We start from the raw sequence: 56418 nt of genomic DNA, 5'->3' as shown, positions 1-56418 counted from the left end.
AATCAACGCGAGCCCCGTCCACAGCTGGTGCGCGTGCACCTGCCCAGCCGCGAGCAGCCCGACGATCGACGCACCCGAGCCGAGCACGAAGAACGCCGCGAGCGTCGCCCTGACCTGGGGGCCCGCCTGGTTCTGGTACAGCAGCGCGACCATCGGGCCGCCCACCGCCGTCGCCGTGCCGAACGAGCCGCTCGCGAACCCGGCCGTGACGAGTGCCTTCGGCTCGGGTTGCGGGCGCCAGGCGGTGATGGACAGCAGCACGCAGGCCAGCACCGAGCCGCCGACGACGAGGCCGAAGCCCTTCGGGTCCAGGGCGTCGACGATCAGGATGCCGACGACCGTGCCCGGTAGGCGGCCCAGCATCGCCCAGCCGACGCCGCGCCAGTCGACGTGGGTGAACTCGCGTGCCAGCGACATCGACGCGTGTGCGGTGGCGACCATGAGGACGGGCACCGGCAGCAGCGCGGGGTCGAGCAGCGCGAGGATCGGTACGACGATGAGTGCCAGGCCGAAGCCGATCAGGCCTTGCAGCAGACCTCCGAGCGCGACGACCACGCCCGCGATCGTGAGCAACCCCCAGGACATGGTTAGCAAGGCTACAGATTGGGGTCACCAGGTTTCTCCCGCCGTTCGCCTGGCGTTGGCCGAGCGCACCTACGCTCCGCGCCATGACTGCGTCCCGCCGTTCCTTCCTCATCGGCACCGGTGCGACCGCCGCCGCTGCCGCCCTGGTCACGCCCGGTGTCGCCGATGCTGACATCGTTGTCGGCGGTGGCCGGCCCGACCCCGAGGCGCGGCGGTTCACGCTCGCGGTGATCCCGGACACGCAGTACATGTTCGATCTCGACCGGGGCGACTCGGCGCCGTTGAAGGCGACGCTGCAGTACCTGATCGATCACCAGAGGTCGGAGAACATCGTCTTCGTCAGCCACCTCGGCGACCTCGTCGAGAACGGGCGGAAGAGCGAGATCGACGACATCGGCGAGCGGTTCGAGGTGCTCGACCGGCGCCGGGTCGGGTACAGCGTGCTCGCGGGCAACCACGACCTGCCGGACTCGCGCACCGACGACCAGCGCGGCCGCACGCCGTACCTCGACGAGTTCGGGCCGCGGCGGTTCCGGAACTCGCCGACGTACCGGGGTTCCAGCGCCGACGGGTACAACTCGTTCCACGTGTTCCGGGCCGCCGGCAAGGAGTGGCTGGTCCTCGCGCTGGACTGGCGCATGTCCGCCAAGGGTTTCGAGTGGGCGCGCTCGGTGCTGAAGCAGCACGCGAAGCTGCCGGTCATCCTCACCACGCACGAGCTGGTGTACGACGGGGGTGACGGTGCCGCCGCCATGTCCGACTACGGCCGCAAGCTGTGGGACGAGCTGATCAAGGACAACGACCAGATCTTCCTCACGCTCAACGGGCATTTCTGGCCGCCGGCGCGGGCGACCATGCGGAACACGGCCGGCAACGACGTGCACGTGCACATCACGAACTACCAGGACCGCTACTACGGCGGCGGCGCGATGATCCGGCTGTACCACTTCGACCTGGACCGCAAGACCATCGACGTGCGCACGCTGTCGCCGTGGCTGCTGGGCAAGCGCGCGCTCAACCCGTTGGAGCGCAAGGAGATCGAGCTGACCGGGCCGGTCGACAGGTTCAGCGTGCCGATCGACTTCGAGCAGCGGTTCGCCCGGTTCGACCCGCCGGTGCTGCCGGGCGCGCAGCCGGTTCGCGACGTGCTGGTGCGAGGAACCGTCGCGTACTGGCGGCTCGGCGAGGGCCTGAAGGACCTGTCAGGCAACGGGAACGACCTCAAGCAGACGGGTGAGCTGACCGCGGGGGACGACCACCACCGGTTCGCGCCGTCGCACCGGTCGTTGTACTTCGGCAAGAACGGGTATCTGTCCACTGTGGATGCCGCGCAGATCAACCGCGAGACGTTCGAGCGCGGGTACACGATCGAGCTGTTCCTCAAGCTGCCCAAGGACTTCAACCACCCGTGGTGCGGCCTGTTCACCAAGCTCGCGCCCGGTTCAGCCGCGGGCAAGACCGGTGACGACCCGAGCGAGCCGATCGCCACGCTGAACCTCGCGGGCGGCGGCGGGCTGCAGTGGGCGGTGTTCCCGCGCAACCTGCCGGGGCTGTCCACCAACTGGGGCCACGAGATGGACTTCGAGACGTGGTGGCACGTCGCCGTGGTCAACGACGGCGTGCACACCACGATGTTCGTCGACGGATCTCCCTTGCTGCGCAACCCTTCCACGCCGGCGCGCGGCATCTCGACCGCCGGTGACCCGTGGCTCGTCGGCGCCTACGCGTACAACAAGATCGTCGAGAAGTCGTTGCACGGCTGGATCGGTGACATGCGGGTGGTCGACCGGCCGCTGGACCGCTCCGAGTTCATGCGGTCGAAGGCAGCCCGAACCGCGGGAACAGACTGAGGTCGAAGAACGACGAGACGCGCGTGATCCGGTCGTCGCGTACCTCCAGCACCTGGAGGTTGAACGGCCGGAACACGCCGTCCTCTTCTCGCAGGTACAGCCCGTAAGCAGGCTGGCCGTTCGCTTCGACGGCGATCATGCGCGCGCCGTCCGGCACAGCGGGGCACTGGTTCGTGAGGTGCCACGCGACCATCTCCGGCCCCTGGTACCACTGCGGGAACGGCGGCATCTCCCAGACGACGTCCTCGGCGAACATCCCGATGATCTCCGGGATGTTCTTGGCCTCGAACGCTTTCACCCACCGGTCGAGCAGCGGCTTGGCGTCCGCGGGCTCGGTGATCTGCTCCTCGGTGAGGTCCTTGAGCTGCGCGTGGGCCCGTTGCAGAGCGCTGTTGACGGCCGCCACGGTCATGTCGAGCTCGTCGGCGGTCTCCGCGGCGGTCATCCTGAGGACGTCGCGCAGGATCAGCACCGCGCGTTGCCGCGGCGGCAGGTGCTGGAGCGCCGCGACGAAGGCCAGCCTGGTGGACTCGCGTTCGCCGACGATGGCGGCGGGGTCGGTCGGGAACGGCTCCAGCCACGGGACCTCGTGGTCCTGGGTCAGCGAATCCGTTTCCGTCGCGCTCGTGGACAGCCCGAACGGCAACGGTCGTTTGGTGCGGGTGTCGAGCGCGGTGAGGCAGACGTTCGTCGCGATCCGGTACAGCCAGGTGCGCACCGACGAACGGCCCTCGAACTTGTCGTATGCCTTCCACGCGCGCAGGTACGTCTCCTGCACCAGGTCTTCGGCGTCGTGCACCGAGCCGAGCATCCGGTAGCAGTGTGCGAGCAGTTCCCGCCGGAACGGGTCCGCGGCGGTGGCGAAGTCCGCTGTCACTTCCACTGTCACTCTTGCACTGTAATCGCGTTCCGCAGCCTGGTGACGAGCATTCCGATGTGGTCTTTGAGCTCCTGCGGCTCCCGCACCTCGAAGTCGAGCCCGATGAACAGCAGGTAGAACACGATCCGGTCGAGCGATTCCGCGCCTGTGCGCATCAGGCACGAGTTGTCGTCGATCGGTTCCAGCGACACCGACATGGGGGAGGTGCGTTCCGCGACTTCCCTCAGTGGCGCATTGATCGTCAGCACCGCCTGGTAGGTGTAGACGCTCGACGCGACCTGACGCGAGACGAACTCGCCCAACGACTCCGCGGGTGGTTCGCGCGGCGGGAACCGGGCGGCGAGCGTGGGTTCGGTGGTGACGCGGTCGACGCGGAACGTCCGCCAGTCCTGTTTGGACACGTCCCAGGCGACGAGGTACCACCTGCGGCCGGTGTGCACGAGACCTTGCGGTTCCACGAGCCTTTTCGCGGGCTCGCCCTGCGTTGGGGCGTAGGTGAACCGCAGCTGCGCGTGGTCGCGGCAGGCGGCGGCGATGATCGTGAGCGTCTCCGGGTCGACGGTCGGGCCCGCGGCGATCAGGGGAGTGGTGTGCGCCTGCAACGCCTGGACGCGCCGGCGCAGCCTGGTCGGCAGCACCTGTTCCAGCTTGGTGAGCGCGCGGACCGACGTCTCCTCGATGCCCGCGATCGTGCCGTTGGCGGCGGTGCGCAGGCCCACCGCGACGGCGACCGCCTCGTCGTCGTCGAGCAGCAACGGCGGGAGTTCCGCGCCGGCGCCGAGCTGGTACCCGCCGGTCGCGCCGGGCAGTGATGTGACGGGGTAACCGAGGCTGCGGAGCTTGTCCACGTCACGGCGGATAGTGCGGACGTCGACGCTGAGCCGGTCCGCGAGCTCCGGGCCCGTCCAGTCTCGCCGCACCTGCAGCAAGGACAGGAGCTTCAGCAGCCGTGCGGACGTCTCCAGCATGTGAGGGATATTAGATTCCGTTGCGGACAACGGCCTGCGGTGGTTAGGGTTTGCGTCATGACTGCCGGGTCGGCCTTGTGCCGTGAGCGGAACGGTTGCCCGGCCCTGACTTGATCAGGGCCCCTCCATCCCCGCGCCTATCCGTGATTTCGGGATACGCGCACAGGGAGAGGAGGTGATGCGCAATGCTTCCCAACGTTGGTGATGTCTTTTCGGGGAAGGTCGTCTCGACCGTTCCCTTCGGCTCGTTCGTCGAGCACCCCGCCGGTGCACACGGGCTCCTGCACGGCCAGCAGGCCGAGGTGGGTTCCTCGGTGCAGGTGAAGGTGCTGTCGGTGGACGCCGAGCAGCAGCGATTCAGCCTGGAGCTGGCGTGATGTGAGTGCTCGGGCAGAGGCGCCCTGCCCGAGTTGCATCACGTGGTCACTGCTTGTGTCCTTCAGGGCTTGTGGTGTTCAAGGCTTGCGGTATTCAGCGCACTCCACGATCAGACGGTCGTGGAGCGTTCTGCGGTGCCCTTGTTCCTGGGGTGCCGTACCGAGCGCGTCCGCCGGGCTCGTGACGTCGTGCAGCAGCCGGTACAACACGACATCCGTTGCGGTGTATAGCCAATCGTCCGCCTTGCCGGGCGGTGCGGCCGGTCCGAGCATGTTCTCGAACCACGCCGGGAACAGCAGATCTCGCGCGACCGCGTCCTCGATGCGGGTGCGGATCTTCTGGCGTACCTCCGCGACGGCCTCGTTGCCCGCTGCCTTGGTGGCGGTGTCTCTGGCGTGCGTGTTTTCGTCTGGGGCGATGGGGCGTTCCTGCTTGGTGATCGCATGCCATTGCTTGTACTTCTTGCGCCACAAAGCTTCTGCGTTCGGGGGTAGGTGGGTCAGGGCTTCGGCTGCGTCGATCGCTTCGTGGGCGGCTTTGTCGTACTCGGCGATGGACTTGCGGGTGGTTTTGGCTTCCTGCTGGGTGAAGGTCTTGCGGGCGTAGGCTTCCTGGCCGGCGAGGATCCTGGCGATCAGAGGCTTGGGGACTTCTGGCCAGGTGTCGAAGTCGGCTTTCTGGGTTTCGCCTGCTCTGACTTTCCGGTTGAGGGCCACCAGGAGTCGTTCCAGGCGGTGGACGCTCTCGGCCAGTTCGGTGATTCGGTCGTTGGTCTTGGTGGCTTTGCGGGAGGTGTCGCGGAACTGGTTGGTGGTGCTCAGTTTTTGTTGTGCTGCCTCGGTTTCGGCGTTGTCCATTCGTGTGGTGAGGGAGTTCAGGTCTCGTTTTAGGCGCTCGAGTTTGTCGTCCAGGGCTTTGACCGGGTCGATGTTCATCGGAGCGTCCTCCAGGCCCACCAGGCGACTCCCGCTAGCACGACCAGTGCTGCCCAGCCGTTGGCTATCGGGGTTAGGAGGGTGGCTACCAGGGCTGCGGTGATCGCGGCGGTCCTGGCTCGCGGTTCCCAGATCTTGCTGCCGGTTGGGTCGACCAGGACGGCTGCGGCTGTGGCTACGGCCAGGAGGAGGGAGAGCAGGGACCAGGCGTCGAACCAGCCGACTGCCACGATCAAGGCTGCTGTCGTGGTGGCGGCGGCTATGGCTCGGTTCGGGGTGGTCAGGCGGGCGGCTTCGACGTCCCTGCGGGCCTGCATCACGGCTTCGACTTCCTTGTCGGTGTCCGAGAGCAAGGACGGGAAGTCGGGGCTGCCGGGGCCTGCGGCTTGGAGGGCTCGTAGGGCTGTTCGCAGCGCGTGCTGGCGGTCGGCCAGGCGGGCGTGCGGTTCGGCTGCCATGCCCCGAAATCGTGATCAAGGGGGGTGGGTGGGGCTAGGGCTGGGGGCGGAGTTGGTCCGGTTGCCGACGAACTTCCCTCTGTTGGAGCAGTGGTGTGCGCCGGCTTCTGCTGGTTGGCGTGTGCAAGTACTACCAACTCATGATCGAACCGCCGCTACCTACACCCAACTCAGCAGGTGGTACTTGCACACGCCATCAACGCAGGCCCGACGGCCAGCGGCCGACTTTGCCGAGGCCCGGTGCGTTAGGACTTGCGGCGAGCTTCCTGGGGCCAGACGACCTCGATGCGTACGCCGCTGGCCCGTGCCTGTTCTACTACGTCTGCGGTGCCGCCCTTGCCCTGGGACGGCACGCCGTCCCACACCGCTACGAGCATCTCTACTGAGGCGAGCATGCGTTCGTTGGCGGCTACGTAGGCCAGGCGTCCGCTCGACATCAGAGGTAGCACGCTGACCACGGTGGCGGCTGCGCGTAGTTCGTCGTACTCGGCCACCTGGTGTGGTTTCAGGCGGTCGCGGTAGTCGAGGGCGGGGAGGACGACTTCTACTTGGCCGCCGAGATCTAGGACGGCTCTGGCGAACACCTGGTCGGCGCCTGGGGCCAGGCATGTCACGCCGACCAAAGGGCGGTCCAGGTCGTCCAAGACGGTGGTGATGGCGGCATGGACGGCTGGGATGCACTCGGGTACCAGGTTGGTGTGCCCGGTGATGCCGATGCGCATCAAGCCGTCCGGATCGCTCTGATCGCGTCGCGGGTGTCCTGCACGGCGGGGATGTGGCGGTGCCGTGCCGCTTCCTTGGCGAAATCCTCGAGCTTGCGCAGAACGCGGCCCGAGGAGAGCTTCGCCGCTGTCGGCAGGACTTCGTTGATCAACCCGCACGCTGCCTCCGGGTCTCCCGCGACCATCTTGGTGCGCGCCAGTCCGATGACGTCGAACGCGCGGTTGCGCACTTTCGACGGGTCTCGCAGTTCAAGGGCTCGCCGGATGTGTTGTTCGGCGAACACCGCTTGAGCTGGGTCGTGCATGGCGAGGTCGCGGCATCGGGCGCCTATCACGCCTTCTAGTTCGGCCTCGTCGAAGCTGTGCAGGTAGCGCGGTTCGTTGTCCGCGTTCCGCTGCGAGAAGCTGTCCTGGGCCATGCCCACGGCCTGGTGGAACTCGCGGGTCTTGCCCATTTGGGCGTAGGCCCAGGCCTCGCGCGTTAGGAGCAGGGCCTTGAGTGTTGGGGTGCCGGTGCGGCGGGTGCCGTACTGGCCCAGTTGAACGAGTTCCAGGCCGTCTTCCGGGCGGCCCAGGTCGAACATCTGCCGTGCCATGGCGGCCAGGCAGAGGGCTGCGAAGCCGTCGTTGTGGCCGGCCTTGGCCATGCGGATGGCCAGCACGTAGTAGCGCTGGGCCGCGTTGTGCAGGCCCGCGTCGAACGACATGCTCGCCGCCACCTTGGACAGTTCGGCGCCGATGAAGAACGCGCGTTCTGTCGTTGGGCCTGAGGGAGCGCGTCCCAGTCGTTCGGCCAGCTCGTCGAGCTGACCCAGGACGGCCTTGCGGGCCAGTCCGTAGCCGCCCCGGCCGCCCCAGCCGCGCAGGCCGTCGGCCACGCGTTGCAGGGCGAAGAGCTCCTCCTCGCTGATCGCCGAGTGCGACGACCACTTCGACAGGTTCTGCAGGGGGTGCAACCACCGCTGCAGCGGCTCGACCAGTGCGGATCCCACCGTCACCGCGGCAGCCCCGGTGAGCGCCGCTCGTCTGCTGATCGCCAAGTCGCTCCTCGCCGTCTCCTCGACCGAACGGGCAATGCTCGTCGCCTCCCAGGGGGCTGCGAGCACATCTGGTGGGCCGTTTTCCGGGGGGCCCACCTGAGCTGGGATGACGACTCGGTCGAACCACAGTCGTTCGCCAGGTACTCCGAGCACGAGCGCGAAGTGGCGCAACCGGTCGAGCCGGTCGATCTGGTTCTCGCCCGACTCGTAACGCGAGAGCTGCGCCTGGCTGATGCCGAGCCACGCCGCCATGCGGTCCTGCGTGACCCGGCTCAGGTGCTGGGGGTGGTGGCGGTACGCGGAGATCAGCGCACCCATGTCGCGGTCCGTGCAGGCCGCCGCGATCGCGGGGTGGTCCCAGAAGTCGTTCGGGACCTCGGGTGGGCCGTGCACGCCGGAACGAGCGTTGCGGCGGCACCGGTGACACAGCCGATCGGCGTTGTCGGCGGCGATGAACGCCCCACACGGGCAAGCGCGCCTGGATTTGGGTCTCGCGGTATCCATCGGCATCGCTCCCGTCACTGAGCGTTCACCCAGTGTACGGAGACGTGATCGTCAGTCCATCCATCTCATGCATAAGACGTAATGAGTTCGCGTGTCGCAGTCCCGGTACCCCCGTGCGGTGGATGAGCTTCATACGTCCGCTGCATGAGGCTCATGCAGCCGGCGAGTGGTGTTGGCGTGATGTGGGACGCACCCTGCACTTCGCAGGTGACGGGCCGATCCCCGTGGCCTTGCCAGTGCCTGACCCACCACCGGGGAGGACAACGCCGATGAGCATCACGACCGCGGAGACCGGCACAGGGAGTGCCGGGATCCCACAGAACAGGGGACACGGACGGGCGATCGGCGAGGCAGTCGCCGGCTACCGGTTGCTCGGCTGGCAGGTGACCGTCACCGAGCAGGGCGTCTTCCTCCCTCTGGGGCCCGCTACCACCGCGCTGGCGATGCCGGCGCGGATCGGTTCGCGCGTCCTGGCGGATCTGAAGTCGCGCATGCTCGCCGGGCCGGTCACCGTCATCCCCGGCCCCCGCGAGCACTGGATCTTCCTGGCCGAGCTGGTGGCGCTGCTGCCGACTCATCTCAAGGCGCCGCCGGAAGTCCAGTTCGTGCGCTCGCCACACCGGATCGCGCTACCACCCACGATGACCAGGTACGGATCGCTGCGCTGGGCGAACCCGCCGTCGCACTCGCGGCACTGGTTCCCTCCGTTCACCGCCGTGCTGGCACTGGCCCGGACGGCCGCCGCGGAGGACCAGCGCCGATAATCGGTGCTCGTGGATCGTCGTTCAGTGTTGTTGTGCGGGCTCGTCGCTGCTGCTGCCGCCGCGTGTGGCGAGCCTGTTCCTCGCAAGACGGGTGGTGTCGGGACCGCCCGGACCGGGGATCGCGTGAGTGCCGTTTCCGCGGTCCCGGTCGGCTCCGGCGTGCTGGTGGACATGCCCGGCAACGCCCAGCTGCTGGTCGTGCAGCCTCAATCAGGTGAATTCCGGGCGTTCAACCCCGCCTGCCCTCACGTGGGTTCATTGGTTAACCCGCCTGCCGGTGGAGTCATCACCTGCCCGCTTCATGGGAGCGCTTTCGACCCGTCGACCGGCGCGGTCCGCAAAGGACCTGCGACTTCCGGGTTGACTGAGGTTGCCATCACGCTTTCGGGTGAGGATTTGGTGCTCGCATAGGACCTGTGCATTTGCTGTGCATTGGTGTTCGCGCTGAACTTCCGGTGACTCGTTCGCGTAATGCTGTGGTGTGACCCCGGACACCCACCACCACGGAGGAACGGTCGTGAACACCGAAAGCCTGGTCAACAGGCGAGCGGCACTGTGCGGAATCGCGGTGGCCCTCGCCGTGCCCAGTGGGCTCGTGACCGCCTGCAGCTCCACCACCCCGTCCACTGGCACCGGATCCACACCCACACAGGGTGGTTCGACTCCCACGGGTTCCACCGGCTCCACAGGCACCGCTCTCGTTGCCCTGGCTGACGTTCCCGAAGGCGGCGGTGCCGTCGTGGACGCCCCCGGCGGTAAGAAGATCGTCGTCGCGCGGATCTCCGCGACCGAGGTGAAGGCCTACGACGCGACCTGTCCGCACCAGGGGTCGATCGTCGCGGAGCCTTCCGGCACCACCATCACGTGTCCTTCGCACGGCAGCCAGTTCGGCACGTCGGACGGCGCGGTGAAGAAGGGGCCGGCGACGTCCGGTCTGCGTGCGGTCGCGGTGAAGGTGGACGGCGACCAGATCGTCCTGACGTGACCCTTTCTGTTTTTGTCAGACCTCGTCGATAGTCTTGACGGCGTGGCAGATCCCTCGACGTACCGGCCCGCTGTGGGCACGATTCCTGAGGCTCCCGGCGTCTACAAGTTCCGCGACGCCGGTGGCCGGGTCGTGTACGTCGGCAAGGCGAAGAGCTTGCGCAGCAGGCTGAACTCCTACTTCGCCGATCTCGCCGGGCTGCACCCGCGCACGCGCCAGATGGTGACCACGGCGGCCTCCGTCGAGTGGACCGTGGTCACCACCGAGGTCGAGGCGCTGCAGCTCGAGTACAACTGGATCAAGGAGTACGACCCGCGGTTCAACGTCCGGTACCGCGACGACAAGTCGTATCCCGTGCTGGCCGTGACGTTGTTCGAGGACTACCCGCGGCTGCACGTGTACCGCGGTCCGCGCAAGAAGGGCGTGCGGTACTTCGGGCCGTTCGCGCACGCGTGGGCAATCCGCGAGACGTTGGACCTGCTGCTGCGCGTGTTCCCCGCGCGCACGTGCTCGGCGGGGGTTTTCAAGCGGCACAACCAGATCGGGCGTCCCTGCCTGCTCGGGTACATCGACAAGTGCTCGGCGCCGTGCGTGGGCAAGGTGTCGGCGGACGAGCACCGCGAGATCGTCGAGGACTTCTGCGACTTCCTGGCGGGCAAGACGGATCACATGATCCGCCGCCTGGAACGCGAGATGTCCGCTGCCGCGGAGGAGTTGGAGTTCGAACGCGCGGCCCGGCTGCGTGACGACCTGGGTGCGCTGCGGCGGGCGATGGAGAAGCAGGCGGTCGTCCTCGGCGACGGCACGGACGCGGACGTGATGGCGTTCGCGCAGGACGAGCTGGAGGTCTCGGTCCAGGTCTTCCACGTGCGCGGCGGCCGGGTGCGCGGGCAGCGCGGCTGGGTGCTCGACAAGGTGGAGGCGCTGGACGACCGCGGCCTGGTCGACCAGTTCATCATGCAGTTCTACGGCGACAACACCGAGAACACCCCGCGCGAGGTGCTCGTCCCGGTGCTGCCGGACGACGCCCCGGCGCTGGAAGACCTGCTGTCCGAACAACGCGGCTCGCGCGTGGTGCTGAGGGTGCCGCAGCGTGGCGACAAGCGCGCTCTGATGGAAACGGTCGCACGCAACGCCGCCGAAGCCTTCGCCCAGCACAAACTCCGCCGCGCCGGCGACCTGACCGCGCGGTCCGCGGCCCTGCAGGAAATCCAGGACGCGCTGGGGTTGGACACCGCGCCGTTGCGGATCGAGTGCATCGACATCAGCCACGTCCAGGGCACCGACGTGGTGGCGTCCCTGGTCGTCTTCGAGGACGGCCTGGCCCGCAAGTCCGAGTACCGCCGCTTCGCCATCCGCGAGGCCGCCACCGAAGGCGACGTGGCCTCGATCGCCGAAGTCGTCCGCCGCCGCTTCCAGGCCATGCTGCGCGAAACCGCGTCCGGCGGCCCGAACCCCGGCATCGACCCGGACACCGGCAAACCCCGCAAGTTCGCCTACCCGCCCAACCTCCTGGTCGTCGACGGCGCCGGCCCCCAAGCCGCCGCGGCATCCGACGTCCTGGCCGAACTGGGCATCACCGACGTGGCGATCGTCGGCCTGGCCAAGCGCCTGGAAGAGGTCTGGGTCCCCGGCGAGCCCGACCCGGTGATCCTGCCTCGCACCAGCGACGCCCTGTACCTGCTGCAACGAGTCCGCGACGAGGCCCACCGCTTCGCCATCGCCTACCACCGCCAAAAACGCTCGAAGCGCATGACGGTCTCCGAACTGGACGACGTGCCAGGCCTCGGCGAAACCCGCAAAGCCGCACTGCTCAAGCACTTCGGCTCGGTCCGCAAACTCAAGCAGGCCACAGTGGACGAAGTGAGCGAGGTCCCGGGCGTGGGCCGCCGCACCGCCGAAGCGGTCGTGGCGACCCTGGCCGGGGCCGGGGCCGGTGTCGCCGGGCCGGGGGTTGCCGGGCCGAGCGTCGCCACCGCGGCTTCGGCGGCCGACGGAAAGCCGGTGTCGTGACGGTCTTCTGTCGCGTCCGCACGTCCACCACGGAGGCGAAGTGGTGAAACCGTTGTCCGCCGCCGCCCGCCCCTTCCTCCTGCGGGAGGTGGACGATCATGTTTTCAGGACATCTACCAGACGGCGGCAGGCGTGGATCCGGACGAGGTTCACCCGTCCGGGTGGCCGCTGGCGTTGCCGCACCGGTCTCATGTGCCGCAGCGGTCACGTTCGTCCCGCCCGCCCTGCGCGTGGCCCGCGGACCGGGCGAGGATCGTGACCGCGGCCACGGCACGCCCGGCGCAACTGCCGAATCTGCCGCGCCCGAGGGTGATTCCAGTGGAGACTCACACCGGGCGCGCCGGGTCGTGGCCTGGCCCGAACACTGAGCTTGCCGGACCGAGCATGCCCGACCGAGCACGCCCCGACGGGGCTCGCTCAACCGGGTTTGCCCGAACCGAGCGTGCCCGACCGAGCAACCGAGCTTGCCCCAACTGGGCTTGCCCACACGAGAGCGCCAGTGCGCTCATGAACAGGTAACGGAGTCGTAGTCGTGAACGCGGAGAAGTCCGGCATCGAAGTCGCCGTGGTGACCGGGCTGTCCGGTGCGGGCCGCAGTACCGCGGCCAAGTGCCTGGAGGACCTCGGCTGGTTCGTCGTGGACAACCTGCCCCCGGAACTCATCGCCACCATGGTCGAGCTCGGCGCGCAGGCGCGTGGGGCGATCACCAGGGTCGCGGTCGTCATGGACGTGCGCAGTCGTGCGTTCACCGAGGACCTGGCCGCCATCATCAAGGACCTTGACGCGCGTGGGTACAAGCCGCGCGTGCTGTTTCTCGAGGCCACCGACGACGTGTTGATCCGCCGGTTCGAGGCGGTGCGGCGCGGACACCCCATGCAGGGGGACGGGCGGCTGCAGGACGGCATCGAGGCCGAGCGGATCCTGCTCACGCCGCTCAAGCAGGAAGCCGACCTGGTGCTCGACACGTCGGCGCTGAGCATCCACCAGCTCAGGGCCAAGATCGAGGACACGTTCGGCACGGAGGCCGCGAGCCGGACTCGGGTCACGGTGCTGAGCTTCGGGTACAAGTACGGGCTGCCGATGGACGCCGACCTCGTCATGGACGTGCGGTTCCTGCCCAACCCGTTCTGGATCCCGGAGCTGCGCGAGCAGACCGGCCTCGATGGTGAGGTGCGCAACTACGTGCTGTCCCAGGAAGGGGCGGACGAGTTCCTTGATCGGTACCACGAGTTGCTGCGGCTCATCGGGGCCGGGTACCGGCGTGAGGGCAAGCGCTACCTGACGCTCGCGATCGGTTGCACGGGTGGCAAGCACCGCAGTGTGGCCCTGAGCGAAGAGCTGGCCGCGAGGCTGGCCAGCGAGGACGGCATGGCCGTGAAGGTCGTGCACAGGGATCTGGGACGCGAGTGACGAAGTTGAAAGCTGTTGCTCTTGGTGGTGGGCACGGGTTGCACGCGACGCTGACGGCGTTGCGGCGGGTGACCGAGGACGTGACGGCCGTGGTGACCGTCGCGGACGACGGGGGCTCGTCGGGACGGCTCCGGCGCGAGCTCTCGGACCTGCTGCCGCCGGGTGACCTGCGCAAGGCCATGGCGGCGCTGGCGGGGGAGGACGAGGCCAGCAGGCTGTGGACGTCCCTGTTCAAGCACCGGTTCGGCGGCACGGGTGCCCTCGCCGGCCACGCGGTCGGGAATCTGGTGATCGCCGGGCTGCTCGAGCAGCTCGGCGACCCGGTCGCGGTGCTCGACCTCACGAGCAGGCTGCTCGGCGTCCAGGGCAGGGTGCTGCCCATGTCGAACGACCCGCTCGACATCGAGGCCGACGTCACCGGGCTGGACGAGGACGAGAAGGTCGTCCGCCGCATTCGGGGGCAGGTCGCCATCGCGACCACGCCGGGGCTCGTGCAGCGCATCCGTCTGACCGCCCCGAACGGGCGACCTGTCGGCTGTCCGGAAGCAGTACAGGCTGTACTTGACGCCGATCTTGTGTTACTCGGCCCCGGATCATGGTTCACCAGCGTGTTGCCGCATCTGCTCGTGCCCGAACTGCACGACGCGTTGGTACGTACGCGTGCCAAAAAGGTCCTCGTGCTCAATCTCGTCCCCCAACCGGGTGAAACCGCCGGTTTCTCTCCGGAGCGCCATTTGGACGTAGTCTGCGAACACGCACCCGAGCTGAAGGTGGACGCGGTGATCGCGGACGTCGACTCGGTCCCCACCCCGGACCGGCTGACGCGCGCCGCCTCGGCACTGGGAGCGCAGACGCATCTGGCCAAGATCGCCGCACCGGACGCCGCCGAGCGGCATGATCCGGAGGCACTGGCCGGTTGCCTGAGGCAAGTGGTCGATGAGACCGGAGTGGGAGGGACACGCCCGTGGCGATGACGTCGGCGGTCAAGGACGAGCTGAGCAGGCTCGCGGTATCCAAGACCTGTTGCCGCCGCGCGGAGGTGTCCTCCCTGCTCAGGTTCGCCGGCGGCCTGCACATCGTGTCCGGCCGGGTGGTCGTCGAAGCCGAGCTCGATCTCGGTTCCGCCGCCCGCAGGCTCCTCAAGGAGATCCAGGCGCTCTACGGCCACCACGCCGAGGTGTTCACGATCCAGTCGAACGGCCTGCGCAAGGGCACCCGGTACGTCGTCCGCGTGGTGAAGGACGGAGAGGGGCTGGCCCGCCAGACGGGTCTGCTCGACCCGCGCGGCCGCCCGGTCCGCGGCCTGCCCGCGCCGGTCGTGTCCGGTGGTGTGTGCGACGCGGAAGCCGCGTGGCGTGGTGCTTTCCTCGCGCACGGCTCGTTGACCGAACCCGGTCGCAGCTCGTCGCTCGAGATCACCTGCCCCGGTCCGGAGGCGGCACTGGCACTGGTCGGTGCGGCGCGCAGGATGGGGATCGCGTCCAAGTCCCGCGAGGTCCGCGGGGCCGAGCGCGTGGTGATAAGGGATGGCGACGCCATCGGGGCGATGCTGACCAAGCTCGGCGCGCACGACTCCGTGCTGGCCTGGGAAGAGCGCCGGATGCGGCGTGAGGTCCGCGCCACCGCCAACCGGCTGGCGAACTTCGACGACGCCAACCTGCGGCGGTCCGCGCGTGCGGCTGTCGCTGCTGCTGCACGGGTCGCACGGGCGTTGGAGATCCTCGGCCCGGAGGCGCCCGATCACCTGGCTGCCGCAGGGCAGCTGCGGCTGGCGCACCGGCAGGCTTCGCTGGAGGAGCTCGGGCAGCTGTCCGACCCGCAGATGACCAAGGACGCGGTGGCCGGTCGTATAAGGCGTCTGCTGGCCATGGCGGACAAGCGGGCCAAGGACCTGGGGCTGCCGGACACCGAGTCCGCGGTCACGGCGGAGATGCTCGAAGCCGAGGTCTGACCGGCCTCACGGCGTGTGGCGTCCTGCCCACACCGCGAGTTGAGCGCGCGACCGCAATCCCAGCTTGGTTCGTGCGTGTGTCACGTGGCGGGCAACGGTGTGAGGGGAGATCCCCAGCCGTTGCCCGATCTGGCGGTTGGTGAGGCCCTCTGCCACCAACGTCGCCACGTGCAGTTCGCGTGCCGAGACCAGGCCGTCGTCGTCGCCCGCCGACGGCTGGGCGGTCAGGGCGTAGGAAATGGCCTGCGCCAACGACATTCGCTCGCCCGTCGACTCGGCGGCACGCAACCGGCCCGCGGTGATGCGGTCGCGGCAGAGAGCACGGGCCTCGTCCAGCTGGGCCTGCCAGTAGGGCTCGGCACGGAACTCGTAGCGGGTGCGGACCACGGCTGCCGCGGTCAGCAGCGACAGGGCGCGCTCGTCGTCCGATCCGACGCCTACCAGGCCCAGCGCCAGCCCCTCCAGGTCGTAGAACTGGTCCATGGGGTGTTCGGAGCCCACTTCGAGGCTTTCGCGGAACAGGTCCACGGCTTCGGGATAGCTCCTGCGAGCCAACGCGATGGCGCCCGCGCTGTGCAGGACCGGGTTCAGCATGTGCGGCAGGCCCAGGAGACGCACCAAAGTCAGCGCCTCGCGAACCAGGGGCGCGGCCTGGTCCGGTTCGCCGTGCTGGAGCAGCGTCCAGCCGTACGAGTTCAGCAGGACGCCGCGCGCGAGCTTGTCGTCGGACGCCCGCAGCAGCTCCACGGCCTCGTCGTACAGCTGCCAGGCCAGCGCGGGGTTGCCGGTGTGGGCTTCGGCGGAGGCCAGGACCTCCAGGGCACGGGCCAGGGTGCCGGGGCGGCCGGCGTCGGCGCGTTCGATCTCCAGCGACTCCTGGGCGAACGTGCGGGTCACGTGCCAGCCGCCGCGCACGCGGTGGTGCATGGCGGCCAGAGCGGTGAGGACGCTGCGGTGCGGCGGGGGCATGGGCTGGGTCAGCGCGTGGTGCAGGAGTTCGGTCGGAGCGCCGCGCGGGCCGCGCGGGGTGGAGGTCCAGGCCGTGGCGATGATGGTGAGGACGTGCCGGGGCCAGTCGCCCGCCTCGGCCGTGCGGGCCACGGCCAGCTCCACCAGACCCACGTTGCGGTCCAGCCGGAGCACCACGGGCGGCGCCGGGAAGAAGGACGAGATCTCCGGCTCCACCACGGAGCACACCCAGTCGACCACGCGGTCGGCCACCAGCGAGAGGTCGCCGCACTCGACGGCCCGTTCGCGGCAGTAGAGGCGGATCGACTCCAGCTGGCGGAACGTGGTGTGGCCGCCCACGCGGTCGACGACCAGCAGTGACTTCTGCTCGAGGCTGGTGAGGAGTTCCAGGGCGTCGTCGACACCGCAGACAGCGCTGGCGACCTCCAGGTCGAACGGCACGCCCAGCACAGCGAGGTGGCGGCAGGCAGCCTGTTCGGCGGCGGAGAGGAGGTCGTAGCTCCAGCCGATCGCGGCGCGCAGGGTGCGGTGGCGGTCGTCGGCGGCGCGCGGGCCGCCGGTCAGCAGGGCCAGCCGGTCGCCCAGCCGCGCCAGCACGTCGGCGGGGGACAGGACGGTGATGCGGCGCGCGGCCAGTTCGATGGCCAGCGGCATGCCGTCCAGGGAACGGCAGACGGCGACGACGTCCGAGACGTTCGAGGAATCGATCTCGAACGAGCGGTCTACCGAGACGGCACGATCGCGGAAAAGCACCACCGCGTCGTAACGCAGGGCTTCCGCGGCATCGGAATCCGCGGGCGGCAGGTCGAGTTCGCCGAGCGCGAAAACCTGCTCTCCGGCCAGCCGGAGAGGCTCGCGCGAGGTGACCAGAACGCGCAGCCGGGGACAGCACGCCAGCAGCTCGGAGACCACGTCGGCGACGTCCGCGAGGACGTGCTCGCAGTTGTCCAGCACGAGCAGCGGGCGGCGGTGCTGGTCGATCTCGGCGATCACCGCGTCACGCACCGAGCGGTTCGGCAGCGGGTGGGCGCCGACCGACTGGTAGATCGCCTGGACGACGTCGGACACCGGGGCCAGCGCGGTCCACCACGCCTGATCTGCGCGTTTGCTGACGTGCCGGACGGCCAGCCTGGTCTTGCCCGCGCCGGCGGGGCCCACCAGCGAGAGGAGCCGGTGCTCCGAACTGAGCCGCGCCAGCGAGGCGAGCTCCTCGCGGCGGCCCACGAAGGTGTCCAAAGGGGCGGGAAATGCCGAGTCATGCGGAGAGTCGTCGCGTGCCGAAGTGCGTTCGCGATACGCGCGTTGACGGCAGGCGTTGGAGCAGTAGCGTCGGCCCGCGACCGCTTCGGTGAGCGGGTTTCCACATGTCACGCAGGCGGCATTGGCCGTCATGAGGATTGACCGTACCGGCGCGTAACGGTCCGTAACACCCGCTGTTTCGGGGTATTGAAGGGTCCTTCGAAGCGTGGACAGGATCCCGTCATGACAGCGCAGACCAGATCGGGAAGCACACCGTCGCTCGTGCCGCCGCAGGACCGGCAGGTGGTCGACGAGTGGCTCGCGCGGATCTCGGCCGTCGTCGGCAGGGACGCGAAAGACGACAGCCCGGAGGCCTGCCGCACCGCCGCGGAGGCCGCGGAGGAGCTGAGCGCGTACCTCTGGATGCTCCGCGCGCTGCGCCGCCGAACGGCCTAATCAGGGCAGGTTTTTCTGGCTCGATCAAGAGATACGCACTATCCCTGTGACCAGGGACGCAGTTCGGCAGATAGGGTGGGCTTGTTCCTACCAAGCTGAACGCAAGGAGTCAGTCGTGACGGTTCGTGTAGGTGTCAACGGTTTCGGTCGCATCGGGCGCAACTTCTTCCGCGCCGTGAGGGCCGGCGGCCACGACATCGAGATCGTCGCGTTCAACGACCTCGGTGACGTCGCCACCATGGCGCACCTGCTGAAGTACGACAGCATCCTCGGTCGTCTGGACGCGGACGTGCAGGTCACCGACGAGGGCATCTCCGTCGACGGCAAGGTCATCAAGGCCCTCGCCGAGCGCAACCCGGGCGCTCTGCCCTGGAAGGACCTCGGCGTCGACGTCGTGGTCGAGTCGACCGGTTTCTTCACCGACGCCACCAAGGCCCGCGCGCACGTGGACGAGGGCGGCGCCAAGAAGGTCATCATCTCCGCGCCGGCCAAGAATGAGGACCTCACCGTCGTCATCGGCGCGAACGAGGACAAGTTCGACGGTTCGCAGACGATCATCTCGAACGCGTCCTGCACCACCAACTGCCTCGCGCCGCTGGCCAAGGTCCTCAACGACAGCTTCGGCGTCGAGCAGGGCCTCATGACCACGATCCACGCGTACACGCAGGACCAGAACCTGCAGGACGCGCCGCACAGCGACCTCCGCCGTGCCCGCGCCGCCGCGCTGAACATCGTGCCGACCTCCACGGGTGCCGCGAAGGCCATCGGCCTGGTGCTGCCGGAGCTCAAGGGCAAGCTCGACGGCTACGCGCTGCGCGTGCCGATCCCCACCGGCTCGGCCACCGACCTGACCGTCACGCTCAAGCGCGAGGTCACCGTGGACGAGGTCAACGCCGCGTACAAGGCCGCCGCCGAGGGCCCGCTGGCCGGCATCCTCAAGTACTCGACGGACCCGATCGTGTCGGCCGACATCGTCACCGACCCGCACTCGTGCATCTACGACGCGCCGCTGACCAAGGTCATCGGCAACCAGGTCAAGGTCGTCGGCTGGTACGACAACGAGTGGGGCTACTCCAACCGCCTCGCGGACCTGGTCAAGCTCGTCGCCTCGAAGATCTGAGCAGGAGCGAAAAGTCAGTGAAGACTCTCAGCGACCTGCTCGCCGAGGGTGTCGCGGGTCGGCGCGTCCTGGTGCGCGCCGACCTGAACGTCCCCCTCGACGGAAGCAAGATCACCGACGACGGCCGCGTGCGCGCGTCGGTGCCGACGATCAAGGCACTCGCCGACGCGGGTGCCCGCGTGATCGTCACCGCTCACCTCGGCCGCCCCAAGGGCGAGCCGGACCCCAAGTTCTCCCTCGCCCCGGCCGCCGCTCGCCTCGGTGAGCTGCTCGGCGCCGAGGTCCCCCTCGCGAACGACCTGGTCGGCGAGTCCGCCAAGGCCGTCGTCGAGGCGCTGACCGACGGTGGCGTCGTGATGCTGGAGAACGTCCGCTTCGACGCCCGCGAGACCTCGAAGGTCGACGCGGAACGCGCGGAGCTGGCCGACGAGCTGGCGTCGTTCGCGGACGCGTTCGTCTCCGACGGCTTCGGTGTCGTGCACCGCAAGCAGGCCTCGGTCTACGACGTGGCGCAGAAGCTGCCCGCGTACGTCGGTGGTCTCGTCGAGGCCGAGCTCAAGGTCCTCAAGAAGCTCACCGACGACCTGGAGCGCCCGTACGTCGTGGTGCTCGGCGGCGCGAAGGTGTCCGACAAGCTCGGCGTCATCGCGAACCTGCTGGCCAAGGTCGACAAGCTGCTCATCGGCGGCGGCATGGCGTACACGTTCCTCAAGGCCCAGGGCCACGAGGTCGGCACGTCGCTGCTGCAGGAAGACCAGCTCGACCAGGTGAAGGGCTTCCTCGCCGAGGCCGAGAAGCGCGGCGTCGAGCTCGTGCTGCCGGTCGACGTGCTGGTCACGGCCGAGTTCGGCAACGTCGAACACGACGTCGTGGGCACCGACGCGATCCCCGCCGACAAGATGGGCCTCGACATCGGCCCGCAGTCGCGCGAGCTGTTCGCCTCGAAGCTCGCCGACGCCAAGACCGTGTTCTGGAACGGTCCGATGGGCGTGTTCGAGATCGAGACCTACGCCGGCGGCACCCGTGCCGTCGCCGAGGCGCTTGTGAAGTCGGACGCGTTCACCGTCGTCGGTGGTGGCGACTCGGCCGCCGCCGTGCGTGCGCTGGGTCTGCCCGAGGACGGTTTCTCGCACATCTCCACCGGTGGCGGTGCTTCTCTCGAATTCCTCGAGGGCAAGGAACTCCCCGGTATCAGTGTTTTGGAGTCCTGATGGCAGCCCGGCTCCCGCTCATCGCGGGTAACTGGAAGATGAACCTCAACCACCTCGAAGCGATCGGCCTGGTGCAGAAGATCGCCTTCTCCCTGCCGGAGAAGTACTTCGCCAAGGTGGAGGTGGCGGTTCTCCCGCCGTTCGTCGACATCCGCAGCATCCAGACGCTGGTCGACGGCGACAAGCTGCTGCTGAAGTACGGCGCGCAGGACATCTCGCAGCACGAGTCCGGCGCCTACACCGGCGAGGTGTCCGGCGCGATGCTGAAGAAGCTGGCCTGCCACTACGTCGTGGTCGGCCACTCCGAGCGCCGCGAGTACCACGGCGAGACGGACGCGATCGTCAACGCGAAGGTCAAGGCCGCGCTGAAGCACGAGGTCACGCCGATCTTCTGCTTCGGCGAGAAGCTCGACGTCCGCGAGGCCAAGGGTCACCTGGAGCTGGTTCGCCAGCAGCTGGAGGACGGCCTCAAGGGCTTCACGGCCGAGCAGGTCGCCAAGATCGTGTTCGCCTACGAGCCGGTCTGGGCCATCGGCACCGGTCGCACCGCTTCCTCGGCCGACGCGCAGGAGGTGTGCTCGCTGGTCCGCTCGTTCGTGGCGGAGAAGTACGGCGAGGAGACCGCGGCCGTCGTCCGGGTGCTTTACGGCGGTTCCGTGAAGTCGTCGAACATCGGTGAGCTCATCGCGCAGAAGGACATCGACGGCGCGTTGGTCGGCGGTGCGAGCCTTCAGGCTGACGAATTCACCAAGCTGTGTGCGCTCGCCGCGGGTGGACCTCTACCCTAAGTCGATCTCCCCGTCCGTATCCCCAACTGGTTGCACACGTTCGGCAGTCGAACAGGTACTCTATGGCGTCGACTGCCTGACAGCGAGGAAGAAATGATCCTGTTCCTGCAGATCCTGTTGATCGTCTCCAGCGTGCTGCTGGTGCTGCTGGTGCTGCTGCACCGCGGCCGTGGTGGCGGCCTTTCCTCGCTGTTCGGCGGCGGCATGCAGTCGAGTTTGTCCGGTTCCTCCGTCGTGGAGAAAAACCTCGACCGCCTGACGCTGTTCGTCGGCGCGGTCTGGGTCATCGCCATCGTGGGCATCGGACTGTTGATCAAGCTGCCTCCGTCAGCCTGATCAACCGTTCAGCGGCAGAAGCCCTTCGGGGCTTGGGGTAACCACTTGGTGGGGGTGTAACGGTCGATGTCTGGTGGTAACGCGATTCGCGGTACCCGCGTCGGCGCAGGCCCGATGGGCGAATCGGAGCGCGGCGAGTCCGCGCCCCGCCGTCGGGTGTCGTACTGGTGCGCGAACGGTCACGAGTCTCGTCCTTCCTTCGCGGTCGAAGCGGATGTTCCGGAGAACTGGGACTGCCCGCGCTGCGGCCTGCCGGCAGGTCGTGACGAGCAGACGCCACCCGCGCCTCCGCGCAACGAGCCGTACAAGACGCACCTTGCGTACGTGAAGGAGCGGCGCTCCGACGCGGACGGCGAGGCGATCCTCGAAGAGGCTCTCGCCAAGCTGCGCCGTCAGCGCGAAGAGCCGTAGGCGCAGAGAACAGCTTCAAACGCGAAAGGCCCCCTCACCTGCGGAGAGGGGGCCTTTCGCGTGCCTTGAGGACCTACCTGCGCAGGCCGGTGAACTGGCGGCGCAGCATCGCGGCACCGACGAGCAGGAAGAACAGCAGCACCACGAGCGTGCTGGTCGTGCCGCCGGACGAGCTGGACAGCGTCACGTCGACGTTGCCGACCAGCGTTATGCCGCACTCGGCGCGCACCTTGTGCCGGCCCGGCTCGATGCTCGCGAACTTCACCGGCGACTTGAACTCGCCCTTGTCGTCGGCGGTCGTCTTGCCGACGTCCTGACCGAGCGACTTCAGCGTCACGTTCGCGCCCTTGGGGCAGCCCGTGCCCGTCGCGGTCAGGTCCTCGCCGGGCTGGATGTACTCCTTGTCCAGGACCAGCACGCCGTCATCCGGGTTGGTCAGCGCGTCGGTGGACGAGGGCTGCGAGGACGACGAGGGCGTGTCCGTGGTCGTGGTGGTCGTCGGGGGCGTGGTCGTCGTGGTGACGACCGGCGGACGCGTCACGGGCGGGTTGGTGACCGGAGGGTTCGTCACCGGGGGATTGGTCACGGGCGGCTTTGTCGTCGTGGTGACGGGCGGCGGCACGATGACGCGCAACGCGGTGCCCGCACCGGCGCACTTCGAGTTCGACTGACGGCCTTCGAGCTTGTGGCTGCCCGCCGTCGTGTTCGCCGGCACGGTGGCCCCGACCGAGCCGTTCGCGGACGACGCCGCGCTGGCGATCTGGGCGCCGTCCAGCGTGAAGCTGATCGTTACACCGCGACATGCCGTGAAGTTCTTCCAGGAGATGGTGACACCCCCGCCCGCTGTGGCAGGCTGCGGCGCCGCCGTCAGCACGGGAGGGGGCGGCGGCGTGGTCGTCTGCGCGGCCGCGGGTGTGGCGGCCAGCACCGTAACACCGGCTGTCACAGCCACGAGTAAGCCTAAAGACCGCATTCCAACTCCCCGGATCGAACCTAAGGTGTGCTAGTGAGACGTCGCATGGCCGGTGCAGGTTTACTGCTGTGGTGCGGAATTATGCTGCTTCCCTCAACAGCCTCCGCACAGGACGGGTCGGTTGTGCTCGAGGCCGATGTGGACGGTAGGCCGGTTGGAGTAGGGAATCTGGTGCTGGACCCTTCCAACACCGCGCGAGTCTCCGTCACGGTCCGCAACAACACGAACACCCTGCAGCGCGTGAAGACCGTCCGGATCAGCGGCACCGCGCTCGCGTTGACCTTCTTCGCCTATGACACAACGGTTCCGTTCGACGTGCCGGCGAAGTCCTCGGAGACCCGGTCGTTCCCGCTCGAGCCCACCGACCTCGGCTCGCAGGCGATCGGTCTCCTTCCGGTCACGGTCGAGATCATCGACGTCCAGCGCGACACCATCGCGTCCGTGGAGACGACCGGGGACGTCAGAGGCTCGCTGTGGTCCGTGTACGGGGCGTTCGGGCTGGGCGTGCTCGTGCTGACGGGGTTGTCGTGGGCGGGCGCGCTGATCGCGCTGGCCCGGCGGCGGCTGCCCGCGAACCGCTGGCAGCGGGCGATGCGGTTCCTGCCCGCCGGGATCGGGACCGGGCTCGTGGCGGTGATCTCGTTGTCAGTGCTGCGATTGGTGGCGCCGTCGCCGACGGCCGAGATCCCGTTCATCGTGGGGGCCGCGGCCGCCGCGTTTGTTCTTGGCTATGTGACACCACATCCTGGTGAACAACGGCCACCGTCCGAAGTGGATACCGTGAGGATTCAACGGTGACTCTGTCCAGTGTGGTCGCCGCCCTGCCTCAGTACGCCGTCGGCGAGCAGATCGGCGAGGGCGGGATGGGTGTCGTGTACGGCGGCATGCATCGTCAGCTGGGCCGGCCCGTCGCGATCAAACGGCTGCCGCACGCGGTGGCCGAGGACCCGCGGATGAGCGAGCGGTTCGAGCACGAGGCGAGACTCCTTGCCCGCCTTGATCATCCGCACATCGTGCCGGTGTACGACTACGTGCGGCAGCAGGGCGAGCACCTGCTGGTGATGGAGCGCCTCGACGGGGGCACGGTCTGGTCGCGGTTCGCGACGGACGGCCTGACCGCGCAGCAGTCGTGCGGGATCGTGCTGGCGGCGTTGTCGGGCCTGCACGCGGCGCACGAGGCCGGCGTGCTGCACCTCGACGTGAAGCCCAAGAACCTGCTCTTCACCTCGAACGGCGTGGTGAAGGTGGCGGACTTCGGCATCTCACAGGTGGTGTCGGAGGGTGCGACGCTCGTGACGCACGGCGGTGCGGTGCTCGGCACGCCCGCGTACATCGCGCCGGAACAGGCGATGGGCAACGCACTTACGCCCGCCGCCGACGTCTACGCGACCGGCACGGTGCTCTACGAGCTGTTGTGCGGCGATCTGCCGTTCGAACGCGGTGGCGGCCCGATCGCGATGATCCAGAAGCGGGTCTACCAGGACCCGCGGCCGTTGCAGAACGTGCCGGAACCCCTTGCGGGCGTGGTGATGCGCAGCATCGCGCGGGAGCCGGACGCGCGGTACCGCAACGCCGAGAGGTTCGCGATCGACCTGTCGGCCGCGGCGGGCCACCTGTTCGGGCCGGACTGGTTGACGCGCCTGGGAATCCCCGTGCACCTCGCACCGCAGGTGTCGGCGTCGTCCACCCGCCCGTCGTTGCGACCGGTCGACCGCGACACGGTCTCGCTCTCGCAGCAGCCGATCCGGGCGACGCTGGTGGACCCGGTCCCCGCCGCGCGGCTCAGCGGCAGCAGCACGCTGGTGCCGGCCGCGTCGGTGATCAGGCCGCCGTCGACGCCGTGGGCGCTGTGGCTGGTGGCGGCGGTCGCCCTGATCGCGATGGTCGTCCTGCCGTTCGTCGTGTCCGGCCGGCAGCTGACCGAGGTCAGCCAGAGCCTCGCGGATCCGGTCAAGGAGCAGGGAACCCAGCTCGTGGTGAGCCTCGCCGGGCTCGAACTGGCGAACGTCCAGGGTGGACCGGAGGGGTTCGTGCTGCCCGGCGCCACGCGGTGGATCGTCGGCGGGGCGGTGACGGCGTCCGTGGACGGGCGTGAGTTCCTGCTCGTCTCGAACCAGACGCCGTGGCTGAGTTTGATGGGTACCGGCTCGGCGCTGTTGCTGCTCTTCACGCTGGCGTACCTGGAGTCGAACCTGAGGGCGTTGCGGAAGCGGCAGACCGGGGTGGCCGCCGTGATCGCGTCGGTACCGCTCGGGTTCGGGCTTGGTCTGGCCGTGTGGCTGCTCGCGTCCGTGTTGCTGACACACGAGCCGACGCTGCCGATCGCGCTCACGTGCGGTGTGCTCGGGGCGGCGGCGTCCATCAGTGCGTCGCTGGCCTCTAAGCGCGCTTGACCGCCCGTTCGAACAGGTCCGCGAGCTCCTTCGCGTACTGGGTGACATCGGTGTCCGGCCGGGCCCACAGCTCGGCCGGGCTGGCCTCCATCGCGGCGATCACCGACACCGCCATCACCCGTGGCGCGAAGTCCCGGAACTCCCCGCACTCCTGGCCCTCGCGGAACATGTCCTCCAGCTCGGTCAGCGTGCTCGCGTTCTGCTCCTTCGACCACGCCCGCGCGGCCTCGGCGTCCCGTGCGGCCGCCGCGATCTGACTGATCGCGACCAGCTCGGCCGGGTGCTCGGCGCAGTAGTGCACGAACCCCTCGATCAGGCCGCGCAACGCGGCGCAGTAGCTCTCGGAGCCTTCCGCGCGTGAGCTGAGCGCCTGCTCCATCGAGTCGTGCACGGTCAGCATGACCTGCTTCATCAGCTCCTCGCGCTTGGCGAAGTGGTACGTGATGAGCCCCGGGCTGATGCCCGCCCGCCGCGCGATCTGCACGAACGACGCCTTGGCGTACCCGATCTCGGCGATGGTCTCGATCGTCGCCGCCACGATCTGCCCGCGGCGGGCTTGTTCGATGAAGCTTCGCCTCCCCTGGCCGCTCGACTCATTTTCTGGTTGCATGACCAGTAGCCTAGTTGAGCAACTAGTCAGGGGGAACGATGTTCAGTCGAAAGGTGTTCCTGAAGTCCGCTTTAGGCGCTGCGGCGCTGGTGGGACTGGGTGCAGGTACCGCGTCAGCGGCGGGCAAGCTGCGCGGGGGCGTCTGCTACGACACCGGCGTCCTGCACGCGGTGGGGAACCCGTTGAGCCGGGTGCGGTGGAGCCGCCAGCAGCTGGAACGCGAGATCGCCATGATCGCGAACGAGCTGCGCTGCCCGTCCATCACCGCGTTCGGCACCGACCTCGGCCGCCTCGCCGAGACGACGGACGCGGCCCTGCGCCGGGGCATGCAGGTGTTCGTCCAGCCCCGTCTCTACGACCACCCTCAGGAGGAGATCCTCGCCCACCTGGCGGAGGCCGCCCGCACCGCCGAGCGCAAGCGGCGCGGCGACAACGTCAAGTTCGTCACCGGCTGCGAGCACTTCCTGTTCACGCCGGGCATCATCCCCGGCGCCACGTTCCTGGAGCGGATCGAGAACATCGAGTCGATCCCGCAGGCCGAGTGGCCCGCGATCGTCCGGCGGTTCCGCGAGTTCATGGTCCGCGCGGTCGAGGTGACTCGCCGCGAGTTCCACGGCCGCATCACCTACGGCGCCGCCGCGGGCGCCGACGCGAAGTGGAACGACTGGTCGCTGTTCGACATCGTCGGCCTCGACTACTACCCGTACTTCGCGACCGACGACGAGTACACGAAGGACCTCGACCAGTACCGGCGCTGGAACAAGCCGTTGATGGTCCTGGAGTTCGGCAGCTGCACGTTCACCGGCGCGGCCACGGCCGGCGGCATGGGCTGGGACATCGTCGACTACGAAGCCGACCCGCCGGTGATCAAGCCGGGCTACGAGCGCAACGAACGCGAACAGGCCGAGCACATCGCACGGATGTTGCGTGTGTTCAGCGCGCAACGCGACATGGAGGGCGCGCACCTGTACTCGGTCATCACGCCGGACGCACCGCACCACCCGACGTGCCGCGACCGCGACTACGACATGGCTTCGTACGGACTGCTCAGGCCGATCCGTGAGCGGTTCGACGACGACAACTCGCGGTACCGGTTGGAGCCCAAGCAGTCCTTCCACGCGTTCAAGCGGCACAACCGCTAGTCAGACACCGTTCGCTGTTTCGGGAACGACGCTGACACCAGGAAGCCGCCCTCGTCGGTCGGTCCCGCCGAGAACTCGCCGCCGAGCAGGGTGGCGCGTTCGCGGAGACCGACGAGGCCGTGGCCTCCGCTGGGCAGGGTCGATGAGGGGCTGGACGCGGCCGTGTTGCGCACCTCGACGAGCACGTCTTCCTCGTGCGCGTCGATCAGCACGGTCGCGCTCGCCCCGACGGCGTGCTTGCGGATGTTGGTCAGGGCCTCCTGCACCGTCCGGTAGACGGCGCCGGACACCGGTGCGTCGAGGTCCTCTATCGGCCCCTTGACCTGCACGGACACCTCGAAGCCCGCGTCGGCGGCCAGTTCGGGCAGCTCGTCGAGGCTGGGCTGGGTGTCCTCAGTGGTGCGTAGGACCGACACGAGCTGACGGAGTTCGTCGAGCGTGCGGGTGGACAACGTGCGGATGGTGCCGGCGACCTGTTTGTGTTCGGCGTCGACCACGGCCATCCGCAGCGCACCCGCCTGCATGGCGATGAGGCTGACTTGGTGCGATACGACGTCGTGCATCTCGCGGGCGAGCTTTGCCCGTTCGTCCGCTCGGATGGCGTGCGCGTGCAGCACACGCTCTCTCTCGCGCGACTCGGCCAGCTCAGAGATGCGGTCCGACAGTTCCACCCGTGCGTGGGCCAGCAGGCCGATCGCGATCGGCAGGCCCGCCACGAGGAAGCCGTAGATGGCCGAGTGGAAGTGGCCGGACGCGGGCCGGTCGATCAGCTCCTGCGGTGGCCAGGCCACGAACCGGCAGAGCCACACCAGGGCGGCCGCGAGCCCGGTCTGCCATCCGCCGACGTACCGGCGGGCCACCGAGTACAGGGCGATCATCGCGGCGAGCTGGGCCCAGCCGACGAAGAAACCGGGGATGGTCAGCACGAGGGTGATGAACGGGAATCGCCGGCGCAGCAGCAGCGCGCCGACCGCGACCCAATTCAGCCAGACCTGGTAGCTCTCGACCGCGGGGAAGCCGGGGACCGGATCGGCCTCCAGCCACAGCCCGTACAGCCAGACGTCGAGCACGGCGAAGAAGATCAGCGCCGCGTCGACCAGAATCAGCCGGATGTCGCCGACGCGCGGCCAGCGCGAACCGGCCGCGGTCTCCTCCGGCCGTCTCGCCGGAAGCAGCGTCGTGGTCAGGATCCGACCTCCCCTGTGAGCCGTTCGATCCTCACCGTACTGCGCATATGCGGCGGTTGGCATTGGCTGCCCCTTTACCCCGACCTGCCCCGTCAAGGGGTAAGACGTCCTCACACGCGAATCTGTACGGCTGTCGGCTCACATATGTGCTACCGCACACGCCACGGCAGGCGCGTGCGGTAGTCACAGCACTGCTACGAGCAGGTCTTCCAGGCGAAATGGTAGGTCGTCTCGAGGTTGCCGTCCGTCGAGTCCATCGTCATGAAGCTCGTCGTCGTGGCGGTGTTGGACGAGCCGGCGTAGACCCGGAGCTCCGTGTTGATGTTGAAGTTCCGCTTCTCGCCGCACGGGGAGTAGACGATCGCGGCCACTTCGGTCGTGTCGGTGGCCTGCCAGTCGTCGCTGACGGGGCCGTTGTACCGGTGGGAGATGGACTCGGTCTGAGACATGCCCTGGAAGTAGTAGTTGGCCTTCTCGATCGCGTAGGCGCCGCGCTCCAGGTGCGCGAAACCTCTGTAGTCGGCTTGAGCGATGCCGTAGGTGAAGCCCTGCGGCACGTTGACCCGCAGGTTGAGCTGGCAGTTCTTGCGCAGGTCTGTCGGTCGTGCGCCGACGCCGACCTGGGCCAGGTAGTCGCTGTAGGTGACCGTGAACGCCTTGTTGTCCTCGGACACCGCGACGGCCGCGGTGCCGGCGGGGCAGCCGGAGCCGTTGATCGTGACGACGTCGATGGTGATGTGGTCGGGCGGCGGCGTCTCGTTGGGGGCGCCGGGCGGGATGATGATGGACGAGGCCAGCAGGGCAGCGGCAACCACGTTGAGCATGGGGGTACCTTTCCGACGCGTCTCGCAGGGTGGGGGTGGCGGCGGTGGCGGAGAAGGTGGCGGCGGCCTTTGAAAAAATCAGCAGCGCTTCCACGAGAAGTGATGCAGGGTGCGCACTTCTCCACGCTGGTAGTCCATCGTCATGAAACTGTTTGTATTGGCGTCCGAGGTACCCTTGTCAACGCGCAGTGCGCTGTTGACGTTGAGATTCCGCTTCTCGCCGCACGGCGCCCAGACGATCTCTGAGAACTCGGTCTTGTGGGTGATCGTCCAGTTGTCGTCGAACGGCCCGTTGAAGGCGTGCTTCCACGTGGTGGTGGCCGATTGACCCTGGAAGTAGTAATTCACCGACTGGTACCCGATGGCGCCGCGCTCGATGTGCCCGAAGCCCCCGTAGGTCGCTTCCGCGATGCCGTACGTGAAGCCCTGTGGCACGTTGATCTGCAGGTTGAGCTGGCAGTTCTTCCGGAAGTCGGTACCGCCGGCACCCTTGCCCGCCTGGGCGAGGTAGTCGCTGTAGATCACCCAGAACGAGGTGTTGTCCGGTGAGACGATCACTTCTGCGGTGCCCTGCGTGCACCCGGAACCGTTCACCGTCACCACGTCGATCGTCACGCGCTCCGAAGGAACCGTCGCTGCGTGTGCGGGTGTGGACGACAATGTGAACAGCACGGCCAGAGCGGCTGCTGCCGTCGCTTTACGCATGAAGTTGGCCTTTCCTGGTGCCTCTTTCTCGGCGTGGCGCGGCGGCGGTGCCGCGAAGATTAGCGCAGACCCTCAACCATTGGTGTGATCCAAATGGCCCATGTCATCCTGATGGAGCAGTTCGTGAAGAATTACCAGAAATAGATGGTGACCTGGTGCTGAGGGAACGAATAGTTTCCGGCATACTGACGCGCATGTCGCAAGCCGGACTGGTGCTCGTGGTCGAGGACGAGGACCCCGTGCGGAGGTACACCGTCAGCCTGCTCGAGGAGCTCGGCTTCTCCGTGCTGCAGGCGAGCGACGGCGTCGAGGCGATCGCGATCCTGCGCGACCGCAGCGCGGAGATCGGCGCGATGCTGCTCGACCACAGCATGCCGGGGCTCTCCGGGGAAGAGGTGCTGGCCCAGGTCGAGCGCGAGGACCTGCTCGTGCCGGTCGTGCTGACCAGCGGCTACGACCGCACGTCGCTGGAGCGCCGGTTCGCGGGCCACGAGATCGCCGAGTACCTGCAGAAGCCGTTCCGCATCGAGGCACTGGACGCGGCGGTCCGTCTCGCCGTCGCGAAGCGGGCCCAGGCGTCCTGACTCAGGGGCTCAGGCGTTCTGGTTCAGCAGCTCACGGACGCGTTCCAGCAGGTCGCTCTCCACGTACGGCTTGGTGATCAGCACCTCGTCGTCGAGGACCTCGTCGGTCGTGTAGCCCGACATGTAGATCACCGCGGGCGCCGCGCCGGTCGAGCGCAGCAACCGGACGAGCTCCGGACCGCCCATCTTCGGCATCACGACGTCGGTGAGCACGAGGTCGATCGTGCTGCGGTGCGCCGTGGCGAGCTGCAGCGCCTCCTGGCCGTCGCTCGCCTCGATCACCGCGTAGCCCGCGGTCTCCAGCGACCGGCGGGTCATGATCCGCACCTGCGCGTCGTCCTCCACCAGCAGCACGGTGCCCGCACCTTGGTGTGAGGTGGTGCGGCGCGCGCACGGTGCTTCGGGCGTACCGTCGCGTTCGTGCGGCACGGGCAGATAGACCTCGACGGTCGTGCCGCTGCCGAGCGCGCTGATCACCTCGATCTGCCCGCCGGACTGCTGCACGATGCCGAACACCGTGGACAGGCCTAGCCCGGTGCCCTTGCCGACCGGTTTGGTGGTGAAGTACGGCTCGAACACCTGCGCCCGCACGTCCGGTGCCATGCCCGCGCCGGTGTCCTGGACGCGCATCAGGACGTACTCGCCCGGCCGCACGCCGACGATCCGGCCGGTGTCGCCGGCACCGAGCGTGGCGTCCTCGATCGACACGACGAGCGTGCCGCCGTCAGGCATCGCGTCCCGTGAGTTGACCGCCAGGTTGAACAGGATCTGTTCGACCTGGCCCGCGTCCGCCCACACCCGTGCGACGTCTTCTGGCAGATGCATCTCCAACTCGATGTGGTCGCCAACGAGCGTGCGCAGCATCGAGTGCACTTTGGTGAGATTCTGCTTGAGGTCCAACGACTCCGGGTGCAGGACCTGCTGGCGGGTGAACGCGAGCAGCTGCCTCGTGAGGTTCGCGGCCCGTTCGCCCGCGTGCCGGATGTCCTCGATCGCCGCGCGGCGCGGATCGTCCTGAAGGGTGCGTCGCAGCAGCATCTCGCTGTTGCCGTTCACGACCGTGAGGATGTTGTTGAAGTCGTGCGCGATGCCACCGGTCAGCCTGCCGATGGCTTCCATCTTCTGCGCGTGCCGCAGCTGTGCTTCGGTCTCGCCAACGCGCTCTTCCAACCGTGCGCGCGCGTCCTTCAGTTCCTGCATCAGACGGATCGTGCGCAGCGCACTGCTGAGCTGCTGCTGCACGGCCTCGTAGATCCAGCCGGGCTCCGGGCCCTCCTCGAAGATCACGTATCCGAGGTGGTCCTCGTCGGTGTACAGCGGCGCGACCAGCGCGCTGAACGGGGTGACGCGGCGGAACGGGTACGGCGTGAGGTTGATGGTGGGGAACGGGGTGTCCGGAACGTCTTTGAGCTCGTTGCCCTCGAACCGGACGAGCGCGCGCGCCGTGCCTGGCGTGTCGTACGCCATGACGTGACAGCCGGGGATGCCGAGCCGGGGGAGTTCCTCGCTGAGGGCGTTGGTCAGCTCGTCCACGTCCCGTGACGCTATGAGTCGTTGCCCTGCTTCACGCACCGTCTGGTCGTGGCGCTCGTGCGAGAGGTACTTGAAGCGTGCGTCGGTGGCGAACGCATCGCCCAGAAGCAACTGCACGCGCAGCCACAGGTCGTTGATTATCGTCGCGTCACTGATTCGCGCCGTCACGAACCGATGCAGGTCGAACAGCGGTGGCCACCACTGTGCCGCTTCGGACCCGGCGCGCGCGCTCGTGCGGATGTACTCGGCGAGCAGCTCGAGGAACTCCGCGCCCTCGACCTCACCGCGACCCGCCGCCATCAGCTCCACGACCAGCTGCTCGGCCCAGCCCTCCGGCAGCTTGGCCGACGGCGGCCCGAGCGAGTCGCGCAGGTGGTCGGCGACGGTGGACGCGGTCGCGGACTCGTTGATGTTCAACCGGTCGTGCGCGGGGGCGTGGTCACCCAGCCCGGACGGCAGGCAGCCGCACGACCTCCGCACGATCAACTCGGTCGCCATGATCTGCTGCTGGCGGGTGGGCTCGCCCCGCACCAGCGCCACCGCCAGTTCGGCGGCCCGGAAACCCATCTCCAGGAACGGCGCCCGCACGGTCGTGAACGCGGGCGTCGCCGCGTCGATGTTCACCTCGCGCTGCACCCGCGACACCGGATTGCCGTAGCCGAGGTCGTGCGTGCGGACGTTCGTGTGGTTGTCGTAGCCGACCACCGCGATGTCTTCCGGCGTGCGGAAGCCCAGCTCCTCCAGCGCGGACACGACGCCGATCGCGTAGTCGTCGTTCGCGGCGGCGACGGCGTCCGGCGGTTCCTTGATCTGCGCGAACATCTTGCGCACGGACTCGGCCGCGCCGTTCGGTTCCCAGATGAACGACCCCGGCATCGTGACGAGCGAGGGATCGAACGGGATCCCGTGCTTGCGCAACGAATCGGCGTAGCCCAGAAACCGGTCCCGGGCGCCCGCATGCGTTTGCGGCCCCCGGACGAACGCGATCCTGCGTCTGCCGTGCACCTCGATGAGGTGATCGACGGCCTGCCGCATCCCGTCGCGGTTGTCCATCAGGATGGTCGGCCACTGGGCGAGGTTCGTCTCGACGCTCACGATCGGCATGGGCGCGTACTGCTTGACGAACTCTTCCATGCCGTCGGACCCGATGAGCTGCCCCACGCGCGTAGTCCACACGACGAGCGCATCGATCCTGTTCGGCGAAATCAGGTCATAGACCGTGTTCGCCCGGCGCTTGTGCAACGCCGGATGGTTGAGTTCGCTGCCCACGAAGCACACGAGGTCGCAGCCGAGGTGCTGAGCGCCGTTGCTGACACCACGCCACTGCTCGCCCGCGAGCTCGATGAGCGGACCCGCGGTGATCATCCCGATGGTGGGACGTCGCTTCGCACTGCCGTCTGCCACAAAACCCCCGCTACTCAACGCGATTCGGGATGATACGCGTTGTCGGGGGGAATGCTGGGCTCGTTACTTGGGGGCAATTCAATGGATTGGGCGTCAATACGGGCGTTGGCGGGCGATCCCGCGTTGCCGCCCGCGCGGTTCGACGAGCTGGCCGCCATGGAGGACCCGCGGGTGCGGATGACCCTGTCGCGGCGCGATGACCTTTCGCCTGACCAGGTGCGCACGCTGGTGGGCACCGGCGATCCGAAGGTGATCGGCCCGCTGCTGTCCCGCGGCCGCGTCGACCCCGCCGGCCTGCACGCCCTCGCCGCTGATCCCAGCCTCCGCTACCTGTTGGTGAGAGCCGAGGACCTGCCCGCCGACCTGCTGGACTCACTCGCGCACGACCCGAACGTCCTCATCGTGACCGCGCTCGCCGAGTACCGGCGGCTCCCCGGCGACCTGGCCGCCGAACTGAGCCGGCACCCGGACCGCCGCGTCCGCAGAGGCTTGGCGCGCAACACTTCGCTGCCACCACAGCTGCTCGCCGAGATGAGCGCCGACGACGACGTCTCGTTCGCCCTGGCCGCGAACCCGGCCACACCCGCCGAGGTCGTCGCCCGCCTGGCCACGCACCCGTCGTTCACGGTCCGCCGGGCCGCCGCCCTCCGCACCGACCTGCCGCCCGAGACCTACGAACTGCTCGCCGCGGACCCCGAACGCGTGGTGCGCCTGCCGGTGGCCGCCAACCCCGCCACGCCAGAACGTCTGCTGCGCGCGCTGGCAGCGGACGCCGATCCCGGCGTGGCCGAGACGGCCGCGGAACTGCTCTCGTGAACGCTCTGCACGGACTCGCGCGGAATCCGTCGCTGCCAACGGAGTTGCTGGAGCGGCTGATCGCCGTGGGCGACCACCACCTGGACCTGGTGCTGGCGAGCAGAAGCGACCTGTCCCCGGAGCAAGCGGGCGTGCTGGCGGCCAGGAGCGAGCGGACGCTGATCGAGACCGACTGCGAGCTCGAACCGCCCACCTCGGAGTTCGATGCGGCACTTCAGCAGGCTGCTGACGAGACCGTCGCGCCCTCGGTGCTGGCCGAACTCATGCGCCACCCGAACTCGTCGATCCGCCACGTCGTGGCCCGCCGGAGAAACCTGCCGCAGTGGGCGTGGGAGCGGCTGGCCAAGGACGCCGACGACGGTGTCCGCCACATCGTCGCGGGCAATCCCGCGGCGCCGGAGGCGGTTCTGCGGGAACTGGCGGCCAAGTCGGACCGCGAGACGCGGCGCGTCGTGGTGAGGAACCGCTCGATTCCGCTGGACCTGCTCGTTTCCTTCGTCGCGCTGACGACCCTTTCGCCGGTGCCGCGTGTGGCCGTGGCTTCGGAGGCCGAGCTCCGCGCACTTGCCTCCTCTGCCGCGACACCGGTCCGGCTGCTGGCCGCGTGGCGTCACGACCTGCCCGGCGACGTGCTCGACCTGCTCCTGGGCGACCCCGAACCCGACGTGGCCGCGGTCGTTGCCGCCAACCCCGCGGTCACCGCCTCGCGGCTCGAAACTCTGGTCGACCGCCACGGCCCGAAGGTGTTCGCCGGCGTCGCGCAGAACCCGAACTGCACACCGGAACTGCTGGACCTCCTGGCCCGCGACGCCCGGACCACAGGACGTGCCTACCGCGTGATCGCCAAGCACCCCAACGCTTCCGTCGAGACGGTGCTGTTGTGCCGGGGAGACCGCGAAGCCCGCCGCCTCGCCGCCGCCCGCCCGGATCTTCCGGTGGCGGCGCTGGTCGAGCTGGTCGCCGATCCGTACGCCGGTGAGGCGGCGGCGGCGAACCCGTCGTTGCCGGTGCACGTGATGGAGAACCTGTTCAGCTCCACCACTTGATGAGGTTGGTCTGCTCCTTGCGCACCTCGTACCCGTTGGCGGCGTAGAACTCCCGCGCCTGCACCCGGTTCAGCCCGGTCACCAGCCGCACGTGTGGGAGTGGGCTCGTCCTCGTAGCGTTGGGCTGCCAGCCCGTGGTTGTTGTTGGTGCCGGTCATGGCGTTGTTAACGGCGTTGACGAGCAGGCGGCGGAGCTGCACGCGGAACGGGTCGCGGCCGATCTCGGGTACGGGCCGCAGTTGCTGGAGGCGTTGCAGTGGTGGATCAACGAGGGGTTACGGCGAGATCCGGGCCCTGGCGCGCTTCTTGGCGGGGATGCCGATCTCACATCCCGTCGTGCGTGCGGCGGACCAGCCAACTGAAAAGCCCCCGGCGTGAACCGGGGGCCTGATCACGCCAGTGGTGGTTTGAACAGGGTGGGCACCTTCGACGCGGCCGCCGTGTCCAGCAGCCACAACGTCCGGCGCTTGCCCGAGGCACCGGCGGCCGGCAGTTGCACCTCGCCGGCACCCGACAGCGCCATGGCCACCGCGGCGGCCTTGGCCTCGCCGGTGGTCATCAGCCACACCTCCTGGGCGCGGCGCACCGACGACAACGTCAGCGACACGCGTGTGGGTGGTGGCTTCGGGCAGTTGCGGACGGCGACGACGGTCCGCTCCTTCTCGTACACGGCAGGCGAAGCGGGGAAGACCGAGGCCACGTGGCCCTCCTCGCCGACGCCCAGCATGCAGACGTCGAACGTGGGCACGTCGCCGTGGTCCTCCGGCCGGGCCAGGGACGCCAGCAGTGAGGCGTAGGCCTCGGCGGCGGCCTCGGGGTCGTCGCCGAACTTGCCGTCCGACGGTTCCATCACGTGCACGCGTGAGGGGTCCACCGGCACGTGGTCCAGCAGAGCCGCGCGGGCCTGCGTTTCGTTGCGGTCCGCGTGACCGGACGGCAGGAAGCGCTCGTCGCCCCAGTACAGGTCCACGCGGGACCAGTCCACGGCGTCGCGGGCGGCGTTGCGGTTCAGGTGGTCCAGGACGGCGGTGCCGGTGCGGCCCCCGGTCAGCACAACGGACGCGTAGCCGCGGGCGGCCTGGGCGTCGACCATGCGGGTGACCAGGCGGGCCGCCGCGGCGGCGGCCAGCAGGTCGCCGTCGCGGTGGACCACCACTTGTGGATTGCTCACGAACTCGCCTTCGCCTTGGACTTCTTCGCAGCGGCGGCGGCCGGGGCCTTGCCGTTGGCGGACTCCTCGGCGGAAGCCTCGTCCGCGGGCTTCGACGCGGAATGCGTGCGGCCCTTGGTTACCTTCGCCAGCGACTTCAGCGCCGCGGCGTAGACCTCGTCCGGGTCGAGACGACGCAGTTCCTCCGCGAGGCAGTCGCGGATCGAACGGCGCTGCAACGCCACCCGGCGCGATGGCTGGCCGGGCTGCGCGAGCGTGCCCACCTTGCCGTCCGGGCGGAGCAGTTCGACGGCACCGGACGCGCGGTCCAGCTTGACCTGCACGATGCCTTCGCCCGAGGTCGCCTTGAAGCGCTTCGCGGGGACCTTCAGGCGATCCGTCAGCCAGGCGGCCAGCAGGTCGGTGGACGGCGAGTCGGCCTCACCGGTCACCTCGGCGTCGATGATCTTCTCGTACGGCGGCAGGTCCAGCGAGGCCGCCAGCATGGCGCGCCACAACGTCAGACGCGTCCACGCCAGGTCCGTGTCGCCGGGCGCGTAGTGCGCGCGGCGGGACTCCAGGGCCTTGATCGGGTTCTTCTCGGCGGCCGCGTCGGTGATGCGGCGCTGGGCGAGCTGGCCGATCGGGTCCTTCGACGGCGACACCGGCGCGTCGAACGGCCACCACGCCACGACCGGGGTGTCCGGCAGCAGCAGCGGCATGACGCACGAGGCGCCTTCCTTGGCCAGTTCTCCGTACAGACGAAGAACAACGACTTCCGAGGCGCCCGCGTCGCCGCCGACGCGGATCTGCGCGTCCAGGCGAGGTGCCGCCTGGCGAGCGCCGCGGGCCACGACGATCACGCGACACGGGTGCTCGCGCGAGGCGTCGTTGGCCGCGTCGATCGCGGCGTCGGTGCGCTGGCCGTCCTCGGTGACGATCACGAGCGTGAGCACGCGGCCCAGCGTCGTGGCGCCACCCTCGTCCCGCAGGCGGACCAGCCGCGAGTTGATCTGGGACGTGGTGGTCGAGGGCAGGTCGATGATCACGGACGCCTCCAGTGCCTTCCGGTCCTGGCGGTCATCGCGTCCGCCGACGGCGGGCCCCAGGTTCCAGCCTTGTACTTCTCGAGCGCGGGTTCGTCCTTGCGCGCCCAGAAGTCGAGGATCGGGTCGAGGATCTCCCAGGAGAGCTCGACCTCGTCGTTCTTCGGGAACAGCGACGGCTCACCGAGCAGCACGTCGAGCAGCAGCCGCTCGTAGGCCTCCGGCGACGACTCGGTGAACGAGTGGCCGTAGCCGAAGTCCATCGTGACGTCGCGGACCTCCATCGTGTTGCCCGGCACCTTCGAGCCGAACCGGATGGTCACGCCCTCGTCCGGCTGAACCCGGACCACCAGGGCGTTCTGGCCGAGCTCCTCGGTCGCGGTGTCGTCGAACGGCAGGTGCGGCGCCCGCTTGAACACGACGGCGACCTCGGTGACGCGACGGCCCAGGCGCTTGCCGGTGCGCAGGTAGAACGGCACCCCCGCCCAGCGACGGGTGTTGATCTCGCAGGTGATCGCGCCGAACGTCTCGGTCTTCGACTCGGGCGAGAAGCCGCCCTCCTCCAGCAGGCCGGGCACCTTCTGACCGCCCTGCCAGCCACCGGAGTACTGACCGCGCGCGGTGGTATCCTCGAACGGTTCCGCGGGACGCGTCGCCGAGAGGATCTTGACCTTCTCCGCGCGCAGATCGGTCGGCTTGAAGGAGACGGGCTCCTCCATCGCGATCAGTGCGAGCAGCTGCAGCAGGTGGTTCTGGATGACGTCCCGCGTCGCGCCGATGCCGTCGTAGTACCCCGCGCGGCCGCCGAGACCGATGTCCTCGGCCATGGTGATCTGCACGTGGTCGACGTAGTTCGCGTTCCAGATGGGTTCGTACAGCTGGTTCGCGAACCGCAGCGCCAGGATGTTCTGCACGGTCTCCTTGCCGAGGTAGTGGTCGATGCGGAACACCGACTCCTCGGGGAAGACCTCGTTGACCGTCCGGTTCAGTTCCTTGGCGGACTTGAGGTCGTGACCGAACGGCTTCTCGATGACGACCCGGCGCCACTGGTCCGGAGCCGTCTGGGCGAGGCCCGCGCGCTTGAGCTGGTTGATCACCGTCGGGAACGCGCCCGGCGGGATCGACAGGTAGAACGCGTGGTTGCCGCCCGTGCCGCGGTCGGCGTCCAGGGCGGCCAGGCACGAGGCCAGGTTGTCGAACGACTGGTCGTCGTCGAACGTGCCCTGCACGAACCGGATGCCCTCGGCGAGCTGCTGCCAGACCGCCTCGTTGAACGGCGTCCGCGCGTGCTCCTTCACCGCGTCGTGCACGACCTTCATGAAGTCCTGGTCGGCCCAGTCGCGGCGGGCGAAGCCGACGAGACCGAAGCCCGGCGGCAACAGACCCCGGTTCGCGAGGTCGTAGATCGCGGGCATGAGCTTCTTGCGCGACAGGTCACCGGTGACGCCGAAGATGACCAGCGCGCTCGGGCCCGCGATGCGGGGCATGCGCTTGTCGCGCGCGTCCCGCAGCGGGTTGCGCCACTTGTCGGATGCGGTCACGAGCCGTCCTCCTGGACTGCCTCGACGAGCTGGGCCAGACCTGCGATGCGGTCTTCGAGGTGAAGCCGCAGAACCGGCCGACCGTGTTCGACCAGCACCTGACCGTCGCCGAGTGCCTGCGCGAGCTGCAGCTGCGCCAGCGTGTAGGGACGGCCGGGCACCTCCAGGTCGTCACCGGACTCGCCGGTGATCTGGATGAACACGCCGTTCTGGTGACCGCCCTTGTGGTACTGGCCGGTCGAGTGCAGGAAGCGCGGACCCCAGCCGAACGTGGTCTGCAGGTGCGTCCGCTTCGCGATCTCCGCCCGGAGCAACGCGAACGACGCGTCGTCGATCCTGTCCAAGTACGCCTGAACCGAGATGTAGCCGTGGTCGGGCGCCACTTCAACCAGCGCCGCAAGCGCTTCCGCGATGGTGTTCACCTTGCGCGGAGCCCAGTCGGTGCCGTGACCCTCGACCGGTCCATCCACAAAGGACGGGATGGTCGCCGCCGCGGCCGGTGCGTCGAGCAGCGCGCGGGAGGCCTTCTTCGCGGCCTCGACGTCGGGCTGGTCGAACGGGTTGATGCCGAGCACCTTGCCGACGAGCGCGGTCGCGTACTCCCACAGCAGGATCTGCGCGCCCAGCTTGCCCTCGACGGCCACGTTCGCCGACCCGGTGGCCGGTCCGATCGCGACGGTCGTGGCGTCCGAGCGGGCGTCCACGAAACCGGGAGCGCCGGGACCCTCGACGACGACCGGCAGCAGGCCGGTGCCGTTCTTGCCGGTCGACTCGGCGATCAGCTGCTCCGCCCAGTCACCGAACCCGACGATGCCGGAACCGGTGTCGGCGAACACGATCTTCTCCGCGCCGTGCGCGTGCGCGGCACCGAAGATCGCGGCCAGGATCACGGCGGGGTTCTCGACCGAGTCCTGCGAGACGAGCTTCGCGACCTCGGCCGCCTCGTCCAGCAGCGACTCGACGTCGGCGCCGGCGAGGTAGGACGGCACCAGGCCGAACGCGGTCAGCGCCGAGTAGCGGCCACCGACGTTCGGGTCGGCCAGGAACACCTTGCGGTAGCCCGCTTCCTCGGACGCCTTCTGCAGGGGCGAGCCGGGGTCGGTGACCACCACGATTCGCGACGCGGCGTCGATGCCCGCGTCGGTGAAAGCCTTCTCGAAGATGCGCCGGTGGCTGTCGGTCTCGACGGTCCCACCGGACTTGGACGACACCACGATCACCGTGCGCTCGAGATCACCGGCGAGAGCGTCGGCGACCTGGGCGGGATCGGTGGTGTCCAGCACGATCAGCGGCACGTTCTGCGTCCGCGTGATCACCTCGGGGGCCAGCGACGAGCCACCCATTCCGGCGAGCACCACGCGGTCGACGCCCTCGGCGTGCAGATCGGCGCGCAGGGCGACGAGTTCGGGGAGCAAAGAACGGGACGTCTCGTGCAACGTCGTCCACGAGAGGCGGATGCTCGCCTCGGACTCGGCTTCCGGCCCCCACAGGGTCGGGTCCTGCGCGGTCAGCTTGCTCGGCACCGAATCCGCGACCAGGTCAGCAGCGATGATGCTGACCTGGTCGGCGTTCGGTGACCTCACGATTTCGACGGAGGTCACTTCGTGATCAGCCCTTCAGTTGAGCCAGTTGGTTCGTCACCGTCTCGAGCAACTCTTCCCAGGACTTCTCGAACTTCTCGACACCCTCGGTCTCGAGGACCTTGAACACGTCCTCGAGGTCGATTCCCACGGCGGCGAGCTTGTCGAACACCTCCTGGCCCTCTGCGGCGCGTCCGGTGACCGTGTCACCGACGATCTTGCCCCCGTCGGCGACCGCGTGCAGCGTCTTCTCCGGCATCGTGTTCACGACGTCGGCGACGACGAGCTGGTCGACGTAGAGGGTGGGGGAGTAGCTCGGGTCCTTCACTCCGGTCGACGCCCACAGCGGACGCTGCGCGTTGGCGCCGTCCGCCTTGAGAGCTTCCCAGCGCTCGCCCTGGAACGTCTTCTCGAACGCTCCGTAGGCGATCCACGCGTTGGCAAGTGCGGCCTTGCCCTTCAGCGCGTTCGCCTCGTCCGTGCCGATCTTGTCGAGCCGCTTGTCGATCTCGGTGTCCACCCGGGACACGAAGAACGACGCGACCGAGTGGATCGAACGCAGGTCGTGGCCGTTCGCCTTGGCCTGCTCGAGACCGGCGATGTAGGCGTCCATGACGGCCTGGTAGCGCTCGGTGGAGAAGATCAGCGTGACGTTGACGCTGATGCCCTCGGCGATCGTCTTGGTGATCGCGGGCAGACCGGCCTCGGTGGCCGGGATCTTCACCAGCAGGTTCGGCCGGTCCACGGTCTTCCACAGGTCCTGCGCCTCGGCCACGGTCTTGTCCGTGTCGAACGCCAGGCGCGGGTCGACCTCGATGGAGACGCGGCCGTCCACACCGTTGGTCGAGTTGTAGATGTCGCGGAACTTGTCGCACGCGTTGCGCACGTCGGTCGTGGTGACCTCGCGGATGGTCGCCTCGGTGTCGGCACCCCGGTTGGCGAGCTCACGCACCTGCTCGTCGTAGGACTCGCCCTTCGAGAGCGCTCCCGCGAAGATCGTCGGGTTCGTGGTGACACCGACGACGTTCCAGTCGCGGATCAGCTCGTCGAGGTTGCCGCTGGTGAGTCGCTCGCGGGACAGGTCGTCCAGCCAGATGGAGACACCGGCGCCGGACAGAGCGGCGAGATTCGGCTTGCTCACTTGTTACCCCTCACTCGGTCAAGGGAACGGCGGGCGGCGGCGGCGACGTTCTCCGTCGTGAAGCCGAACTCCTTGAACAACGTCTGGTAGTCGGCCGAGGCGCCGAAGTGCTCGATCGACACGATCTCGCCCGCGTCGCCGACGTAGCGGTACCACGGCAGCGCGATACCGGCTTCCACCGCGACGCGCGCCTTCACCGACGACGGGATGACCGACTCGCGGTACTCCGCGTCCTGCTTTTCGAACCAGTCGATCGACGGCATGGAGACCACACGCACTGCAACGCCTTCGCCCTGCAGAACCTTTCCAGCCTCGTACGCCATCTGCAGCTCGGAGCCGGTGCCGATGAGCACGACCTCCGGGTTGTCGTCACCGAAGAGCACGTAACCACCGCGCTTCACGCCCTCGGCCGAGGTGCCCTCGAGCGTCGGGACGTTCTGCCGGGTCAGCGCGAGGCCGACCGGGCCGAGCTGCTCCAGCACGGCCTTCCAGGCGAACGCGGTCTCGTTGCCGTCGCCGGGGCGCACGACCGAGAAGTCCGGGATCGCGCGCAGGGCGGCGAGATGCTCGATCGGCTGGTGCGTCGGGCCGTCCTCGCCCAGGCCGATGGAGTCGTGCGTCCACACGTAGGTGACGGCCGCCTGCATGATCGCCGCGAGTCGCACGGACGGACGCATGTAGTCGGAGAACACGAGGAACGTGCCACCGAACGGGCGGGTCGGGCCGTGCAGCGCGATGCCGTTGAGGATCGCGCCCATGGCGTGCTCGCGGACACCGAAGTGCAGCACGCGGCCGTACGGGTCGGCCTTCCACATGCCGGTGGAGATCGACTCCGGGCCGAACGACTTGGCGCCCTTGATCGTCGTCAGGTTCGACTCGGCCAGGTCGGCCGAACCGCCCCACAGCTCGGGCAGCGCGGCGGCGAGGGCGTTGATGACCTCACCGGAGGCCTTGCGGGTCGGGACGCCCTTCGCGTCCACCGGGTACACCGGCAGCGCGTCGGCCCAGCCGTCGGGCAGCTGACGGGCGATGAGACGGTCGAGCAGCTTCTTGTTCTCCGGGTTGGCCTGCGCCCACGCGTCGAACGTCGGCTGCCACTGCGCCTTGGCGTGCTCGCCGCGCTTGACGGCCTCGCGGGTGTGGTTCAGGACCTCGTCGGAGACCTCGAAGGTCTGCTCGGGGTCGAACCCGAGGATCTCCTTGGTGGCCTTGACCTCGTCCTCGCCCAGCGCGGCACCGTGCGCGGCACCGGTGTTCTGCTTCTTCGGCGCCGGGAAGCCGATGATCGTGCGCAGCAGGATGAACGACGGCTTGTCGGTGACGGCCTTGGCCTTCTCGATCGCCTCGAGGATGCCCTTGACGTTCTCGCCGGACTCCACGACCTGGACGTGCCAGCCGTAGGCCTCGTAGCGAGCCGCGGTGTCCTCGGACAGCGCGATCGTGGTGTCGTCCTCGATGGAGATCTTGTTGTCGTCGTAGAAGACGACCAGGTTGCCCAGCTGCTGCGTGCCGGCCAGCGACGAGGCCTCGGAGGTGACGCCCTCCTCGATGTCACCGTCGGAGGCGATCACGTAGATGTTGTGGTCGAACGGGCTCTGACCTGGGCGTGCGTCCGGATCGAACAGGCCGCGCTCGCGGCGGGCGGCCATGGCCATGCCCACGGCGGAGGCGAGACCGGAGCCCAGCGGGCCGGTCGTGATCTCGACGCCCCTGGTGTGCCCGTGCTCGGGGTGGCCGGGGGTGCGGGAACCCCACGTGCGCAACGCCTTCAGGTCGTCCAGCTCCAGGCCGTAGCCGGAGAGGAACAGCTGCACGTACAGGGTCAGGCTGGAGTGGCCCGCGGACAGCACGAACCGGTCGCGGCCGATCCAGTCCGGGTCGGCGGGGTCGTGCCGCAGGACGCGCTGGAACAGCGTGTAGGCCAGCGGCGCGAGGCTCATCGCGGTGCCGGGGTGCCCGTTGCCGACCTTCTGCACCGCGTCCGCCGCGAGCAGCCGTGCGGTGTCGACGGCGCGCTTGTCGAGTTCCGTCCAGTCGTCGGGCAGATCGGCCTTCGTGAGCCGGGTGATGTCGTCGGTGACGGTCACGGACTTACAGCTCCACTCTTGTCGCTCGGACGGGCCAGGTGTATCGATACCGAAAGGCCTGACCCGCGTGTCTCCCACGTCCAGGGCCAAGCCTAGTCCTGACAGTTGAGGATGTTGCTCTGAAAGGTCCCAGCTGGGTGTGTGCCCAGGCACACCAGCACCCAAACGGGCTGTGAATTCTGTGCGCGGTTACCATCAGTCGCTGGAATTCCCACCACTTCCACTGCCAGGAGCGTTCCCGCGATGAGTGCTGACAGTCTCGTTGCCGAGGCCCCCACCAGGTCGCCTCGCCAGGTTGTCGGCGCCTACGTGGCACTCACCAAGCCGCGGGTCATCGAGCTCCTGCTGATCACCACGATCCCGGCGATGCTGCTGGCCCAGCACGGCCTCCCGCCGCTGTGGCTGATCGCCTGCACGCTCACCGGCGGCACCCTCGCCGCGGGGTCGGCAAATGCCCTCAACTGCTTCGTCGACGCCGACATCGACTCGGTCATGAAGCGGACCACGGCCCGGCCGCTCGCGCAGAACACCATTCCGCCGCGCAACGCCCTGATCTTCGGCATCGTGCTCGGAATCGTCTCGTTCGCGTTCCTGTGGATCTTCGTCAACCTGATGTCGGCCGCTTTCGCCGTCGCGACGATCCTCTTCTACATCTTCGTCTACACGCTGGTGCTCAAGCGCCGCACCTCCCAGAACATCATCTGGGGCGGCATGGCGGGCTGCATGCCGGTCATCATCGGCTGGAGCGCGGTGACGGGCACCGTGGAGTGGCCGGCGCTGGTCATGTTCGGCGTCATCTTCTTCTGGACGCCGCCGCACACCTGGGCCCTCGCGATGAAGTTCAAGGAGGACTACGCCCGCGCAGGCGTGCCGATGCTGCCGGTGGTGGCCACAGCTCAGCAGGTGACGCGGCAGATCGTGATCTACAGCTGGATCACCGTCGTCTGCACGCTCGCTCTCGCTCCCGTCACCTCGTGGATCTACGTGGCCGTGGCGGCCCTGTCCGGCGTGTGGTTCGCCGTCTTCGCGCACAAGCTGCACAACGTTGTGCGTCGTGGCGGGTCCACGAACACCATGAAGTTCTTCCACATGTCGAACCTCTACCTGATGCTCGTGTTCTGCGGTCTCGCCGTGGACGCCGTGGTCGGGTTGCCGGTGCTTGGCTGGCCGTTCTAGCTGCACCTCCAGGCGTACGGCTGTGGCGCCCGTTGAGTTCACCGTCACCGGCGGTGAAGGTTCACCACTGGACTTCGCCGCCGCTTTCGTCCCCGGCAAGTCGCTCCTGGTCCTGACCGATCCGGGCGGATGGGCGCTGGTCAGCAAGGGTCTCGTCCCTGGTCACGCCGCGTCCACCACGGTCGCCACACGGGTGCGGGCGCTCAAGTTCGCCGTGCTGGACCTGAGGCACTTCCCGTCCGCCTCTCAGCTGCCGTCGATCACGGACGTGCCCGGTGACGTCGTGGCGCTGCACGACACGCGTGCCTGGGACACCGCTCCGGTCGTCCAGGCGCTGCGCGGGCTCGGCAGGCCGGTCCTGCTGTTCACCGCGGTGCACACGTGGGTGTCCGGAGTGGACTCCGCGTCGGTGCTGATGGGGTGGAGCGCCCCGCACGTGGTGCTCGCGGTGCCGACCGGTTCGGGTGAGGGCAGGGTCGAGGACGTCGTCTGGCAGTTCCGCGAGCTGGAGCGGCGCCGGCTGGTCCGCTACACCGCGCTGCCCGAACCGGTGGTCGTAGAGGACCGCGCGGTGACCGTCGTGGTCGCGCTGCCCGGTGCGACCGAGGGGATCGCGGGAACGTTGCGGCCCGGCGCCGAGTACGAGATGTGGGTCCACGTCGGCGCCCACGCCGCCGCGCTGCCGGGCGACCTGGAGCTGCGGGCGGTGCTCGGCATGTCCGGGCGTGAGGTGCAGGCCGAGTCGTTCGTGCTGCCGGCGGAGGGGTCGAGCCCGTGGGTGAGCTTCCCGGTGACCACGCCGTACGCGTCCGTGCCGTGGGCCGGTGAGCTGGTCGTTTATCGCGGCGCGGTGCCGGTGCACGTCCAGCACGTCGTGCTGCCGGTCGGTGCGGGCGAGTCCCAGGCGCGGCTGAGGTTCCGGCTGTCGCGGACGTTCGCCGACCTCGCACCGCTGTCGTCGCGGGTGTCGTCGATCCTGGTGCTCGGCGAGCGCGCGCTGGTGGCAACCGGGGGCGTGCCGTCGTGGATCAGCCTGGACGATGCCGGCGCGCTGCCGCCGGTGTCGGGCCTGGATCCCTGGTACGGCAAGGACTTCCCGTCGTACTGCGCGGATCTCGCCGCGGCCGCCGTGCGGGGTGCCGCGCTGCACGCGATGTTGTTCCCCGACGGTGCGGTGGTCCGGCGCGGCGGCGTGATCACGGTCGCCGGTCGGACGAGCGTGCCGTGGGCCGCCGTGTACGACCTGCCGTTCGCCGAAGGGCCGTATCGGGTGTGCGCGTCGGTGGCGCGGTTCGGGCCGTTCGGGGCCGGGGGACCGGTGCCCGCGCAGTGCCCTGATCCGGACCACAGCGGGAACGTGTTGTGCCCCTTCGGTTTCTGGGGACTGTCGAGCGTGCTGGAGCACCCGGCGGGACCGCTGGCCTGGCGGGTGGCCCCCGGTGCGCGTCCGGTCGAGGTGGCGATGTCCGTCGACCCCGCGCTGGACCGCACGCTGACCCAGCGGCACGTGGCCGAGCTGATGTCGTTCCTGCCGCCGGAGTCGATCTCCTCCGCGTACGTGAGTCCGTCGGGGTTGGCACGGGCGTTGGAGGACGAACGCGCGGACGTCGTGCACCTGGTCTACGACGAGGGCGTGCTGGAGGCCGTGGAGATCGACCCGTGGCCGCACCGGCCGTTGGTCGTGACGACCTCACCGTCGTCGGACCTGGTGGACGCCTTCGTGAACCAGGCCGGTGCCGCCGGCGTGATCTGCCCGGAGGTGGCCGTCGACCAGGGCATGGCCGGGTGGGTGAGCGGCATGCTGCTGGCCCGGCTGGCCGAGGGGATGCCGGCGGGGGAGGCGCTGCGGCGCACCCGCTGGGAGATGCTCGGCCGCGGCAACGTCCTGGGCCTCGCCTACACCCTGCACGCCGGCGCGGATCTGCGGCTGCGCTGATCTACCGCTGCCGTGCGTTCAGGTAGTTCTGGTTCTCGACCATCTGCCACTTGGTCAGGATCGCCCCGCAGAGGATCGTGCCGACCGCGACGATCGCCGCCGTCTCGTTGACACCGCCCTGCAGGTACAGCCAGCAACCGGTGGTGATCACCAGCAGGCGCCCCCACCTCAGCCAGTGGAAGAAGGTGTTGGAGACGTAGTACGCGAGCTGGTGGAAGACGAGCACGATCAGCGGGACGACCCAGCGCCAGTCGTGGGTGAACGTCAGCCAGACCAGCGCGGCGAACGAGCCGAGGAAGAACGCGACGAGGAAGACCACCTTGATCCCGAGCGTGATCCGGGCGGTCCGCAGCATCGCGTCCCTGGTCCGCTGCCTCCTCTTCGGCCACAGCAGGGAGGTCGGGCACCACTTGGCCAGGTGGAAGACCGGGAAGAGCGTGTTGTCCTCGTCGGTGTCCCGGTTGTACGCGGTGACCTCGTAGCCGTCCCGCGGTTCCTGCCTGCGCCAGCGGAACAGCGCGGTCGGCGGCCACGTCTTCAGGCCGTGCAACGTCACCAGCGACTCGCGCAGCGATCGGGGGTTGCCGAGGGTCGCGAGGTACATCACCAGCGACCCGGCGGTGGTGACCTTGACCGCGAGTTGCAGGGCGGGCAACAGGGTGTCGAGCGCGAAGTCCATCAGCCGAACAACCAATCCACCAGGTCCGCCGCGACGTCGGTCAGGTCGAGCGGATCACCAGGACCGGTCGCCAGGTCCACCATCACCTCTCCGAGGATCCGGGTGGCCCGTGAGTCGGTGTGCCGCAGTGCGTGCGCGAGCGTGGCGCCACCCGCGATGACGAGTGCCCACACCGCGACCTTCCTGCCCGCGCCACGTGCGGTCGGCGGTGCTTCGAGCCCACCGGCGAGAGCCATCGCGGTCAGCAACGCGCCACCGCGGCGGGGGTCGGCCAGGTCGTCGAACAACATGGCCGTCGCGGAGGTGAACGACCTGCTCGCCAGGGTGCGCGCGAACTCCTCGGGAGCTGGAGGCTGTTCGCGGGCGCGTTGCACCAGCACCGCGAGCCGGGGTGAGGTGAGCTGGGCGAGCTGACCCTCCCAGCCCGGCGGCAGCTTCTTCGCGGTCACCACGGGCCACAGCGCGAAGACGACGAGGTCGAGCACGATCTGGGCCGCTACCGGCCGGTCGGGCGGTGCACCCGGCCGGGCGAGGTAGCCGACCATGCCGGCGATCATGAGCCGCCGCACCGCGTCCGCCGTGGAGGGGTCGGCCACGGCGGCTCGTACCTGATCCAGCTGGCGCGCGTGCTGGTCCTGCCCGGCGGCGATGTGCTCGACCCACTGCCGCAGGGTGAGCAGGTCCAGTGGTTGCCTCGGTGCCGCGTGGTGGTGGATCTGCCCGGAGAAGGTGCCGGTCTGCACGACCGGCCCGATGATCACGGCGTTGTCGGCGATCTCGTTGCGGACCTGGTCAGATTCGTTCATCCCCACCCTCTGACAACGTCTCCCGACGCCCGGTCGTAACGCCTCCTGGCGGGTGAATCGTCGTCTCAAGAGGATCACGGGGTGAACCGCCGGTGCCTCGTGGTCCGTTGTGCTGGGCATGCTGAACTCGGAGGTACAACTACGTCGGGCGATCGAGGAACTGACCGGCCGCTTCGGTGACCAGGTCTCGGATCACGAGATCTTCGAGGCCGCCGCAGCCGCGTACGAGGGTCTCAGCCGCACGTCGACCGTGCACGCTCATCTCGCCGTGTTGACCGTGCGCCGTGCCGCTCGCGAGCTGGTGCTCACGGCCGTTGGTGTGCAGATGCCGACTCAGCAGAAGGCTGGGCTCACGCCGGCTCGGTGACCTCGACGTAGACGTGCTGGGCTCGGCTCACGGCCGTGCGCGCGAGTTTTGACAGCTCGCTGAGGTGCGCGAACGCCTCGTGGAAGCCCATGTCGACGAGGGGCGCCCAGCTCAGTGCGACGTCGTGCATGCGTGCGGGGTCTGCTTTGACGAGCTGCGCCACCAGTGCGTCCGGGAGTGGGAACACGCTGTCTTCCGGTTGCGGTTCCCACACGCCGTTGAACACCTCGTGCCACACGACCACGGCTTCGCGTGCGTTGTAGTCGCCGGCGACCACGGATTCGCCGTCTTTGATGAAGAACGTGCTCAGGACGCCACCTTGGTCAGCAGGTCCTCGACGCACGGGTCGTCGAGGGACTCAACGATGCACTTCCACAACAGAAGGTTCGTCTCGGCCCACTTGGTGTAGGTCGCGGCGGCCTCCGCGTCGTAAAAGTAGTAGCCGTCGTCGGCCTTGCCCACCTGCTCGCCCACGATCTTGTACGCGAGCTCGCGCAGGGTGATGCCGTTCTCCTGGAGGTACTTGTGCGCCAGCACGACCGGGGTGACGGGGAGCGCCTTGAACAGCGTGTCGGCGTCCGACAGCGCCTGCGCCTCCAGGGAGATGTCGCGGCCGCGGGTGCGCATCTCGGCCTCGACCACGATCCGTTCGATCCACTCGATGTCGCCCTGGGAGACACCCGCGACGAAGAGGACCTTGCGGCGCAACGCCTCGCCGTCGGTCGGCAGCGAGTTGCGGCGGACCATGTAGTTGAGGTCGTGCACCAGGGCGGCGACCTCGACCACGTCCCGCGCGGCGCCGTTGCGCCCGGCGAAGTGCACGGACTTGTCGCGGACGAAGCTCACGTGGTGCCAGCCGTGGAACTGCAGCTTCGCGGCCAGGTCCTCGCACAGCCGCCTCACGCGCTGCTCCACGTCCGCGATGACAGCCCTAGGAATCGTTGTGCGCGTACGCATCATCAGCCCTCCCACCGGGTGGGCTGATGGTAAGCGTGCCGCAGGGCGTTTACAGGTTGTTCGTCAGATCCTCCAACCGGTCCTCGACCGGCACGTGCCGGTGGCTGATCCCGGTGTCCGGGTCGTAGCTGAGGCTCCACGGCGTGACCGCGCGGGACTTGACCAGGAACGTCATCGTCCCCTCCGCCGCCCGTGGGATGCGGTGGAACTCGTGCGCGAGCAACGTGCCGGTGGTGCCTTCGGTGCACTGAGTGCGTTTCGTGAGCTCCGTGGCGACGATCGTCCGTCCGCCGAGGCCGAGCCGGGCGTCGAAACGTTCGTGCAGATAGGCGCCGCTCAGGATGGTGGTGCAGAAGTGGTATCGGTGGTTGTGGACCGAGTCCGCGTAGCCGGCGCGCCAGTCCGTCAGCGGTTTGTACTCGTGCAACCAGAACGTGAACGGTTCGTCCGATTCGTCCCTCAAGCACCACGCGAAGTGCGTCGTCGTCTCACGGGAATGCGCGATGACCCAGGTCGCCTCCTGCGGGGTGAGCCCGTCGATGTACGCACGCAGCTCTTTGCGCAGATCCGGCCGGGAAGCCCACTCGCGAAACCATGAACCGACTTCGGTCCAGTGGTCCACGACGGGAAATTCGGCGCGTTTCACCCGAGCGGCGAGCTCCTCGAGTGCGGACAACCCGGTGAACTCGGCTAGCAAGATCGATCAGCTCCTCAACTGAGCGGATGTGGAGAATTCGCGACGGAATGCGTGGAACTTCTCTTCCAGTTCCTTGAACCCGTCCGCGTTGAGAGTGTCGCCGGTGATCTTCTCGTACAACGCCAGAAAGTCGTTTCTCGACGTACCTGGCGTGATGACGAAGTGGTAGCCGGCCCGGGAATTGCTGATCCGCAGGAACTCGGCGCGTTCCATCGAGTACAGGAACGAGCTCTCGGTGAACCTGAGCGTCCGCGGATATGGTCTCAGCACTCCGGCGGTGTTGCTGTAGAGCGTCATCCAGACCGAGTCGTCGAACAACTCGAGCCGGTCGAGAGGTGGATCCGAAACGATGGTGACGTCGATCCTCGTGCACCGGCTGCGCGCCGAGTAGAGCCCGACGAGCCCGATGCCGATCTGTTCCTTGAGCCGCGTCTGGATCTCGTCGTAGTCGCCGTCGGCGCCTTCGTTGCGCAGCAGGTACCGCGCCCGGCCGCTGATCGCGTTGTCGTCGCGCGGATCCGCCAGCACGGCCCTGAGCTCGCATTCCGTCTGCGAGAGCAGCACTCTGCCCGCCGCGTACCGCCCGGCGAACCCGCGGAAGCAGTACAGCCGCGTCCGCTCCAGGTCCTGCATCATGAGCTGGTTGAACACCGGATCGGGCTTGGCCGTCGGCTCGAACACGTGACTGGGGAAGAACTCCCGGTCCAGCGCCCGATACTCCGCACTGAGCTCCTCGAGAGCCTTGCGGGTCTCCTCGACAACCGGCGTGAGTAGAGCCTTCTGCGTAGCTCTCGACGTGATCAACGTCTGCGTGAAGCTCACCACCGCGGAAATGAGCGTGCCCGTGCCCAACGCCGTCAGGAAGTTTCTCCCTGCCCCGGAATCCATTTGACTGGAAATGGCCAGCGACGCACCCGACGTCACGACGAGTATGAGGAGGAGCAACCCGGTCCGAGTCCAGAACAACTCCTGGATCAGGTTGCTGCGGATGCCTCCGGCCTCCGCGGACACGTGTCCCACCTCCTGGGTCACCTCAACGGCCGCTACCCGAACGGACGAATGCGGTCGGTGTCCGATCAAGTGCGCGGAGTTACTGTACGCGTCGGTCAAAAGATAAGGAAGCTGCTATTCGTGCGACATTTAGTCCCGGAATAACCGCCTTTGAGACCAGCTGTCGGCCCGCACTCGTGCACTTCGGTGACGCCCTGTCGCAGAGGGCGCCGAACGAGTCGGATGAGGGTGACCCACCCGCCCGACCGCACTCACGCCGAGTGTCTTAGCCCGCTCGGCGCCTGCCCACGTTCGCCCGCCAGGAGGAGCCCCCGGCCCTCCCGTGGACGGCGGCCAGGCGGGGTGAAACGCCGCCGGCCGGGCCCGCGCACCCCGCGTGGCGATCCGAAGCGAGCCGTGAAGACCTCGCCTCGATGGGTGGCGGCCCCAATCGCATCGCGGCGCCAGTCGCGACACGCGACCACACGCGGCATCGGCCCACACGACCACACGCGGCACGGACCTGAGTGACCACCGCGCGGCGACCTGCTACACCCCGCTAACACCCCTCCGAATACGCTCACCCACCATGCGTAACGTCCTGCTCATCGCGTCCCTGGCGCTCGTAGCGGCCACCGGCCTCGCGGGCTGCGGCAGCTCGGCCCAGCCCTCGACGGGCTCCGGCGCGCCGACCTCCCCCTGCAAGGCCGACGACTTCAAGGTCACCGGCGAGTTCGGTTCGGCGCCCAAGGTCGAGATCCCCGCCTGCAAGCCCACCGACGAGCTCATCATCAAGGACCTGGTGCAGGGCACCGGTGCCGAGGTGAAGGCGGGTACGACGGCCACCGTCAACTACCAGCTCACGACCTTCTCCGACAAGAAGGTGCTGGACAGCTCGTTCGAGCGCGGCCAGCCGTACGACGTCGAGAACGTCGGCCAGGCGCCGGTCATCGACGGCTGGAACGAGGGCATCGTCGGCCTCAAGGAGAAGGGCCGCCGTCTGCTCGTCGTGCCGCCGGCCAAGGGCTACGGCCAGGGCGGTCAGGGCGTCCAGCCCAACGAGACCCTCGTCTTCGTGATCGACGGCGTGAAGGTCACCCCCGCCGCCTGACAACACGAGAACGGCCCCCGACCGGTCAACGGTCGGGGGCCTTCCGCACCGCTCTTCACGGCGTCAGTTCACGGCGTCAATTCACGGCGTCACGGCAGGAGCAGCAGCTTCCCGGTGGTCCGGCGCGACTGCAGGTCCGTGTGCGCCTGCGCCGCCTCCTCCAGCTTGTACCGCCCGCCGATCCGGATGTTCAGCGTCCCGTCCACGATCGCCCCGAACAGGTCCGCGGCCCGCCACTCGAACTCCTCGCGGTCCAGCAGGTACGCCCCGGTCGACGGACGCGTGAGGAACACCGACCCCGCCGCGTTCAACCGCTGCGGATCCACCGGCGGCACCGGCCCGGACGACGCCCCGAACAGCGCCAGCAGACCGCGCGGCTTCAGCGACGCCAGCGACTGGTCGAACGTGTCGCGCCCCACGCCGTCGTACACGACGTCGACCTTCTCGATCTGCGACGCGAAGTCCCCGTACCGCAGCACCTGGTCCGCGCCGGCCTCGCGGGCCAGCGCCTCCTTCTCGTCGGTGGACACGGTCGCCACGACGAAAGCACCCTTCGACTTCGCCCACTGCGTCAACAGCAACCCGACGCCACCGGCCGCCGCGTGCACCAGCACCCGGTCGCCTTCCTTCACGGCGTACGTCGAGTGCGTGAGGTAGTGCGCGGTGATGCCCTGCAACAGAGCAGCCGCGGCGAGTTCCACGTCCAACCCGTCGGGCACCCGCACGGCGGACGCGGCCGGCACCACGACCTCGGACGCGTAGCTGCCCAGCACGGTCATCCACGCCACGCGGTCGCCGACGGTGAACTCGGAAGAGTTCGTGGCTACGACCACACCCGCGCCCTCGAGGCCCAGCGCGGTGGGCAACGGCACGGCGTACTGACCGCTGCGCTGGTAGGTGTCGATGTAGTTGACGCCCGCCGCGGCGACGCTCACCAGCAGCTCGCCGTCACCGGGCACGGGCGACGGCACGTCGGAGTGTTCCAGCACCTCCGGGCCGCCGGCCGAACGCACCACCACTGCCTTGGGCATCTGTCCTCCTTGATCGACTCAACCCGGTCAACCCCGGCCGGGACCGCGATGTTCCCGGTCCCAGCACCTGAGAACGATGCCGTCAGTCCTCGCCCAGCGCCACGCGGCGCGCGAGTCCGAGCGGCAGCGCGCCCGACCCGGCGATGCGGTCGTGGAAGTCGCGCAACGCCCCCAGCCCCGCAGCCAGGTACTCGTCGCGGATCAGGTCGATCTCCAACGCCCCGGTGAGGTACGACGGCGCTTGCGTCGGCCACGCGCAGTACCGCTTGACCTCACCAACGGCCGTGCCCGGCGTCAGGGCCGTGCGCGCCACCATGAACGACTCGGCTTCCGACGGTGTCATGTCGCCGCAGTGCAATGCCGTGTCGACGACCATGCGCGCCGCACGGAACAGCCGTGCCTCGACGTGTCCCATCAACGAGGCTTTGGTCGTGTAGTAGCCGACCGACCGCAGCAGCTTCTCCGAGTACAGCGCCCAGCCCTCGGAGAAGTACGACGTCCGGAACACCTTCCGCAGCGGGTGCGCCGAGCCCTGCGCCGCCACCCAGGCCGAGTGCCAGTGGTGGCCGGGGTAGGCCTCGTGCACCGAGATCGTCGGCATCTGCGGCCGCGCGTTGGTGCGCAGGCGGTGGGTGATCTCCTCGTCCGTGGCGTTGTCCGGCGTGAACGGCACGAAGAAGTAGCCGGCCCGCCTGGACGTCAGCGGCGGAGGCCCGAGGTAGCTCGCGACCGCCATGATCGCCCGGTGGAACGGCGGCGACGGCACGACGCTGCACTCCTCGCCCTCGGGCAGTGTCACCAGCGAGTGCTCGACCAGCGCCGCACGGGCCCGTTGCGTCTCGGCCTCGTACTCGGCGCGCATCGCCTCCAGCGTCGGCGGGTGGTCGTCCTGCAGCGAGCTCATCACCGTGCGCCAGTCCGCGGAGCCCGCCAGTTCGATCAGCTCGGCCTCCAGCGACGCGTAGGCGTCCTGCCCGCGCTGGTGCAGCTCCGGTGCGCCGTACCCGAGCAACTCCTTGTCCTGCAACAGAGTCGAGTAGAGCTTCTCGCCCATCCGCCAGTCGCCACCGGCCCGCAGAGCGAGGTCGTCCAGGAACACCGCGTGCCGGTCGAACGCCTCGGCGGCGGGCACGGCGGCCTCGACGAGTTTCGCGCGGAGTTCGGGGGAGGACACCTCCAGCGGCAGCGAGTCGAGCACGAACGAACGCCCTGTCTTCACCTGGTCGCCCGCCCGTCGCACGACCAGCGCCGACGCCAGTGACGCGTCGAGGTTCGCCTCGGCGGCGGCGAAGACCGCCGGCACCTCACGCAGCTTCGCGATGGCGCACGCGACGAGTTCGGCTTCGGGCAGCAACCGGTGCAGGAACGGCGCGAGCAGTCCGAAGAAGACCATTCCCGAGTACTCGTGCGGGTCACGCCGCCACCCCGGCCACGTCTCCGCCGCCAGCGAGCCGCGCAGCACCGACAGCGCGAGATCGCGGTCCACCGACCTCGGCAACGGTTCCAGCCGGGCCAGCCACTCGCCCTTGTCCCTGGCCCGCTGCTCGAACGCCGTCGCGGAGAAGTCCCCGAACGTCGAGTAGTGCTCCAGTGAGCCGACCTGCGCCGCGTGGGCGGGGTGGTGGTCGAAGTACCACGAGAGGAACGACGTCAGCGTGTCGGTGGTCACCCGACTGAAGCTACCCGGTGGTTTTACAGTGTGGGGGTGTCTGATCAAACCACGCAGAAGCGCATCGCCGAGTTCGTGAAGGCCCACGGCAAGCCGGGAACGGCGGTCAGGGCGGTCGTAGAACCGATCGGCCGGGCCGGCGCGCGGATCGTGCTGGTCGGCGCGGACGGTGCCATGGGCGACGTGATGGCGAAGGACGTCGAGTCCGCCACCAAGGCCGTCGAAGCCGCCGCCGACGTCGAGCAGTCCGAGTGGGACCGAGAGACCACCGCCGCCACCCGGATCGGCTCCGCACACCGCCGCAAGATGGCCAAGATGCAGTCATGAAGGTCGTGCTCGCCTCGTGCGCCGCACTGCCGGAAGGCGACGGCGACGAGGACGCGCTGGTCGACGTCCTGAAGCAGGACGGCATCGACGTCGTGTGGCAGCCGTGGGGCGGCGAGGTCGAGGCCGGCCTGGTGGTCCTGCGCACGACCTGGGACTACCCCGACCACCTGGACGAGTTCCTGGCCTGGTGCGAGAGCGTGCCTGCCCTGGCGAACCCGCTGCGGGTGGTTCGCTGGAACATCGACAAGTCCTACCTCGTGGAACTCGCCGCGCGCGGTGTGGCCGTCGTGCCCACCACCGTCGTGCGGCCAGGGGAGGAACCCGTCTTCCCGGACGGCGAGTTCGTGGTGAAGCCCGCAGTGGGCGCGGGTTCGCGCGGCGCCGGCCGGTTCACCGACCACACCGAGGCCCGCGAGCACTTCGGCGCTCTCGGCGTCACCGCACTGGTGCAGCCCTACCAGTCCAGTGTGGACGCTCACGGCGAGACCGCACTGGTGTTCTTCGCGGGCGAGTACTCCCACTCGTTCCACAAGGGACCGATGCTGGCGCAGGGCCTGGCCGAGGCGGAGTCGGGGCTCTACGTCGAGGAGAAGCTGCGCGGCATCGAGCCGACCCCGCGGCAGGTCGAGCTCGCGAACGAGGTCCTCGACGTGGCGGCCGAGCTGCTCTCGTTGCGGCGCGGTGACTTCCTCTACGCCCGCGTGGACGTCGTCGAAGGTCCGGACGGCTCGCCGTTGCTGCTGGAACTCGAGCTGACCGAGCCGTCGCTGGGCTTCAAGCTCACCACCGAAGAGGCCGCGTCCCGGTTCAGCAAGGCGATCCAGGAAGCGGCGTCCCGGTCCTAGTGGCGTGACTCGAACCGTTGGCGGTGAATTCACGCTCAGCAGGGCGCCTCGTGGTGCCGCCCCCGCGCCCCCATACGATCTAGTATGAGGA

General features: G+C 68.6%; 55 protein-coding genes (1 of these 55 only partly in view). 27 read left to right on the top strand and 28 right to left on the bottom strand.

Annotated features, from left to right (window positions below):
- Window positions 1-585: the 5' portion of a TSUP family transporter gene (locus tag ACWGE0_RS37845; protein WP_452265681.1), read on the bottom strand. The gene continues 135 nt to the left of window position 1, outside the view; 585 of the gene's 720 nt are visible here — the first part of the coding sequence; its start codon is at window positions 583-585; its stop codon lies beyond the left edge, outside the window.
- An 83-nt stretch (window positions 586-668) separates the two neighbouring features.
- On the opposite strand from ACWGE0_RS37845, the gene ACWGE0_RS37840 reads away from it, so the two are divergent.
- Window positions 669-2435, top strand: coding sequence for a LamG-like jellyroll fold domain-containing protein (locus ACWGE0_RS37840; RefSeq protein WP_452265680.1), 1767 nt, complete (start codon window positions 669-671; stop codon window positions 2433-2435).
- Here the strand turns inward: ACWGE0_RS37840 and ACWGE0_RS37835 are convergent.
- Together ACWGE0_RS37835 and ACWGE0_RS37830 are read right to left on the bottom strand one after the other, a co-directional pair.
- Window positions 2395-3324, bottom strand: a complete 930-nt coding sequence (locus tag ACWGE0_RS37835) for a sigma-70 family RNA polymerase sigma factor (RefSeq protein ID WP_452265679.1) — start codon at window positions 3322-3324, stop codon at window positions 2395-2397. The two genes, ACWGE0_RS37840 and ACWGE0_RS37835, sit on opposite strands and share 41 nt — an antisense overlap.
- Window positions 3321-4283 carry a helix-turn-helix transcriptional regulator gene (locus ACWGE0_RS37830; protein WP_452265678.1) on the bottom strand — a complete coding sequence of 321 codons (963 nt, stop codon included), beginning with the start codon at window positions 4281-4283 and terminating at the stop codon, window positions 3321-3323. Before ACWGE0_RS37830 ends, ACWGE0_RS37835 begins: the two co-directional genes overlap by 4 nt.
- A 185-nt stretch (window positions 4284-4468) precedes the next feature.
- On the opposite strand from ACWGE0_RS37830, the gene ACWGE0_RS37825 reads away from it, so the two are divergent.
- A complete protein-coding gene (locus ACWGE0_RS37825) occupies window positions 4469-4660 on the top strand; it encodes a S1 RNA-binding domain-containing protein (protein ID WP_452265677.1) in 192 nt (63 codons plus the stop codon).
- A gap of 78 nt (window positions 4661-4738) precedes the next feature.
- Here the strand turns inward: ACWGE0_RS37825 and ACWGE0_RS37820 are convergent, their stop codons facing one another.
- From ACWGE0_RS37820 to ACWGE0_RS37805, 4 genes are all read right to left on the bottom strand, one after another.
- Window positions 4739-5596: a hypothetical protein gene (locus ACWGE0_RS37820; protein ID WP_452265676.1), complete on the bottom strand. Its 858-nt coding sequence runs from the start codon at window positions 5594-5596 to the stop codon at window positions 4739-4741.
- Window positions 5593-6054: a hypothetical protein gene (locus ACWGE0_RS37815; protein WP_452265675.1), complete on the bottom strand. Its 462-nt coding sequence runs from the start codon at window positions 6052-6054 to the stop codon at window positions 5593-5595. Before ACWGE0_RS37815 ends, ACWGE0_RS37820 begins: the two co-directional genes overlap by 4 nt.
- A 245-nt stretch (window positions 6055-6299) precedes the next feature.
- Window positions 6300-6776, bottom strand: coding sequence for a hypothetical protein (locus ACWGE0_RS37810; protein ID WP_452265674.1), 477 nt, complete (start codon window positions 6774-6776; stop codon window positions 6300-6302).
- Window positions 6776-8209 carry a helix-turn-helix domain-containing protein gene (locus ACWGE0_RS37805; protein WP_452265673.1) on the bottom strand — a complete coding sequence of 478 codons (1434 nt, stop codon included), beginning with the start codon at window positions 8207-8209 and terminating at the stop codon, window positions 6776-6778. Before ACWGE0_RS37805 ends, ACWGE0_RS37810 begins: the two co-directional genes overlap by 1 nt.
- A gap of 380 nt (window positions 8210-8589) precedes the next feature.
- On the opposite strand from ACWGE0_RS37805, the gene ACWGE0_RS37800 reads away from it, so the two are divergent.
- The 7 genes from ACWGE0_RS37800 to whiA all read left to right on the top strand — a co-directional run bounded on the left by ACWGE0_RS37800 (window position 8590) and on the right by whiA (window position 15444).
- On the top strand, window positions 8590-9084 hold the full coding sequence (locus ACWGE0_RS37800; RefSeq protein WP_319971098.1) for a hypothetical protein: 495 nt from the start codon (window positions 8590-8592) through the stop codon (window positions 9082-9084).
- A 171-nt stretch (window positions 9085-9255) separates the two neighbouring features.
- Entirely contained in the window at window positions 9256-9495 is a 240-nt protein-coding gene (locus ACWGE0_RS37795; RefSeq protein WP_452265700.1) for a Rieske (2Fe-2S) protein, read from the top strand.
- Window positions 9496-9601: 106 nt separating this feature from the next.
- Entirely contained in the window at window positions 9602-10069 is a 468-nt protein-coding gene (locus ACWGE0_RS37790) for a Rieske (2Fe-2S) protein (protein ID WP_452265672.1), read from the top strand.
- 42 nt (window positions 10070-10111) lie between these two features.
- Window positions 10112-12082, top strand: coding sequence for an excinuclease ABC subunit UvrC (uvrC, locus tag ACWGE0_RS37785; RefSeq protein ID WP_452265671.1), 1971 nt, complete (start codon window positions 10112-10114; stop codon window positions 12080-12082).
- A 553-nt stretch (window positions 12083-12635) separates the two neighbouring features.
- Window positions 12636-13493, top strand: coding sequence for an RNase adapter RapZ (gene rapZ / locus ACWGE0_RS37780; protein ID WP_169731025.1), 858 nt, complete (start codon window positions 12636-12638; stop codon window positions 13491-13493).
- Between the two features lie 5 nt (window positions 13494-13498).
- Window positions 13499-14467, top strand: coding sequence for a gluconeogenesis factor YvcK family protein (locus ACWGE0_RS37775; protein WP_452265699.1), 969 nt, complete (start codon window positions 13499-13501; stop codon window positions 14465-14467).
- The gene (gene whiA, locus ACWGE0_RS37770; RefSeq protein ID WP_089958262.1) at window positions 14458-15444 is read left to right on the top strand and encodes a DNA-binding protein WhiA; all 987 of its coding nucleotides are present in this window, start codon (window positions 14458-14460) and stop codon (window positions 15442-15444) included. The genes ACWGE0_RS37775 and whiA overlap by 10 nt, the downstream gene beginning before the upstream one ends.
- 6 nt (window positions 15445-15450) lie before the next feature.
- Here the strand turns inward: whiA and ACWGE0_RS37765 are convergent, their stop codons facing one another.
- Entirely contained in the window at window positions 15451-17649 is a 2199-nt protein-coding gene (locus tag ACWGE0_RS37765) for an ATP-binding protein (protein ID WP_452265670.1), read from the bottom strand.
- 246 nt (window positions 17650-17895) lie between these two features.
- Here ACWGE0_RS37765 and ACWGE0_RS37760 point away from each other — a divergent pair, with 246 nt between their 5' ends.
- The 6 genes from ACWGE0_RS37760 (at window position 17896) to ACWGE0_RS37735 (ending at window position 21974) form a co-directional block, all read left to right on the top strand.
- Window positions 17896-18108, top strand: a complete 213-nt coding sequence (locus ACWGE0_RS37760; RefSeq protein ID WP_452265669.1) for a hypothetical protein — start codon at window positions 17896-17898, stop codon at window positions 18106-18108.
- Window positions 18109-18223: 115 nt separating this feature from the next.
- Complete coding sequence (gene gap, locus ACWGE0_RS37755) at window positions 18224-19228, top strand: type I glyceraldehyde-3-phosphate dehydrogenase (RefSeq protein ID WP_093601264.1); 1005 nt, start codon at window positions 18224-18226, stop codon at window positions 19226-19228.
- A 17-nt stretch (window positions 19229-19245) separates the two neighbouring features.
- On the top strand, window positions 19246-20439 hold the full coding sequence (locus ACWGE0_RS37750) for a phosphoglycerate kinase (protein ID WP_452265668.1): 1194 nt from the start codon (window positions 19246-19248) through the stop codon (window positions 20437-20439).
- On the top strand, window positions 20439-21227 hold the full coding sequence (tpiA, locus tag ACWGE0_RS37745; RefSeq protein ID WP_452265667.1) for a triose-phosphate isomerase: 789 nt from the start codon (window positions 20439-20441) through the stop codon (window positions 21225-21227). The genes ACWGE0_RS37750 and tpiA overlap by 1 nt, the downstream gene beginning before the upstream one ends.
- Window positions 21228-21320: 93 nt before the next feature.
- Window positions 21321-21563, top strand: a complete 243-nt coding sequence (gene secG / locus ACWGE0_RS37740) for a preprotein translocase subunit SecG (RefSeq protein WP_086667353.1) — start codon at window positions 21321-21323, stop codon at window positions 21561-21563.
- A gap of 66 nt (window positions 21564-21629) precedes the next feature.
- On the top strand, window positions 21630-21974 hold the full coding sequence (locus ACWGE0_RS37735) for an RNA polymerase-binding protein RbpA (protein WP_319971106.1): 345 nt from the start codon (window positions 21630-21632) through the stop codon (window positions 21972-21974).
- Window positions 21975-22047: 73 nt separating this feature from the next.
- On the opposite strand, the gene ACWGE0_RS37730 is transcribed toward ACWGE0_RS37735, so the two are convergent.
- Window positions 22048-22920, bottom strand: coding sequence for a hypothetical protein (locus ACWGE0_RS37730; RefSeq protein WP_452265666.1), 873 nt, complete (start codon window positions 22918-22920; stop codon window positions 22048-22050).
- A 198-nt stretch (window positions 22921-23118) separates the two neighbouring features.
- On the opposite strand from ACWGE0_RS37730, the gene ACWGE0_RS37725 reads away from it, so the two are divergent.
- Window positions 23119-23745: a hypothetical protein gene (locus ACWGE0_RS37725; RefSeq protein WP_452265665.1), complete on the top strand. Its 627-nt coding sequence runs from the start codon at window positions 23119-23121 to the stop codon at window positions 23743-23745.
- Window positions 23742-25340, top strand: coding sequence for a serine/threonine-protein kinase (locus ACWGE0_RS37720; RefSeq protein WP_452265664.1), 1599 nt, complete (start codon window positions 23742-23744; stop codon window positions 25338-25340). The genes ACWGE0_RS37725 and ACWGE0_RS37720 overlap by 4 nt, the downstream gene beginning before the upstream one ends.
- Here ACWGE0_RS37720 and ACWGE0_RS37715 read toward each other — a convergent pair.
- Window positions 25327-25950 (bottom strand): TetR/AcrR family transcriptional regulator, encoded by a 624-nt coding sequence (locus ACWGE0_RS37715; RefSeq protein WP_452265663.1) that lies wholly within the window; start codon window positions 25948-25950, stop codon window positions 25327-25329. The genes ACWGE0_RS37720 and ACWGE0_RS37715 overlap by 14 nt on opposite strands.
- A gap of 38 nt (window positions 25951-25988) precedes the next feature.
- Here ACWGE0_RS37715 and ACWGE0_RS37710 point away from each other — a divergent pair, with 38 nt between their 5' ends.
- Window positions 25989-27092 (top strand): abortive phage infection protein, encoded by a 1104-nt coding sequence (locus ACWGE0_RS37710; RefSeq protein WP_452265662.1) that lies wholly within the window; start codon window positions 25989-25991, stop codon window positions 27090-27092.
- On the opposite strand, the gene ACWGE0_RS37705 is transcribed toward ACWGE0_RS37710, so the two are convergent.
- The 3 genes from ACWGE0_RS37705 to ACWGE0_RS37695 form a co-directional block, all read right to left on the bottom strand.
- Window positions 27089-28342 carry a sensor histidine kinase gene (locus ACWGE0_RS37705; protein WP_452265661.1) on the bottom strand — a complete coding sequence of 418 codons (1254 nt, stop codon included), beginning with the start codon at window positions 28340-28342 and terminating at the stop codon, window positions 27089-27091. The two genes, ACWGE0_RS37710 and ACWGE0_RS37705, sit on opposite strands and share 4 nt — an antisense overlap.
- 131 nt (window positions 28343-28473) lie before the next feature.
- On the bottom strand, window positions 28474-29103 hold the full coding sequence (locus ACWGE0_RS37700; protein WP_452265660.1) for a DUF4360 domain-containing protein: 630 nt from the start codon (window positions 29101-29103) through the stop codon (window positions 28474-28476).
- Between the two features lie 78 nt (window positions 29104-29181).
- Window positions 29182-29808, bottom strand: coding sequence for a DUF4360 domain-containing protein (locus tag ACWGE0_RS37695; protein ID WP_452265659.1), 627 nt, complete (start codon window positions 29806-29808; stop codon window positions 29182-29184).
- Window positions 29809-30002: 194 nt separating this feature from the next.
- On the opposite strand from ACWGE0_RS37695, the gene ACWGE0_RS37690 reads away from it, so the two are divergent.
- The gene (locus ACWGE0_RS37690) at window positions 30003-30392 is read left to right on the top strand and encodes a response regulator (RefSeq protein ID WP_452265658.1); all 390 of its coding nucleotides are present in this window, start codon (window positions 30003-30005) and stop codon (window positions 30390-30392) included.
- Window positions 30393-30401: 9 nt separating this feature from the next.
- Here the strand turns inward: ACWGE0_RS37690 and ACWGE0_RS37685 are convergent, their stop codons facing one another.
- Window positions 30402-33329, bottom strand: coding sequence for a substrate-binding domain-containing protein (locus ACWGE0_RS37685; RefSeq protein WP_452265657.1), 2928 nt, complete (start codon window positions 33327-33329; stop codon window positions 30402-30404).
- Window positions 33330-33434: 105 nt separating this feature from the next.
- On the opposite strand from ACWGE0_RS37685, the gene ACWGE0_RS37680 reads away from it, so the two are divergent.
- Together ACWGE0_RS37680 and ACWGE0_RS37675 are read left to right on the top strand one after the other, a co-directional pair.
- On the top strand, window positions 33435-34145 hold the full coding sequence (locus ACWGE0_RS37680) for a hypothetical protein (RefSeq protein ID WP_452265656.1): 711 nt from the start codon (window positions 33435-33437) through the stop codon (window positions 34143-34145).
- Complete coding sequence (locus tag ACWGE0_RS37675; RefSeq protein WP_452265655.1) at window positions 34142-35191, top strand: hypothetical protein; 1050 nt, start codon at window positions 34142-34144, stop codon at window positions 35189-35191. Before ACWGE0_RS37680 ends, ACWGE0_RS37675 begins: the two co-directional genes overlap by 4 nt.
- Window positions 35192-35582: 391 nt before the next feature.
- On the opposite strand, the gene pgl is transcribed toward ACWGE0_RS37675, so the two are convergent.
- From pgl to tkt, 6 genes are read right to left on the bottom strand one after another with little or no spacing between them, the layout of a single operon-like run.
- Window positions 35583-36362 carry a 6-phosphogluconolactonase gene (pgl, locus tag ACWGE0_RS37670; RefSeq protein ID WP_452265654.1) on the bottom strand — a complete coding sequence of 260 codons (780 nt, stop codon included), beginning with the start codon at window positions 36360-36362 and terminating at the stop codon, window positions 35583-35585.
- The gene (gene opcA / locus ACWGE0_RS37665; protein ID WP_452265653.1) at window positions 36359-37390 is read right to left on the bottom strand and encodes a glucose-6-phosphate dehydrogenase assembly protein OpcA; all 1032 of its coding nucleotides are present in this window, start codon (window positions 37388-37390) and stop codon (window positions 36359-36361) included. Before opcA ends, pgl begins: the two co-directional genes overlap by 4 nt.
- Window positions 37387-38874 carry a glucose-6-phosphate dehydrogenase gene (zwf, locus tag ACWGE0_RS37660; protein WP_452265698.1) on the bottom strand — a complete coding sequence of 496 codons (1488 nt, stop codon included), beginning with the start codon at window positions 38872-38874 and terminating at the stop codon, window positions 37387-37389. The genes opcA and zwf overlap by 4 nt, the downstream gene beginning before the upstream one ends.
- Window positions 38875-38924: 50 nt before the next feature.
- Complete coding sequence (locus tag ACWGE0_RS37655) at window positions 38925-40511, bottom strand: glucose-6-phosphate isomerase (RefSeq protein ID WP_452265652.1); 1587 nt, start codon at window positions 40509-40511, stop codon at window positions 38925-38927.
- A gap of 25 nt (window positions 40512-40536) precedes the next feature.
- A complete protein-coding gene (gene tal, locus ACWGE0_RS37650) occupies window positions 40537-41649 on the bottom strand; it encodes a transaldolase (protein WP_452265651.1) in 1113 nt (370 codons plus the stop codon).
- Window positions 41646-43736, bottom strand: a complete 2091-nt coding sequence (gene tkt / locus ACWGE0_RS37645) for a transketolase (protein ID WP_452265650.1) — start codon at window positions 43734-43736, stop codon at window positions 41646-41648. Before tkt ends, tal begins: the two co-directional genes overlap by 4 nt.
- Before the next feature lie 243 nt (window positions 43737-43979).
- On the opposite strand from tkt, the gene ACWGE0_RS37640 reads away from it, so the two are divergent.
- Window positions 43980-44912, top strand: coding sequence for a heme o synthase (locus ACWGE0_RS37640; protein ID WP_452265649.1), 933 nt, complete (start codon window positions 43980-43982; stop codon window positions 44910-44912).
- Between the two features lie 22 nt (window positions 44913-44934).
- Window positions 44935-46848 carry a hypothetical protein gene (locus tag ACWGE0_RS37635; protein ID WP_452265648.1) on the top strand — a complete coding sequence of 638 codons (1914 nt, stop codon included), beginning with the start codon at window positions 44935-44937 and terminating at the stop codon, window positions 46846-46848.
- A 1-nt stretch (window position 46849) separates the two neighbouring features.
- On the opposite strand, the gene ACWGE0_RS37630 is transcribed toward ACWGE0_RS37635, so the two are convergent.
- Both ACWGE0_RS37630 and ACWGE0_RS37625 read right to left on the bottom strand, forming a co-directional pair.
- On the bottom strand, window positions 46850-47527 hold the full coding sequence (locus ACWGE0_RS37630; protein ID WP_452265647.1) for a hypothetical protein: 678 nt from the start codon (window positions 47525-47527) through the stop codon (window positions 46850-46852).
- Window positions 47527-48333, bottom strand: coding sequence for a hypothetical protein (locus ACWGE0_RS37625; protein WP_452265646.1), 807 nt, complete (start codon window positions 48331-48333; stop codon window positions 47527-47529). Before ACWGE0_RS37625 ends, ACWGE0_RS37630 begins: the two co-directional genes overlap by 1 nt.
- Before the next feature lie 118 nt (window positions 48334-48451).
- Between ACWGE0_RS37625 and ACWGE0_RS37620 the strand changes: the two genes are divergently transcribed.
- The gene (locus tag ACWGE0_RS37620; RefSeq protein ID WP_452265645.1) at window positions 48452-48700 is read left to right on the top strand and encodes a three-helix bundle dimerization domain-containing protein; all 249 of its coding nucleotides are present in this window, start codon (window positions 48452-48454) and stop codon (window positions 48698-48700) included.
- Here the strand turns inward: ACWGE0_RS37620 and ACWGE0_RS37615 are convergent.
- The 4 genes from ACWGE0_RS37615 to ACWGE0_RS37600 are packed head-to-tail and all read right to left on the bottom strand — an operon-like array spanning window position 48684 to window position 51374.
- Complete coding sequence (locus ACWGE0_RS37615; protein WP_452265644.1) at window positions 48684-48977, bottom strand: hypothetical protein; 294 nt, start codon at window positions 48975-48977, stop codon at window positions 48684-48686. The genes ACWGE0_RS37620 and ACWGE0_RS37615 overlap by 17 nt on opposite strands.
- A 29-nt stretch (window positions 48978-49006) precedes the next feature.
- Window positions 49007-49657 carry an HD family phosphohydrolase gene (locus ACWGE0_RS37610; RefSeq protein ID WP_452265697.1) on the bottom strand — a complete coding sequence of 217 codons (651 nt, stop codon included), beginning with the start codon at window positions 49655-49657 and terminating at the stop codon, window positions 49007-49009.
- 49 nt (window positions 49658-49706) lie between these two features.
- The gene (locus ACWGE0_RS37605; RefSeq protein WP_452265643.1) at window positions 49707-50354 is read right to left on the bottom strand and encodes a hypothetical protein; all 648 of its coding nucleotides are present in this window, start codon (window positions 50352-50354) and stop codon (window positions 49707-49709) included.
- Window positions 50355-50360: 6 nt separating this feature from the next.
- Window positions 50361-51374, bottom strand: a complete 1014-nt coding sequence (locus ACWGE0_RS37600) for a hypothetical protein (protein ID WP_452265642.1) — start codon at window positions 51372-51374, stop codon at window positions 50361-50363.
- Window positions 51375-51933: 559 nt separating this feature from the next.
- On the opposite strand from ACWGE0_RS37600, the gene ACWGE0_RS37595 reads away from it, so the two are divergent.
- Complete coding sequence (locus ACWGE0_RS37595; RefSeq protein WP_452265641.1) at window positions 51934-52455, top strand: FKBP-type peptidyl-prolyl cis-trans isomerase; 522 nt, start codon at window positions 51934-51936, stop codon at window positions 52453-52455.
- An 89-nt stretch (window positions 52456-52544) separates the two neighbouring features.
- Here the strand turns inward: ACWGE0_RS37595 and ACWGE0_RS37590 are convergent, their stop codons facing one another.
- Together ACWGE0_RS37590 and ACWGE0_RS37585 are read right to left on the bottom strand one after the other, a co-directional pair.
- A complete protein-coding gene (locus ACWGE0_RS37590) occupies window positions 52545-53486 on the bottom strand; it encodes a quinone oxidoreductase family protein (protein ID WP_452265640.1) in 942 nt (313 codons plus the stop codon).
- 82 nt (window positions 53487-53568) lie between these two features.
- Window positions 53569-55155, bottom strand: coding sequence for a DUF885 domain-containing protein (locus ACWGE0_RS37585; RefSeq protein ID WP_452265639.1), 1587 nt, complete (start codon window positions 55153-55155; stop codon window positions 53569-53571).
- A gap of 36 nt (window positions 55156-55191) precedes the next feature.
- Between ACWGE0_RS37585 and ACWGE0_RS37580 the strand changes: the two genes are divergently transcribed.
- Together ACWGE0_RS37580 and ACWGE0_RS37575 are read left to right on the top strand one after the other, a co-directional pair.
- Entirely contained in the window at window positions 55192-55482 is a 291-nt protein-coding gene (locus ACWGE0_RS37580; RefSeq protein WP_452265638.1) for a hypothetical protein, read from the top strand.
- Window positions 55479-56327, top strand: coding sequence for an ATP-grasp domain-containing protein (locus ACWGE0_RS37575; RefSeq protein ID WP_452265637.1), 849 nt, complete (start codon window positions 55479-55481; stop codon window positions 56325-56327). The genes ACWGE0_RS37580 and ACWGE0_RS37575 overlap by 4 nt, the downstream gene beginning before the upstream one ends.
- Window positions 56328-56418: the final 91 nt, after the last annotated feature.

Source organism: Lentzea sp. NPDC054927 (genome assembly GCF_053610285.1).
Note: the sequence above shows the minus strand (reverse complement) of the source record. Positions and strands in the feature narration are given on the sequence as shown.

Excerpts from the sequence above, each read along its gene's own strand:
- ACWGE0_RS37795 (WP_452265700.1), top strand. The coding sequence starts at position 9,256 with ATGCCCGGCAACGCCCAGCTGCTGGTCGTGCAGCCTCAATCAGGTGAA.
- ACWGE0_RS37840 (WP_452265680.1), top strand. The coding sequence starts at position 669 with ATGACTGCGTCCCGCCGTTCCTTCCTCATCGGCACCGGTGCGACCGCC.
- ACWGE0_RS37715 (WP_452265663.1), bottom strand. The coding sequence starts at position 25,950 with ATGCAACCAGAAAATGAGTCGAGCGGCCAGGGGAGGCGAAGCTTCATC.
- ACWGE0_RS37800 (WP_319971098.1), top strand. The coding sequence starts at position 8,590 with ATGAGCATCACGACCGCGGAGACCGGCACAGGGAGTGCCGGGATCCCA.
- secG (WP_086667353.1), top strand. The coding sequence starts at position 21,321 with ATGATCCTGTTCCTGCAGATCCTGTTGATCGTCTCCAGCGTGCTGCTG.
- ACWGE0_RS37820 (WP_452265676.1), bottom strand. The coding sequence starts at position 5,596 with ATGAACATCGACCCGGTCAAAGCCCTGGACGACAAACTCGAGCGCCTA.
- ACWGE0_RS37760 (WP_452265669.1), top strand. The coding sequence starts at position 17,896 with ATGACAGCGCAGACCAGATCGGGAAGCACACCGTCGCTCGTGCCGCCG.
- ACWGE0_RS37625 (WP_452265646.1), bottom strand. The coding sequence starts at position 48,333 with ATGAACGAATCTGACCAGGTCCGCAACGAGATCGCCGACAACGCCGTG.
- ACWGE0_RS37695 (WP_452265659.1), bottom strand. The coding sequence starts at position 29,808 with ATGCGTAAAGCGACGGCAGCAGCCGCTCTGGCCGTGCTGTTCACATTG.
- ACWGE0_RS37575 (WP_452265637.1), top strand. The coding sequence starts at position 55,479 with ATGAAGGTCGTGCTCGCCTCGTGCGCCGCACTGCCGGAAGGCGACGGC.
- ACWGE0_RS37620 (WP_452265645.1), top strand. The coding sequence starts at position 48,452 with ATGCTGAACTCGGAGGTACAACTACGTCGGGCGATCGAGGAACTGACC.
- ACWGE0_RS37640 (WP_452265649.1), top strand. The coding sequence starts at position 43,980 with ATGAGTGCTGACAGTCTCGTTGCCGAGGCCCCCACCAGGTCGCCTCGC.
- ACWGE0_RS37830 (WP_452265678.1), bottom strand. The coding sequence starts at position 4,283 with ATGCTGGAGACGTCCGCACGGCTGCTGAAGCTCCTGTCCTTGCTGCAG.
- ACWGE0_RS37595 (WP_452265641.1), top strand. The coding sequence starts at position 51,934 with ATGCGTAACGTCCTGCTCATCGCGTCCCTGGCGCTCGTAGCGGCCACC.
- ACWGE0_RS37710 (WP_452265662.1), top strand. The coding sequence starts at position 25,989 with ATGTTCAGTCGAAAGGTGTTCCTGAAGTCCGCTTTAGGCGCTGCGGCG.
- ACWGE0_RS37690 (WP_452265658.1), top strand. The coding sequence starts at position 30,003 with ATGTCGCAAGCCGGACTGGTGCTCGTGGTCGAGGACGAGGACCCCGTG.
- ACWGE0_RS37590 (WP_452265640.1), bottom strand. The coding sequence starts at position 53,486 with ATGCCCAAGGCAGTGGTGGTGCGTTCGGCCGGCGGCCCGGAGGTGCTG.
- ACWGE0_RS37825 (WP_452265677.1), top strand. The coding sequence starts at position 4,469 with ATGCTTCCCAACGTTGGTGATGTCTTTTCGGGGAAGGTCGTCTCGACC.
- ACWGE0_RS37630 (WP_452265647.1), bottom strand. The coding sequence starts at position 47,527 with ATGGACTTCGCGCTCGACACCCTGTTGCCCGCCCTGCAACTCGCGGTC.
- ACWGE0_RS37610 (WP_452265697.1), bottom strand. The coding sequence starts at position 49,657 with ATGCGTACGCGCACAACGATTCCTAGGGCTGTCATCGCGGACGTGGAG.
- zwf (WP_452265698.1), bottom strand. The coding sequence starts at position 38,874 with ATGCCCCGCATCGCGGGCCCGAGCGCGCTGGTCATCTTCGGCGTCACC.
- tpiA (WP_452265667.1), top strand. The coding sequence starts at position 20,439 with ATGGCAGCCCGGCTCCCGCTCATCGCGGGTAACTGGAAGATGAACCTC.
- ACWGE0_RS37735 (WP_319971106.1), top strand. The coding sequence starts at position 21,630 with ATGTCTGGTGGTAACGCGATTCGCGGTACCCGCGTCGGCGCAGGCCCG.
- ACWGE0_RS37810 (WP_452265674.1), bottom strand. The coding sequence starts at position 6,776 with ATGCGCATCGGCATCACCGGGCACACCAACCTGGTACCCGAGTGCATC.
- ACWGE0_RS37815 (WP_452265675.1), bottom strand. The coding sequence starts at position 6,054 with ATGGCAGCCGAACCGCACGCCCGCCTGGCCGACCGCCAGCACGCGCTG.
- ACWGE0_RS37700 (WP_452265660.1), bottom strand. The coding sequence starts at position 29,103 with ATGCTCAACGTGGTTGCCGCTGCCCTGCTGGCCTCGTCCATCATCATC.
- ACWGE0_RS37705 (WP_452265661.1), bottom strand. The coding sequence starts at position 28,342 with ATGCCAACCGCCGCATATGCGCAGTACGGTGAGGATCGAACGGCTCAC.